Source organism: Halopiger djelfimassiliensis, assembly GCF_000455365.1.
GTDB classification, from domain to species: Archaea; Halobacteriota; Halobacteria; order Halobacteriales; family Natrialbaceae; genus Halopiger_B; species Halopiger_B djelfimassiliensis.
In genome coordinates this window covers 764885-820764 of record NZ_HG315684.1, presented here as the reverse complement: position 1 = coordinate 820764, position 55880 = coordinate 764885, and the positions used below count along the sequence as shown (strand labels likewise).

57 protein-coding genes and 1 tRNA gene are annotated in these 55880 nt (G+C 66.6%); 42 read left to right on the top strand and 16 right to left on the bottom strand.

Annotated features, from left to right (window positions below; genetic code table 11):
* The first annotated feature begins 350 nt into the window (after positions 1–350).
* Entirely contained in the window at positions 351–899 is a 549-nt protein-coding gene (locus TX80_RS04045; RefSeq protein ID WP_049921618.1) for an XTP/dITP diphosphatase, read from the top strand.
* Positions 900–935: 36 nt separating this feature from the next.
* On the opposite strand, the gene TX80_RS04040 is transcribed toward TX80_RS04045, so the two are convergent.
* A complete protein-coding gene (locus TX80_RS04040; protein WP_049921616.1) occupies positions 936–1262 on the bottom strand; it encodes a hypothetical protein in 327 nt (108 codons plus the stop codon).
* A gap of 328 nt (positions 1263–1590) precedes the next feature.
* Between TX80_RS04040 and TX80_RS04035 the strand changes: the two genes are divergently transcribed.
* Positions 1591–1833: a hypothetical protein gene (locus TX80_RS04035; protein WP_049921614.1), complete on the top strand. Its 243-nt coding sequence runs from the start codon at positions 1591–1593 to the stop codon at positions 1831–1833.
* A gap of 53 nt (positions 1834–1886) precedes the next feature.
* Here the strand turns inward: TX80_RS04035 and TX80_RS04030 are convergent, their stop codons facing one another.
* Positions 1887–2360 carry a DUF7384 family protein gene (locus TX80_RS04030; protein WP_049921612.1) on the bottom strand — a complete coding sequence of 158 codons (474 nt, stop codon included), beginning with the start codon at positions 2358–2360 and terminating at the stop codon, positions 1887–1889.
* Positions 2361–2641: 281 nt separating this feature from the next.
* Between TX80_RS04030 and TX80_RS04025 the strand changes: the two genes are divergently transcribed.
* A complete protein-coding gene (locus TX80_RS04025) occupies positions 2642–3109 on the top strand; it encodes a DUF5518 domain-containing protein (protein ID WP_049921611.1) in 468 nt (155 codons plus the stop codon).
* A 29-nt stretch (positions 3110–3138) separates the two neighbouring features.
* Here the strand turns inward: TX80_RS04025 and TX80_RS04020 are convergent, their stop codons facing one another.
* Complete coding sequence (locus tag TX80_RS04020; RefSeq protein WP_049921610.1) at positions 3139–4242, bottom strand: putative sulfate/molybdate transporter; 1104 nt, start codon at positions 4240–4242, stop codon at positions 3139–3141.
* A 213-nt stretch (positions 4243–4455) separates the two neighbouring features.
* Here TX80_RS04020 and TX80_RS04015 point away from each other — a divergent pair, with 213 nt between their 5' ends.
* From TX80_RS04015 to mutS, 5 genes are all read left to right on the top strand, one after another.
* Positions 4456–5460, top strand: a complete 1005-nt coding sequence (locus tag TX80_RS04015; protein ID WP_049921609.1) for an AIR synthase family protein — start codon at positions 4456–4458, stop codon at positions 5458–5460.
* A 163-nt stretch (positions 5461–5623) separates the two neighbouring features.
* Complete coding sequence (gene thiD / locus TX80_RS04010; protein WP_049921607.1) at positions 5624–6985, top strand: bifunctional hydroxymethylpyrimidine kinase/phosphomethylpyrimidine kinase; 1362 nt, start codon at positions 5624–5626, stop codon at positions 6983–6985.
* Positions 6982–7962: an LLM class flavin-dependent oxidoreductase gene (locus tag TX80_RS04005; RefSeq protein ID WP_049921605.1), complete on the top strand. Its 981-nt coding sequence runs from the start codon at positions 6982–6984 to the stop codon at positions 7960–7962. Before thiD ends, TX80_RS04005 begins: the two co-directional genes overlap by 4 nt.
* A 48-nt stretch (positions 7963–8010) precedes the next feature.
* On the top strand, positions 8011–8340 hold the full coding sequence (locus TX80_RS04000) for a tRNA-binding protein (protein ID WP_049921604.1): 330 nt from the start codon (positions 8011–8013) through the stop codon (positions 8338–8340).
* Between the two features lie 67 nt (positions 8341–8407).
* Positions 8408–11035, top strand: coding sequence for a DNA mismatch repair protein MutS (gene mutS / locus TX80_RS03995; protein ID WP_049921602.1), 2628 nt, complete (start codon positions 8408–8410; stop codon positions 11033–11035).
* Between the two features lie 20 nt (positions 11036–11055).
* Here mutS and TX80_RS03990 read toward each other — a convergent pair whose 3' ends face one another.
* Positions 11056–11262 carry a hypothetical protein gene (locus tag TX80_RS03990; protein ID WP_049921601.1) on the bottom strand — a complete coding sequence of 69 codons (207 nt, stop codon included), beginning with the start codon at positions 11260–11262 and terminating at the stop codon, positions 11056–11058.
* A 201-nt stretch (positions 11263–11463) separates the two neighbouring features.
* On the opposite strand from TX80_RS03990, the gene TX80_RS03985 reads away from it, so the two are divergent.
* Positions 11464–12264: an SDR family NAD(P)-dependent oxidoreductase gene (locus TX80_RS03985; RefSeq protein WP_049921599.1), complete on the top strand. Its 801-nt coding sequence runs from the start codon at positions 11464–11466 to the stop codon at positions 12262–12264.
* A gap of 99 nt (positions 12265–12363) precedes the next feature.
* Here TX80_RS03985 and TX80_RS03980 read toward each other — a convergent pair whose 3' ends face one another.
* Entirely contained in the window at positions 12364–13239 is an 876-nt protein-coding gene (locus TX80_RS03980; RefSeq protein WP_049921596.1) for a M48 family metalloprotease, read from the bottom strand.
* A 228-nt stretch (positions 13240–13467) separates the two neighbouring features.
* Here TX80_RS03980 and mutL point away from each other — a divergent pair, with 228 nt between their 5' ends.
* The 6 genes from mutL to TX80_RS03950 all read left to right on the top strand — a co-directional run bounded on the left by mutL (position 13468) and on the right by TX80_RS03950 (position 21415).
* Positions 13468–15555 carry a DNA mismatch repair endonuclease MutL gene (gene mutL, locus TX80_RS03975; protein ID WP_049921593.1) on the top strand — a complete coding sequence of 696 codons (2088 nt, stop codon included), beginning with the start codon at positions 13468–13470 and terminating at the stop codon, positions 15553–15555.
* 98 nt (positions 15556–15653) lie between these two features.
* Positions 15654–16754, top strand: a complete 1101-nt coding sequence (gene rtcA / locus TX80_RS03970) for an RNA 3'-terminal phosphate cyclase (protein ID WP_049921592.1) — start codon at positions 15654–15656, stop codon at positions 16752–16754.
* Between the two features lie 97 nt (positions 16755–16851).
* Positions 16852–17805: a bifunctional 2-dehydro-3-deoxygluconokinase/2-dehydro-3-deoxygalactonokinase gene (gene kdgK1, locus TX80_RS03965; protein WP_049921591.1), complete on the top strand. Its 954-nt coding sequence runs from the start codon at positions 16852–16854 to the stop codon at positions 17803–17805.
* Positions 17806–17923: 118 nt separating this feature from the next.
* The gene (locus TX80_RS03960) at positions 17924–19234 is read left to right on the top strand and encodes a PGF-CTERM sorting domain-containing protein (RefSeq protein WP_049921590.1); all 1311 of its coding nucleotides are present in this window, start codon (positions 17924–17926) and stop codon (positions 19232–19234) included.
* Positions 19235–19302: 68 nt separating this feature from the next.
* Positions 19303–20760 (top strand): dihydrolipoyl dehydrogenase family protein, encoded by a 1458-nt coding sequence (locus tag TX80_RS03955; RefSeq protein ID WP_049921588.1) that lies wholly within the window; start codon positions 19303–19305, stop codon positions 20758–20760.
* Positions 20761–20872: 112 nt separating this feature from the next.
* Complete coding sequence (locus tag TX80_RS03950) at positions 20873–21415, top strand: GNAT family N-acetyltransferase (RefSeq protein WP_049921586.1); 543 nt, start codon at positions 20873–20875, stop codon at positions 21413–21415.
* A 24-nt stretch (positions 21416–21439) separates the two neighbouring features.
* On the opposite strand, the gene TX80_RS03945 is transcribed toward TX80_RS03950, so the two are convergent.
* Positions 21440–22744: an RNB domain-containing ribonuclease gene (locus tag TX80_RS03945; protein WP_049921584.1), complete on the bottom strand. Its 1305-nt coding sequence runs from the start codon at positions 22742–22744 to the stop codon at positions 21440–21442.
* Between the two features lie 117 nt (positions 22745–22861).
* On the opposite strand from TX80_RS03945, the gene TX80_RS03940 reads away from it, so the two are divergent.
* Both TX80_RS03940 and TX80_RS03935 read left to right on the top strand, forming a co-directional pair.
* Entirely contained in the window at positions 22862–23770 is a 909-nt protein-coding gene (locus tag TX80_RS03940) for an ABC transporter ATP-binding protein (RefSeq protein ID WP_049921583.1), read from the top strand.
* Positions 23767–24558: an ABC transporter permease subunit gene (locus TX80_RS03935; RefSeq protein WP_049921581.1), complete on the top strand. Its 792-nt coding sequence runs from the start codon at positions 23767–23769 to the stop codon at positions 24556–24558. The genes TX80_RS03940 and TX80_RS03935 overlap by 4 nt, the downstream gene beginning before the upstream one ends.
* Before the next feature lies 1 nt (position 24559).
* Here TX80_RS03935 and TX80_RS03930 read toward each other — a convergent pair whose 3' ends face one another.
* Positions 24560–24850 (bottom strand): DUF7562 family protein, encoded by a 291-nt coding sequence (locus TX80_RS03930; RefSeq protein WP_049921579.1) that lies wholly within the window; start codon positions 24848–24850, stop codon positions 24560–24562.
* Positions 24851–24972: 122 nt separating this feature from the next.
* Between TX80_RS03930 and TX80_RS03925 the strand changes: the two genes are divergently transcribed.
* Positions 24973–25452, top strand: a complete 480-nt coding sequence (locus TX80_RS03925; protein ID WP_049921578.1) for an RNA-binding protein — start codon at positions 24973–24975, stop codon at positions 25450–25452.
* A 70-nt stretch (positions 25453–25522) separates the two neighbouring features.
* On the opposite strand, the gene TX80_RS03920 is transcribed toward TX80_RS03925, so the two are convergent.
* On the bottom strand, positions 25523–26293 hold the full coding sequence (locus TX80_RS03920) for a DUF1028 domain-containing protein (RefSeq protein WP_049922192.1): 771 nt from the start codon (positions 26291–26293) through the stop codon (positions 25523–25525).
* Between the two features lie 172 nt (positions 26294–26465).
* Between TX80_RS03920 and TX80_RS03915 the strand changes: the two genes are divergently transcribed.
* The 15 genes from TX80_RS03915 (at position 26466) to TX80_RS03845 (ending at position 38693) form a co-directional block, all read left to right on the top strand.
* Positions 26466–26831, top strand: a complete 366-nt coding sequence (locus TX80_RS03915) for a cell division protein SepF (RefSeq protein ID WP_049921575.1) — start codon at positions 26466–26468, stop codon at positions 26829–26831.
* Between the two features lie 183 nt (positions 26832–27014).
* On the top strand, positions 27015–27668 hold the full coding sequence (locus tag TX80_RS03910) for a helix-turn-helix domain-containing protein (protein WP_049921574.1): 654 nt from the start codon (positions 27015–27017) through the stop codon (positions 27666–27668).
* A gap of 249 nt (positions 27669–27917) precedes the next feature.
* Entirely contained in the window at positions 27918–29069 is a 1152-nt protein-coding gene (gene citZ, locus TX80_RS03905; RefSeq protein WP_049921571.1) for a citrate synthase, read from the top strand.
* 114 nt (positions 29070–29183) lie between these two features.
* On the top strand, positions 29184–29585 hold the full coding sequence (locus tag TX80_RS03900; RefSeq protein ID WP_049921569.1) for a gamma-glutamylcyclotransferase family protein: 402 nt from the start codon (positions 29184–29186) through the stop codon (positions 29583–29585).
* A 250-nt stretch (positions 29586–29835) separates the two neighbouring features.
* Entirely contained in the window at positions 29836–31047 is a 1212-nt protein-coding gene (gene ilvA, locus TX80_RS03895; RefSeq protein ID WP_049921568.1) for a threonine ammonia-lyase, read from the top strand.
* A gap of 148 nt (positions 31048–31195) precedes the next feature.
* Positions 31196–32653, top strand: coding sequence for a cytochrome ubiquinol oxidase subunit I (locus TX80_RS03890; RefSeq protein ID WP_049921567.1), 1458 nt, complete (start codon positions 31196–31198; stop codon positions 32651–32653).
* Positions 32646–33635: a cytochrome d ubiquinol oxidase subunit II gene (locus TX80_RS03885; protein WP_049921566.1), complete on the top strand. Its 990-nt coding sequence runs from the start codon at positions 32646–32648 to the stop codon at positions 33633–33635. Before TX80_RS03890 ends, TX80_RS03885 begins: the two co-directional genes overlap by 8 nt.
* A gap of 68 nt (positions 33636–33703) precedes the next feature.
* Positions 33704–34084, top strand: coding sequence for a Rid family detoxifying hydrolase (locus TX80_RS03880; protein ID WP_049921565.1), 381 nt, complete (start codon positions 33704–33706; stop codon positions 34082–34084).
* Between the two features lies 1 nt (position 34085).
* Positions 34086–34346 carry a hypothetical protein gene (locus TX80_RS03875; RefSeq protein WP_195893032.1) on the top strand — a complete coding sequence of 87 codons (261 nt, stop codon included), beginning with the start codon at positions 34086–34088 and terminating at the stop codon, positions 34344–34346.
* Positions 34347–34386: 40 nt separating this feature from the next.
* Positions 34387–34467, top strand: a tRNA-Ser gene (locus TX80_RS03870).
* A 112-nt stretch (positions 34468–34579) separates the two neighbouring features.
* Positions 34580–35329: an SOS response-associated peptidase gene (locus TX80_RS03865; RefSeq protein WP_049921563.1), complete on the top strand. Its 750-nt coding sequence runs from the start codon at positions 34580–34582 to the stop codon at positions 35327–35329.
* A 46-nt stretch (positions 35330–35375) separates the two neighbouring features.
* A complete protein-coding gene (locus TX80_RS03860; RefSeq protein WP_049921561.1) occupies positions 35376–35897 on the top strand; it encodes a gluconate 2-dehydrogenase subunit 3 family protein in 522 nt (173 codons plus the stop codon).
* On the top strand, positions 35894–37537 hold the full coding sequence (locus tag TX80_RS03855) for a GMC family oxidoreductase (protein WP_049921560.1): 1644 nt from the start codon (positions 35894–35896) through the stop codon (positions 37535–37537). The genes TX80_RS03860 and TX80_RS03855 overlap by 4 nt, the downstream gene beginning before the upstream one ends.
* Positions 37538–37606: 69 nt before the next feature.
* The gene (locus tag TX80_RS03850; protein ID WP_049921558.1) at positions 37607–37846 is read left to right on the top strand and encodes a hypothetical protein; all 240 of its coding nucleotides are present in this window, start codon (positions 37607–37609) and stop codon (positions 37844–37846) included.
* A 109-nt stretch (positions 37847–37955) separates the two neighbouring features.
* Positions 37956–38693 carry a dolichyl-phosphate hexose transferase gene (locus tag TX80_RS03845; protein WP_049921557.1) on the top strand — a complete coding sequence of 246 codons (738 nt, stop codon included), beginning with the start codon at positions 37956–37958 and terminating at the stop codon, positions 38691–38693.
* Between the two features lie 93 nt (positions 38694–38786).
* Here TX80_RS03845 and TX80_RS03840 read toward each other — a convergent pair whose 3' ends face one another.
* The 6 genes from TX80_RS03840 to TX80_RS03815 form a co-directional block, all read right to left on the bottom strand.
* Positions 38787–40799, bottom strand: coding sequence for an ArnT family glycosyltransferase (locus tag TX80_RS03840; protein WP_049921556.1), 2013 nt, complete (start codon positions 40797–40799; stop codon positions 38787–38789).
* 63 nt (positions 40800–40862) lie between these two features.
* Entirely contained in the window at positions 40863–42470 is a 1608-nt protein-coding gene (locus TX80_RS03835; RefSeq protein ID WP_049921554.1) for an ABC transporter permease, read from the bottom strand.
* On the bottom strand, positions 42467–43627 hold the full coding sequence (locus tag TX80_RS03830) for an extracellular solute-binding protein (RefSeq protein WP_049921553.1): 1161 nt from the start codon (positions 43625–43627) through the stop codon (positions 42467–42469). Before TX80_RS03830 ends, TX80_RS03835 begins: the two co-directional genes overlap by 4 nt.
* Before the next feature lie 52 nt (positions 43628–43679).
* Positions 43680–44846, bottom strand: a complete 1167-nt coding sequence (locus tag TX80_RS03825; RefSeq protein ID WP_049921551.1) for an alpha-1 4-glucan-protein synthase — start codon at positions 44844–44846, stop codon at positions 43680–43682.
* A gap of 7 nt (positions 44847–44853) precedes the next feature.
* Positions 44854–46029 (bottom strand): lysylphosphatidylglycerol synthase transmembrane domain-containing protein, encoded by a 1176-nt coding sequence (locus TX80_RS03820; RefSeq protein WP_049921550.1) that lies wholly within the window; start codon positions 46027–46029, stop codon positions 44854–44856.
* A gap of 104 nt (positions 46030–46133) precedes the next feature.
* Entirely contained in the window at positions 46134–47063 is a 930-nt protein-coding gene (locus tag TX80_RS03815) for an NAD-dependent epimerase/dehydratase family protein (RefSeq protein ID WP_049921549.1), read from the bottom strand.
* Between the two features lie 287 nt (positions 47064–47350).
* Here TX80_RS03815 and thsB point away from each other — a divergent pair, with 287 nt between their 5' ends.
* The 3 genes from thsB to TX80_RS03805 all read left to right on the top strand — a co-directional run bounded on the left by thsB (position 47351) and on the right by TX80_RS03805 (position 50735).
* Positions 47351–49003: a thermosome subunit beta gene (thsB, locus tag TX80_RS03810; RefSeq protein ID WP_049921548.1), complete on the top strand. Its 1653-nt coding sequence runs from the start codon at positions 47351–47353 to the stop codon at positions 49001–49003.
* Between the two features lie 183 nt (positions 49004–49186).
* A complete protein-coding gene (locus TX80_RS19310; RefSeq protein ID WP_195893031.1) occupies positions 49187–49327 on the top strand; it encodes a hypothetical protein in 141 nt (46 codons plus the stop codon).
* Positions 49328–49388: 61 nt separating this feature from the next.
* On the top strand, positions 49389–50735 hold the full coding sequence (locus tag TX80_RS03805) for an ABC transporter substrate-binding protein (protein ID WP_049921547.1): 1347 nt from the start codon (positions 49389–49391) through the stop codon (positions 50733–50735).
* A 36-nt stretch (positions 50736–50771) separates the two neighbouring features.
* Here the strand turns inward: TX80_RS03805 and TX80_RS03800 are convergent, their stop codons facing one another.
* Entirely contained in the window at positions 50772–51074 is a 303-nt protein-coding gene (locus TX80_RS03800) for an amphi-Trp domain-containing protein (protein WP_049921546.1), read from the bottom strand.
* Positions 51075–51187: 113 nt separating this feature from the next.
* On the opposite strand from TX80_RS03800, the gene TX80_RS03795 reads away from it, so the two are divergent.
* From TX80_RS03795 to TX80_RS03775, 5 genes are all read left to right on the top strand, one after another.
* The gene (locus tag TX80_RS03795) at positions 51188–51478 is read left to right on the top strand and encodes an ArsR/SmtB family transcription factor (RefSeq protein ID WP_049921544.1); all 291 of its coding nucleotides are present in this window, start codon (positions 51188–51190) and stop codon (positions 51476–51478) included.
* Positions 51479–51588: 110 nt separating this feature from the next.
* The gene (locus TX80_RS03790; protein WP_049921542.1) at positions 51589–52692 is read left to right on the top strand and encodes a sodium:calcium antiporter; all 1104 of its coding nucleotides are present in this window, start codon (positions 51589–51591) and stop codon (positions 52690–52692) included.
* Between the two features lie 211 nt (positions 52693–52903).
* Positions 52904–53350 carry a hypothetical protein gene (locus tag TX80_RS03785; protein WP_049921541.1) on the top strand — a complete coding sequence of 149 codons (447 nt, stop codon included), beginning with the start codon at positions 52904–52906 and terminating at the stop codon, positions 53348–53350.
* Between the two features lie 5 nt (positions 53351–53355).
* Positions 53356–53625, top strand: coding sequence for a hypothetical protein (locus tag TX80_RS03780; protein WP_049921539.1), 270 nt, complete (start codon positions 53356–53358; stop codon positions 53623–53625).
* 91 nt (positions 53626–53716) lie between these two features.
* Positions 53717–54835: a sodium:calcium antiporter gene (locus TX80_RS03775; protein ID WP_049921538.1), complete on the top strand. Its 1119-nt coding sequence runs from the start codon at positions 53717–53719 to the stop codon at positions 54833–54835.
* Between the two features lie 40 nt (positions 54836–54875).
* Here the strand turns inward: TX80_RS03775 and lrp are convergent, their stop codons facing one another.
* Positions 54876–55340: an HTH-type transcriptional regulator Lrp gene (gene lrp / locus TX80_RS03770; RefSeq protein ID WP_049921537.1), complete on the bottom strand. Its 465-nt coding sequence runs from the start codon at positions 55338–55340 to the stop codon at positions 54876–54878.
* Between the two features lie 126 nt (positions 55341–55466).
* Between lrp and TX80_RS03765 the strand changes: the two genes are divergently transcribed.
* Positions 55467–55880, top strand: a 414-nt coding sequence (locus tag TX80_RS03765; protein WP_195893030.1) for a glutamine synthetase beta-grasp domain-containing protein, incomplete at its 3' end; no start/stop codon positions are given.

Below are 55880 nucleotides of genomic sequence, written 5' to 3'. Positions count from 1 at the left end.
GAAACTATCGCTTTACCTTCCCGAAAGATCCACGCCGAACTGACCGGCGACGAGACGATCGTCGACGAAACCCTGACGCTCGAACCGGGCGAACGGCGGGAACTCGAGGCGACCGAACGGTTCGGATCGGACGAGTTGGTCGGTCGGACACGGACCGGTCACGAAGATCAGTCCGGGTTTATCGTCGACGACGCACATTCCGACGGCACCGTTTCAGTGTCCGACGACGGGGTTCTGGCGACACAGAGCGTTGCCGATCTGTTGCCGTGGCCGTGGAACGTGCGCTACGACTGACCGGGTTCTGCCGGACAACCGACGGCTATATTCGCCCGGAGCACCCCGCCTCGCACATGCTGCTTCGGTTCGTCACCGGTAACGAAGGCAAGGCCCGCGAGGCCGAGGCGTACCTCGAGGGGATCACGGCCGTCAATCAGGTCGAGTACGACTACACCGAGATTCAAAGCGATTCGCTCGCGGACGTCGCCGCCCACGGCGCGCGCGAGGCGTTCGAGGCGCTCGGCGATACGGAACCGGTCCTCGTCGACGACGCGGGGTTGTTCGTCGACGCGCTCGGCGGGTTCCCCGGCCCCTATTCGGCGTACGTCGAGGATACCGTCGGCGTGGAGCGGCTCTGGCGGCTCGTCGAGCAGGAGGACGACAGGCGCGCCCGGTTCCGGACGGTGCTCGCGTACGCGGACGAGGACGGGGTCGAGACCTTCGAGGGATCGGTCGCCGGCACGATCGTCGCGCCCCGCGGCGAGGGCGGGTTCGGCTACGATCCGATCTTCGAGTACAACGGGCAGACGATGGCCGAGATGAGCACCGAGGAGAAGAACGCCATCTCACACCGCGGCCGGGCGCTGGCGAAGTTCGCGGAGTGGTACGCGGACCAGCACTGAGGGGTTCGAGCCGGACGACCGGTTGCGGGTCCCGTCTCAGCGGGTCCCCTCGCGCTCGAGGGCGGCCAGTTGCTCGAGCGAGACGCCCAGATAGTCGCAGAAAACCCCGTAGGGAACGTGGCCGAACGCCCGTTCGTAGGGATCGGTGCCGTCGACGACCGCCGTCACCTCGCCTTCGACGACGGCTTGCAGCGCCCGGAGCGACCGGCGAAACCGGGCGAGGTCTTCGCTCGTAAGCTCCTCGCCGCTCTCCAGCTTTCGGGCGAGTCGATCCGTCGCGGCGTTGACGGCCTCGAGTTCGGCGAACACGCACCGGCTGGCGGTTCGACGGGCCAGTTGTTCCCACGCTTCGTCAGTCGCCATCGTCAGTCCCTCCTACCGAGAGAACTCCTCGACTGAGGCGGTAATACTCGATGTATCTGGAGTTGGTAGTTCGCACATCGATACTCGAAGTCGTGCCGGAATGCTGAAGTCCGGCGGGTTTCGTTATTCGCATGCTTCGGTTGCGTGCCGAAGCGCGGGGTCGGAGCCATCACCTCCGGTCCTTCTCTAGGATACCCGCGCTCCTAACACCAAGTTGAGTGGAATCCTATATAATTTCTTTGCTAAGCAAAGTGCCCAGCAGATAGGGCAGCGAAACGCGGAGCAGTTGGCTAGGGATTATGCTGTACGAACGGTCACACGTACACGAATGGTCAACGAGAACTACACTCCGACCGAACGTGAGGAAATCGTTCTCGAGTTGTTCAAAGAAGGTCGTGGAGCGGACGAGCCATGGGGCCGGGTAAATCCGCTGTACGTTCGAGAGCGGTCGGAACTCGACAAAGGACAGGTCGAATATGCGCTCCGAAACCTGAAAAACGCCGGCTGGGTGAAACAGTTGAACCGTGGCGGGCTCTACGAGTTGGTCGAAGACCCGCGAGAAGACTACTGAGTATACTTCTGCTTCCGACGGCGAACGACCGGACGAACCGGCCGGCCCGCCGGTCAGGCGCGCGGATCGCAGTCTGGACCCGGATACTCACCGCCTTCGACGGCCTCGTAGAGGCTTTCGGGATCGAACAGCCGGGCGAACGCGTCCGGCGGCCTGACGCTGACCGAAACCCGCGGCTGTAACGTAAGGCCCGCCTTCGCCGACGTGAGCGACTCGTCGTCCGAAATCAGGTGTGCAGCCTCGCCGCGGTAGGCCGACGCGAGCGCCGGATGATCCCCCTCGGGGTGGTCGACCGGAACCCGTTCGGCCTCGAGCCGCGCCCGGTGATCGGCCGCGAGTTCGGCGTCGGCGAGCGTCGTAACGAGCCGTTCCGTCCGCTCGAGTAGCGGATCGCTCGCGACGAGGTCGACCCACGAATGCCGGCGGACGTGATCCAGCGCCGCGCGGGCGTCCCCGCCGACGAGCAGGTCGGCCGCGAGCACCGCGGGATCGGCGACGACGCGGGTCGGGTTCGGTCGGTCAGGCATCGTCGGTCGCCTCCGTCTCCGTCGACAGTTCGTCGGCCGCCGCCCGGACGGCCTCGAGATCCACGTCGTAGCTTCCGCCGCGATCGAACAGGTCGGCCCAGCTCGCTGGCATCGGCGGTCCTTCGCAGGCGGCGGAGAAAAGGCCCGCGCCTCTCGAGTCGTCCCGCCGGGCTCGCTCGCGTTCCCCGTTTCGGAGCGGTGGACGAGCGTAACGAACGGACGAATACCGGCCGCAGGCCGTGACAAAAGAATTAACCCACGAGGTGTAAAATAACCTACGTATGAGCCCGCTGCAGAACGTCCGACACGACTTGCGGGACGGACAGTTCCGGACTGCGATCTACCTCGGGCTCGCTTTGCTCCCGCTTGCGATCGGGGGCGGCTGGATTCTGAATTCCGATCCCGTTTGGTCGATCCCCCTGTTCGTCGCCTGCGTCTTTTCGGGGTATCTCTACAGGGACCGCTCGGAAAAAAGCGCTCGTGCGGGCGCGGTAACCGCGGTCGTCGGTGGGGCTCCGATCCTCGTCTGGCGCACCGGGACGACGGTGCTCGAGCTGTGGAACTATCCGGAGCTCGTCGACGCCGTCGGTGACCGGCGGCTGATGGCGCTGCTCTCGGCGGGAGCGGCCGTCACCACCTTCGTTATTCTGGCGCTCACCCTGCTGGTGATCGGACAGCTCGGCGGGTTCGTCGGCGGGTGGATGAGCGCCCGCCTCGAGGGGGCGGAAAAATCCGATCCGGAGGCCTAGCCGCGGGGATGCGGACACGGCCGTTCGCGCTATTCCGCTCGAGCGAGCACCCGAAACAGGACGGCCCCGAGGACGAACGCGACGCCGACGTTGACGGCCAGCCCCACGACGCCGACGCCGAGCACGAACGCGAGCGACCGGCGGCCGGAGACGGGGTCGAACGCCGCTCGCGCCAACTCGAGGGCGATGACCACGAGCAAGACCCCGAGCAGGGCCACCGGGAACGCGGCGAGCACCGATCCGGCGGCGACAAGCGCAAGCGCGAGGTAGCCGAGTCCGAGCAGGACGTTCGCGCCGGCGGTTCGCGCGCCGAAGGCGTACTTCCCGGCGAGGCCGCCGCTGCCGTGACACATCGGCACGCCGCCGATCGGAACCGCCGCGAGGCAGGTGACGCCCATGCTCTTCGAGAGCGCGTCCGCGGAGACGTCCCGATCGTAGAGGTCGCCACACAGCAGCGCCGTCGCGATCGCGGCGTTGCCGACCGTCATGCCGAGCTGGGCGACGGTCCCCTCGAGCGCCGCCGCGGAAAGGGTCGGCGATCCGGCGGGGAACACCGCGAGTTCGGGCGCTCGAGGCGTCGGAACGCCAGCCGCCGCGACGGCCGCGATCGCGCCGAGTGCGAGGACGACCAGCGCGCTCGAGTGGCGAACGCCGACGAGCGCGAGGACGGCGACGACGGCGAGTCCGGCCGCCGCGACGGGCGGGTTCCCGGCCGAAAGGTCGACGGCCGCCTCGAACAACAGCAGGGCGACCGCGAGTTGGACGCCGCGAACGACCGGCTCGCCGACGACGCGCTGGAGCCGGCCGACGACCCCGAGTCGCCCGGCGACGAGCAAAACGACGCCCGCGAGCAACCCGGCGGCGGCGAGTTCCGGATAGGAAAGCGAGCCGACGATCGCCAGCCCCACCAGCGCCTTCATCGGCTCGACCGACAGCGGAAGGCCGTAGTACAGCCCCCAGACGATCTGGAAGACGCCGAACCCGACGAGGACGTGGGGCAGCGAGACGCTCGTCGTCGCCCCGAGCGCGACGAGCAACGGGAGGACGGTAACCGAATCCCCTAACGCACCCGCGAACTCGCGGACCGAAAACTCGAGGTCGGAATCGACCGCCGATCGGGGCTGGTGCGCCATTCACGCCCGTTTCGCCCGGAATCGGTTTCACTGTTTCCAGAAATCATTCGTGGTTACATTTCTGCTGAGATGTGCTCCTTTCCAGTTACACTATCGGCGATCGCCGTGCGAACGGTTCCGACCCACCGCTCTCGAGTCGGCGGTGTGGTCGCCTTGCGACCGGTGGACTCGCGGATCAGCACGCCTAAAGGCGGTCAGTTGGATAGGTCGCCAATGAGCGATCTCGGAAAGATCGACCGGCAGTTCTTCGACAGACGGATCGCGCCGAACCTCGGTGCCGACCGCGATGACGTCGTCGTCGGCCCCCAGCACGGCGTCGACTTCGGCGTCCTCGAGATCGGCGGGCAGGCGCTTGTGACCGCGACCGACCCGCTGTCGATCCTCCCGTCGCTGGGGCTCGAGCGCGCGGCGCGGTTCGCCCTCGATCTCGTGCTCGCCGACGTGGCCGTCAGCGGGGTCCCGCCGTCGCACCTCTCGATCTGTTTCACGCTCCCCGAGTCGATGACCGACGAGGAGTTCGCGACCGTCTGGGAGACGATGCACGCGGCGTGTCGCGACCTCGGCGTTGCGGTGGTCACGGGGCATACGGCCCGCTACTCCGATCCGTCCCATCCGTGGGTCGGTGCGGCGACCGCGATGGGCGTTGGCGACCCGGACGCGATCGTCCGACCCGACGGGGCGCGCGTCGGCGATCGGCTCCTCCTGACGACCGGTCCCGCCGTGGAGGCGGTCGGCCTCCTGAGCACGCTGTTTCCCGACCGGATCGACCTCCCCGACGACGTCCTCGCCGACGCACAGGACCGACTCGAGGAGGTCCACTGCGTGCGCGACGCCCTCACGGCCGCCGCATCGGGACCGGTCACGGCGATGCACGACGTGACGGAGGGCGGTCTGGCGGGCGCGCTCAACGAGATGGCCGACGGGGCCGGCGTCCGGTTTTCGATCGACCGGGACGCCGTCCCGATGCGACCCGGCGTCCGGGAAGTGTGTGAAGTCCTCGAGATGGATCCGTGGGCCGCGACCAGTTGCGGATCGCTCGCGATCGCGGTCGATCCCGCGGGCGTCGACGACGTGACCGCGGCGCTCGAGGACCGCGGCACCGTCGCCGACATCGGTCGCGTCGAGGCGGGAACGGGCGTCGTCGTCGACGGCGAGCGACTCGAGCACCCGAGCGTCGATCAGTCGTGGGGCGCGTACGCCGCCCTCTCCGGCGAGTAGGACCGCGGAACGAGCGGCGCGGCCGCGCTGCCGAGTTCGCAAGCGACGAGCGCCGTTCGATCGGCAGTACTCGGCGTTTATGTGGGTGCGGAGTGTCGGACGCATCGTCTTCGGAGCGCGCCCGACCATCATCGATTTGTACAACCAAGGAATACCCACGACCATGCGAACGCCAGCACCCGATGCTCGTCCCGTCGCGCTGACGATCGCGGGAAGCGACTCCGGCGGCGGTGCCGGAATCCAGGCTGACCTCGCGACGATGACCGCCCACGGCGTCTTCGGGACGTCGGCGATCACCGCCGTCACCGCCCAGCACACCCGCGGCGTCGAGAGTTCGTTCGTGCTTCCCATCGAGGAGATCGCGGCCCAGCTCGAGGCCGTCACCGGCGACTTCGAGGTCGGGGCCGCGAAGACGGGCATGCTCGCGACGACCGAGGTCATCGAGACCGTCAGGGACCATGCCGTCGAGTTCGAGTTCCCGCTGGTCGTCGACCCCGTGATGGTCGCGACCTCGGGCGATCGACTGCTCGAGCCCGAAGCCGAGCGGGCCTACGAGGAACTGCTCGCCGAGGCGACGCTGGCGACGCCGAACGCCGACGAGGCCGAGGTGCTGACCGATATCGTGGTCACCGACGCCGAGAGCGCTCGAGACGCCGGCGAGGCGATCCTCGAGACCGGCGTCGACGCGGCGTTGATCAAGGGCGGCCACGTCCCGGGCGAGACGGTCCGGGACGTGCTCGTCACCGACGACGGCGTCCGGGCGTTCGAACACCCCAGAGTCGGGACCGACGCGACCCACGGCTCCGGCTGTGCGCTCGCGTCTGCGATCGCGGCCCGGCTCGCGAAGGGGGAAGCGCTCGAGACCGCCGTCGAAGGGGCGACGGACTTCCTCGCGCGCGCGGTCCGATACTACTACGACGTCGGGCAGGGACACGGCGCGGTCAACCACGCCGTCGAACTGCGAAACGAGGCGACCCGCGAGTTGACCGCCGAGGAAGTACAGGCGGTCGTCGATCGGTTCGTCGAGGCCGACGTCTCGGCGCTGGTGCCCGAAGTCGGCATGAACGTCGTCGGCGCGACCCCCTACGCCGAGTCCGTCGCCGAGACCGCGGCCGTCGAGGGGCGGATCACGCGGACGTTCTCCGGGGTCCACCCCAACCGCGGCGTCCGGTTCGGAGCCTCGAGCCACGTCGCCCGCTTTCTCCTCGAAGCGCGGGAGTACCACCCCGACCTCCGGTTTGCGGTCAACTGCCGGTTCGACGAGGCCGTCGAGGACGCGCTCGAGGGCTTCGGATGGCCGGTCGCCGAGTACGATCGGGCTGACGAACCGGCGGCCGTCAAAGCGACGGAAGGGAGCACGATGGGGTGGGGTGCCCGGCAGGCCTTCGAAGGCCGCGAGGAGCCACCGGTCGCCGTCGTCGACCGCGGCGAGGTCGGGAAGGAAGCGATGACGAAACTCGTCGCGACCGATCCCGAGGCGCTGGCCGAGCGGACGCTGGCGCTCGCCGACGAGGTGAGCGAATGACCGCGCCTGCTGCCGGGCTGGGCGTCGGCGTCGTCCTCCCGCAGTACGGGACCGACGTCGCGACGGTCCGCGAGACGGCGCTTGGGGCCGAGTCGCTGGGGTACGACGCGGTGTGGCTCGAGGACCACTTCCAGTCGTGGATCGGCGACCCGCGCCGGGCGACCCACGAGGCGTGGACGACGCTCAGCGCCGTCGCCGAGGCGACCGAGCGAGTTCGCGTCGGGACGCTCGTCACGAGCCAGTCGTACCGCCATCCCGCGTTGCTGGCGAAGATGGCGACGACGGTCGATCACGTAAGCGATGGCCGGCTCGAACTCGGGCTCGGCGCGGGGTGGTACGCCGACGAGTACGACCGGTTCGGCTACGAGTTCCGGGAGCCGCCGGCCGAGCGGCTCCGCCGGCTCGCGGAGACCGTCGAGATCCTCCGGGGGCTGTGGACGAACGAGACCTACAGCCACGACGGCGAACACCTCGAGATCGAACTCGAGGACGCCTTCTGCCAGCCCCAGCCCGTGCAGGACCCCTACCCGCCGATCTGGATCGGCGGCGGTGGCGAGGAGTTCACCCTGCGGTACGCCGCCGAACTCGCCGACGGCTGGAACTACGGCACCCTCGAACCCGAGGGAGTCGCCGAGAAACTCGAGGTCCTGCGGGGACACTGCGGGAGCCGGGAGCGATACGACGAGATCCGCAAGTCCGCCGAACTGTTCGTCTTCGTCGGCGAGACGACCGACGCGGCCGAAGCGAAGCGCGAGCGGTTCGTCGACGCGTTCCTGCCGAACGAGCCCGCGGAGCCGCGGGAGTTTTTCCTCGCGGGGTACCTCGAGACGGCACCCACGGGGACCCCGGCGGAAGTACGCGAACGACTCGCGGAGTACGCCGAAGTCGGCCTCGAAGAGGTCATGCTGGTGGTTCCCGACGCGGCCGACGACGAGGACGAGAGCCTCTCGCTGCTGGCCGACGAGTTGCTCGCGTAGGTCCCGGAACCCGACGGCTTATCCGTCCGTTCAACGATAGCGGCCACCATGGTCGAGAGTCCGTTCGACGCCGAGATCCGCGTCGGAGAAGTACTGGCGGCCGAACCGTTTCCCGAGGCGAACAAGCCGAAGCTGACGAAGCTGTGGATCGATCTGGGCGAGGACCACGGCGAGGTCCAGTCGGCCGCACAGCTTGCACACCACTACGACCCCGACGAACTCGAGGGACGACAGGTGCTGTGTGCGACGAACCTCGGTACCGTCCGGATCGCGGGTTTCGAGTCAGAAGCGCTGACCGTCGGCGTCCCGGACGAGGACGGGTATCCGGTGCTCGTCGAACCGGACGAGTCGGTCCCCCTCGGCGGGGTGCTGTTTTGAGCCGCGCGGCGACCACTTCCACCGCGGAACCCGCAGCATTTTAGCGGTGGAGGGACAGTCACCGCACATGACCGAGGCGACGGGGATCGTCGGCGAGTTCTTCTCGCTCAAGGAGGACACCGACGCCGAACTGCTGACGATGCAGTGTGGTGATTTCTACGAGTTCTTCGGCGAGGACGCCGAAATCGTCAGCGAGGAACTCGACCTGAAAGTCTCCCAGAAGTCTTCGCACGGGTCGTCGTACCCCATGGCCGGCGTGCCGGTCGACGACCTCACGCCCTATCTGAAAGCGCTGGTCGAACGTGGCTACCGGGTCGCGGTCGCCGACCAGTACGAGACCGACGGCGGACACGAGCGCGAGATCGTTCGCGTCGTGACGCCGGGGACCCTGCTCGAGACGAGCGACGCCGACGCGCAGTATCTCGCGGCGGTCGTCGACGGCGGGGCCTCGGGCTACGGGCTCGCGTTCGCCGACGTGACGACCGGTCGGTTCCTCGTCGCGGACGCCGCGGACGGCGACGAGGCGCTGACCGAACTCTATCGCTTCGACCCGGTGGAAGTGTTGCCGGGACCCGAGGTTCGAACCGACGACGACCTGCTGGGTCGGGTTCGCGAGCGCGTCGACGCGACGCTTACCCTGCACGAGACGGAGGCGTTCGCGCCCAAACGCGCCGCTCATACGGTCCGCGAGCAGTTCGGCGGCGAGACCGTCGACCGGCTCTCGGTCGCCGACCCGGCCATCGCGGCCGCCGGCGCGGTGCTCTCCTACGTCGAGGAGACCGGTGCCGGCGTGCTCGCGTCGATGACGCGGGTTCAGGCCCACCACGGCGACGAACACGTCACGCTGGACGCGACCACCCAGCGCAACCTCGAGCTCACCGAAACGATGCAGGGCGACCGCAAAGGGTCGCTGTTCGAGACGATCGATCACACCGAGACGAGCGCCGGCGGCCGCCTGCTGAAGGAGTGGCTCCAGCGCCCGCAGCGATCGATCGGAGCGCTCGAGACGCGTCAGCAGAGCATCGCGGCGCTGTCGTCCGCGGCGCTTGCCCGCGACGAAATCCGGGACGCCCTCGACGACGCGTACGATCTCGCGCGGCTGGCCTCGAAGGCGACCCACGGAAGCGCGGACGCGCGTGACCTTCTCGCCGTCCGGGAGACCCTCGCCGTGTTGCCGACGCTGGTCGAAATCGTCGACTCGAACCCGGACCTCGCGGCGTCGCCGCTTGCGGAGATCGTCGAGCGGCCGAACCGCGAGGCCGCGCGAACCCTCCGCGAAACCCTCGCCGACGCCATCGTCGAGGAACCCCCGTCGACGGTGACTCAGGGTGAGCTCTTCCAGCGGGGGTACGACGCCGAACTCGACGAGGTGATCGACCGCCACGAGGAACTCAGGGAGTGGCTCGACACCCTCGCCGAGCGCGAAAAGCGCCAGCACGGCCTCTCGCATGTCACCGTCGACCGGAACAAGACCGACGGCTACTACATTCAGGTCGGCAAGTCCGCCGCCGACGGCGTCCCCGACCACTACGAGGAGATCAAGACGCTCAAGAACTCGAAACGGTTCACGACCGACGAACTCGAGGAAAAAGAGCGGGAGGTACTGCGCCTCGAGGAACGACGCGGCGAACTCGAGTACGAACTGTTCGAGGGACTCCGCGAGACGGTCGCCGAGCGGGCCGAGCTGCTGCAGGATGTCGGCCGGACGCTCGCGACCGTCGACGTCCTCGCGAGTCTCGCCACCCACGCGGCGGAAAATCGGTGGATCAAGCCCGACCTGCACCGCGGCGATCGCCTCGAGATCGAGCAGGGGCGGCACCCGGTCGTCGAGCAGACGACGGAGTTCGTCCCCAACGACGTCCGACTGGACGAACAGCGGGGCTTTCTCGTCGTGACCGGCCCCAACATGTCCGGGAAATCGACGTACATGCGCCAGGTGGCCTGTATCGTCCTGCTGGCGCAGATCGGGAGCTTCGTCCCCGCGAAGGAGGCCGAGATCGGCCTCGTCGACGGCATTTTCACGCGCGTCGGTGCGCTCGACGAACTCGCACAGGGGCGGTCGACGTTCATGGTCGAGATGAGCGAACTCTCGAACATCCTCCATACCGCGACCGAGGACTCGCTGGTGATCCTCGACGAGGTCGGCCGCGGGACGGCGACCTACGACGGGATCTCTATCGCGTGGGCCGCGACGGAGTATCTTCACAACGAAGTGCGGGCGAAGACCCTCTTTGCCACACACTACCACGAGCTGACCGGTCTCGCCGAGAACCTGCCCCGCGTCGCCAACGTCCACGTGGCGGCCGACGAACGCGACGGCGAGGTCACGTTCCTCCGGACGGTTCGGGACGGGCCGACCGACCGCTCCTACGGTATCCACGTTGCGGATCTGGCCGGCGTTCCCGATCCAGTCGTCGACCGCGCACGGGACGTCCTCGAGCGCCTGCGCGAGGAGAAGGCCATCGAAGCGAAGGGCGGCTCGAGCGACCCGGTCCAGACCGTCTTCGATCTCTCGAGCGGCCAGTTCCGCGGCCGGGCCAACGCCGACGGCGGCGAGACGGACGGAGCCGACGAGCGGATCGATCCCGAGGCGAAGGCCGTCCTCGACGACCTCGCGGCGCTGGACGTAAACACGACTCCGCCGATCGAACTCGTCACGAAGGTTCAACAGCTACAACAGCGACTCGAGGATTGAACCGATTCCGGGACGCGTTCTCAACACCGCTCGCCCCAGTCCCGCCAGTCGTCGTCGTGGAGGCCGATCTCGACCTCGAACCCGCAGCCGTCACAGTAGAACGCGACGCTGCGGTAGCCCGGCTGAAACTCCTGGTGTTCGCCGTGTTCGTCGCACACGACGCGAATACCGCGTTCTCGCTCCCGCTCGCTTCGCCCGTCGGGGACCTCGATCGTATACGTGCTCATGGGTAGTGTCTTGGAACCGCTTCGCGCGTCGGGAGATAACGTCGTTGCTTCGGAAGACCGTTTGGGTGGTCCCGCCGGTTTCGAGACACCGCCGTATTCGTTGTTGGCTGTTTTCCGAATCGCGTGTACACTGTACGGTTTCTCGAGCAGTTCGGTTTGTATCGGTAACACTATGCGCTGACGGAACCCACACGGAGGACGATGCGCCAACCAGACTACGGCGTGGCTGGAAAGACCGCCATCGTCACGGGCGCAAGCCAGGGTATCGGCCGCACGATCGCGGAAACGCTCGCAGCCAGCGGGGCGAACGTGGCCATCTGTTCCCGATCGATGGATCGGATCGGCCCGGTCGCCGAGGCGATCAACGAGGCGGCCGACGCCGACGGTGAAGCCCTCGCGGTCGAGTGCAACGTCCGCGAACGCGAGCAGGTCCGCTCGTTCGTCGACGAAACCGTCGACGCGTTCGGCGGCGTCGACGTCCTCGTGAACAACGCCGGCGGCGAGTTCGTCGCGAACTTCGAGGACATCTCGGCCAACGGTTGGGAGACGATCATCGATCTCAACCTCACCAGCACCGTCCACTGCACCCAACTGGCCGGCGAGGTCATGCGCGACGGCGACGGGGGGTCGATCATCAACCTCTCGAGCGTCAACGGCCAGCACGCTGCGCCGGGGGAGAGCCACTACAGCGCGGCGAAAGCGGCGATCATTCGCCTGACGGAGACGCTCGCCGTCGAGTGGGCCGACGACGGGGTGCGGGTCAACTGCGTCGCTCCCGGATTGATCCAGACGCCCGGCGTCGCCAAGACTCTCGGTATCCGAAGCGAGGATATGCCGTCACGAGAGAAGACGGATCGACGCGTCGGCCACACCGAAGAGATCGCCGACGTCGTGCAGTTTCTCGCCAGCCCCGCCGCCTCGTTTATGACCGGCGAAACGCTCACCGTCAAGGGCGTTCCGCGGGCCGGCAACTCGATGTCGCAGGACCTGGGTCTCGAGTGACCGAGCGGACGGCCGTCCGAACCCGACGCGATTCTCGCCGGTCGCTCGAGGCGGGAGGCGACGAGCAAACCGTTCGTTGCGGTCGAGAGGCGAGTCCAGTTAGCGCAGTTCCCGATCGACGAACTCGGTTCGGAGCCGTTCGATCCGCTTGTGTGTCGGCGGATGCGTCGCGACCGGGAACATCGAGTCGGTCGGGACGGTACAGAAGGCGTTGAACGCGGCGACGGACCGGAGATCGGTGTCGGACGGGGACGATTCCGAATGAAGCGTTGCCAGTGCGCTCGCGAGGGCGAACGGATCGCCCGTGATCGCGACGGCCCCCCGATCGGCGGCGTACTCGCGGTACCGCGACAGCGCGAGCGTTCCCGGGAGGCTGGCGACGTATATCGGAACGGCGACGAACAGCAGATACAGCCCGATCCAGAACGGGACGCCGATCAGGATCGACGTGGAACGGAACGTTCGGCCGGCCGTCGAGAGGCCGATGGCGGCAACGGTCATCGGGAAGCCGGCGACGGTCATCACGGTGGAGTCGCTGTTCTTGAGGTGGGCGAGTTCGTGTGCGAGCACCGCCTCGAGTTCGTCCTCGTCCAGCGCCTTCAGGAGGCCGGTCGTCACGCAGATGACCGTCCGATCGCCCGTTCCCGCCGAGAGGGCGTTCGCTTCGGCCGACGGGATCACGGCGACCGGCGGTCTCGGCGTATCCGCCTGTCGCGCCAGTCGGTCGGTGATATCGTCCACCAGCGGATACTGGTCGCGATCGATGGCGATCGCTTTCGTCGCCCAGTAGGCGATGCGATCGGCCTGTGTAATGGCGGCAACCAGCACGATCACGAAGACGCCACACGTCACCAGTGCCGCGGTCGGGGGCAACAGCGCGAACACGAACCAGAGAAGCACACCGTAGCCCACGAGCGTGAGCGCGAGGGCGAGGCCCATCCGGCTCTGAAGGCGACGGTCGGCGGGCCGATCCATACGAACGCATCGCCGTCTCACATCAAAAAAGTAACCGATACGCGCGATCGGCTTCCCCCGTCTCGCCCGTCGCTCCCGGCGGTGTCCGACGCGAGTCCGGACCGAATTCGAGTCCGGCGGGATGAAAACACGCAAGTACTATCCCGATGCCGCCGTCCTAGACGAACAGTGACCGTGACTCGAGCGCGACGTGGAACCGCTCGAGTCGCCTTGGGGTGAGACGCCACGATGACGAACGACACCGACATCCACCAGTTAGACGAGGACACCGTCGCCCGAATCGCCGCCGGCGAGGTCGTCGAACGGCCGGCCAGCGCGGTCAAGGAACTCGTCGAGAACAGTCTGGACGCCGACGCCTCGAGCGTCGACGTCACCGTCGAGGAGGGCGGGACCGAACTGCTCCGGGTCGCCGACGACGGCCACGGGATGACCGAGGCCGACGTCCGCGCCGCCGTTCGCCAGCACACGACGAGCAAGATCGACGGACTCGAGGATCTCGAGTCCGGCGTCGCCACGTTAGGCTTTCGGGGCGAGGCCCTGCACACCATCGGTTCGGTCTCGCGGATGACGATCCGTTCCCGGCCGCAGGCGAGCGACGGCGCTGGGACGGAACTCGTCTACGAGGGCGGCGAGGTAACGAGCGTCGAACCGACCGGCTGTCCGGCGGGGACCACCGTCGAGGTCGAGGACCTCTTTTACAACACGCCCGCCCGCAGGAAGTTCCTCAAGACGACGGCGACCGAGTTCGCCCACGTCAACCGCGTCGTCACCCGGTACGCGCTCGCGAACCCGGACGTGGCGGTCTCGCTGAGCCACGACGGCCGGGAGGTGTTCGCCACGACCGGTCAGGGCGACCTGCAGGCCGCCGTCCTCTCGGTGTACGGCCGCGAGGTCGCCGCGTCGATGATCGCCGTCGAGGCCGACGGCGACGACCTCCCACCGGGGCCGCTCGAGTCCGTCTCCGGACTCGTCTCCCACCCCGAGACCAACCGCTCGAGTCGGGAGTACCTCGCGACCTACGTCAACGGGCGCGCTGTCGCGTCGGACGCGGTCCGCGAGGGGATCATGGGGGCCTACGGCACGCAGCTGGGCGGCGATCGGTACCCCTTCGTCGTCCTCTTTCTCGACGTTCCCGGCGACGCCGTCGACGTAAACGTTCACCCGCGAAAGCGGGAAGTGCGGTTCGACGACGACGACGCGGTCCGCCGGCAGGTCGACGCCGCCGTCGAATCAGCGCTGCTCGAGCACGGCCTGCTGCGCTCGCGTGCGCCCCGCGGTCGGTCGGCACCGGGCGAAACGCGGGTCGAGCCGCGGTCCCGAGCCGGCGGGCGACCGACCGACGACGCGTCGGGGCGCGACGGCGGCGCTCCCGTCTCCGCGGGCGAACCGCAGCCCTCGAGTACCGACTCGACGGCCGAACCGGCGCTTGACCCGAGCGACGCAGACCGATCGGCCCCCGGCTCCGCGGATCGAACCGGCTCGCGCGAGCCACGCGACGAATCCGAGACGACGGCCGACCGTTCGCGCGGGAACGACGGGACGCCGGGTGCGGACGCACACGAGTCGGGACCCGAATCCACGGGGACCGACGACTCGAGCCGACGGGGAACGGACGCGCCGAACCGGGATCCGGACCGCAAGTTCGACGTCGCGACCGAACAGCGGACGCTCGACGGAGACAGCGTAACGGGCGACGAGACGGCGTTCGACTCGCTGCCGCCGCTGCGGGTGCTCGGCCAGCTCGACGACACCTATCTCGTGTGCGAAACCGACGACGGCCTCGCGCTGGTCGACCAGCACGCGGCCGACGAGCGGGTCAACTACGAGCGCCTGCAGGCGGCCGTTTCCGACGACGCCGCCGCACAGGCGCTTGCCGATCCCGTCGAACTCGAGTTGACCGCGGCCGAAGCCGAGGCGTTCGAGGAGTACCGCGAGGCCCTGTCCCGGCTCGGGTTTTACGCCGACCGGATCGACGACCGGACGGTCGCAGTGACGACCGTCCCCGCGGTGTTCGACGAGACCCTCGAGCCGGATCGGCTGCGTGACGTTCTCACGTCGTTCATCGAGGGCGATCGGGAGGCCGGTGCCGAGACCGTCGATGCGCTGGCCGACGAGTTCCTCGGGGATCTGGCCTGTTACCCCTCGATCACGGGGAACACGTCGCTGACGGAGGGGTCGGTCGTCGACCTGCTGGCCGCGCTCGACGACTGCGAGAACCCCTACGCCTGTCCGCACGGCCGTCCGGTGATCGTCCGGATCGACGGCAGCGAGATCGAAGCGCGGTTCGAGCGGGATTACCCGGGCCACGGGGGCTAACGGGGCGTCCGAAGCCGCGGCCGATTCGATCACGTGGAACCACTCGATGGAGCGGCGACTCCGGTAACGGTACGGCGGTCGAACCGCTACGGGCCGATATGACGGCCACGCGCGAACTCGACGGCTCCGCCGCCGGCGGCCAGTTCCTGCGGACCGCACTCGCACTCGCCGCCCTCCGGAACGAACCGGTTCGCATCGAGAACGTCCGCGGGAACCGCTCGACGCCGGGTCTTCGCCACCAGCACCTCGCGGTCCTCGAGACGATGGCCCAGCTCTGTGATGCTGCCGTCTCGGGTGCCGAACTCGGGGCGGAGACCGTCGCGTTCGATCCGGGGCGGCGGACGATTGAGGGCGGCGATTACGCCGTCGATATCGGCACCGCGGGGAGCATCACGCTGCTTTTCGACGCCGTGATGCCGCTGGCGACGGTCCTCGAGTCGCCGCTATCGCTTACGGTCACCGGCGGCACGGACGTCAAGTGGTCGCCCCCGATCGACTACGCTCGGCACGTAAAGCTACCCTTGCTGCGGCGGTTCGGACTCGTCGCCGCCTGCGAGGTCGACCGCCGCGGCTTCTATCCGGACGGCGGCGGTCGAGCGACGCTACACCTTGCCCCCTCGCGGATCGAACCGATCGATCTCGCGGAACGCGGGCCGCTCGAGTCCGTCCGGCTCTACTCGACGGCGGCGGCCGCGCTGTCGGATCGGAACGTCGCAACCCGACAGGCCGGCGGTGCGATCGAACGGCTAGCTCTCGAGGACCGATCGCTCGAGACCGTCGAACGCCGGAAGACGACCGTGGCGACCCCGTCGCCCGGCTCCGCGATCGCGATCCGCGTCGATCACGGGACCGGAATCGCCGGGTTCACCGCCCTCGGCGAGCGTGGGACGCCCGCCGAACGCGTCGGCGAAACCGCCGCGGACGCTGCCAATCGATTCCTCGAGCGGGCCGCGCCGATCGATCGACACATGGCCGATCAGTTGCTCGCGTTCCTCGCGCTCGCGGGCGGACGGATACGGATTCCGGAGCCGACCGAGCACGTCGAGACGAGCTGTGAGTTGCTCGCCGCCTTCGACATCGGGATCGAGTGCGATCGGGACGACGGTGCGGCCTTCCTGTCAGCCAACGTGGGGGACGGGCTGCAAAACGCCGGACGTGAACCGCGTTCCGGGAGTACGAACGCGGATCGGGGTAGTTAACGAAAGTGAAGCTACCAGTACAACTTATACCGCGAGCGTTCCATAGCCGAACTATGAGCGAGCTACAGCGCACCGTTCGGGAGCGGGGGGCCGGACCGTGAGCGATCTCGTCACGTTCGGCGAGACGATGCTCCGGCTCTCGCCGCCGGGGGCGCAGCGACTCGAGACGGCCGACGAGTTCGAGGTTCACGCGGGCGGTGCGGAGAGTAACGTCGCGATCGCAGCCCAGCGCCTCGGCACGCCCGCGACGTGGCTCTCGAAGGTTCCGGAGACGCCCCTCGGCCGCCGGGCCGTCGGCGAACTCCGACAGGCCGGGATCGAGACCGACGTCGTCTGGAGTCACCGCGGCCGGCAGGGGACGTACTACCTGGAGCAGGGTGGCTCCCCGCGCGGATCGAACGTCATCTACGATCGGGAAGACACCGCTTTCACGACCGCCAAAGCCCGTGAGTTCGACATCGATCGGATCCAGAACGCACGCGTGTTCTTCACCACTGGAATCACGCCCGCACTCTCGTCGACGCTCCGGGATACGACGGCGAAGATGCTCAAGGCGGCCAGACAGGGGGGGACGACGACGGCCGTCGACTTCAACTACCGGCGCAAGCTCTGGTCACCCGAGGAGGCCGAGAGTACGCTTACACAACTGTTCCCCGGGATCGACGTGCTCGTGATCGCCGCCAGGGACGCCCGAACGGTCCTCGGCTTCGAAGGCGACCCGCGCCAGCTCGCCCACAAGCTCGGCTCCCAGTACGACTTCACGACCGTCGTCGTCACACGCGGCGACGAGGGCGCGCTCGCCTGGCACGACAGCGTCGTTCACGACCACGACGCCTACGACACCGACACCGTCGATCCGATCGGTACCGGTGACGCGTTCACCGGCGCGTTCATCGCCCGCCGACTCGAGGGCGACGACGTCTCGGACGCCCTCGAGTACGCCGCCGCGACGGCGGCGCTCAAGCGGACGATTCCGGGTGATGCCGCGCTCGTGACCGCCGACGAAGTCGAGCGAGTTATCGAAGAACGCGGCGCGGACATTTCCCGCTGAGCGACTGCCGCCGCCGGGGTCCGTCAGCGAGGCGTGATCCGTGGGGGTGGGGCCGACCCGTCATTTGGACGGGTTTGCCAGAACGTGTTTTATGCTGGAATCAGCAGCACCGAACGCAATGAATCGAACAGCCCCAGTACTCGTTGCACTGCTCGTGGCCACGAGCGTCGTCGGAGCGGCCGCGCCAGTCAGTGCAGCGACGTCGACATCGGCTGCAGGAGAATCGAGTACGAGTAGCGAGGCGTACGCCGGCGCACACGTTGACTTCGCGGTCGATGGCAACGCCATCACCGACTATCAGGTCGGCGGCGAGGAACTGTTCTCCTCGGTCGAAGTGCAGTCCCAAAGCGAGGCCGACGCCGCTGCGGGCATCGATGCCGACGCCTCGATCGAACTCGGTGCGCTGACAGCGCTCGAGGGTGCGGGGCTGTCACTCGGCGTCGAGGCCGAGACGAGCGCACAGGTCGAGGCCGAAAGCGGCGCGACGCTGTCGGCTCACGACACCGAACGCGGAACGCTGATCGTCGAAAGCGACGGCGACGGCCAGTACGTCGAAGCCGAAGTCGCCGCCGACGCGGCGGCCGAAACCGACGGCGACGCCGTCCGCGTCGCAACCGACACGCACGAGGGCGTCTTCCTCGTTGCGGGTGACGGCGAGGTGACCGTCAACGACGACGGGAACGTCGTCGCCGAACTCGAGGAGGACGCGACGCTTACGTTCCGCGCCTACGGCGACGGCGAACGCGACAGCGACGCCGAATACGAGGAGGAACTGATCGCCGACGGGACCGCCGCAGCCGACATCCACGTCGAGACCCGCGACGGTGAGGCGGTCGCCGACGCGGCGACCTTCGGCGAGGAGACCAGCGCCGAGGTCGCACACACGGCCGAGAGCACGGTCGAAGTGACCATCGATCGCGCCGTCCACGAGGGAGCGATCGTGATGACCACCGTCTCCGAGGAGGCCGTCGGCAGTCTCGAGGATATCGAGGTCACGGTCGACGGCGAGGCCGCCGTCGAGGCGAGTTCGGAAAGCGAACTCGAGAGTGCGATCGGCGGCGATCGATCGGCCTACAAGGTCGCCAACACGGCCGAAGCGGAGGGTGAAGCGACGGTGTACGTCGCGATCAATCACTTCTCCGAGCGAACGGCGACGATCGACGGCAGTGACGACGGCGCAAGCGATGGAAGCGACGACGGGACGAGTGACGACGGTTCGTACGACGACGGAACGGACGATTCCGACTCGAGTGACGACGGAACGAGTGACGACACGACCGACGGTTCCGACGGCAGTGACGGCTCCAGTACCGAGGACAACGGCGGGGAATCCGACGAGGGCTCGAGCGACACCGTGCCCGGATTCGGCGTCGCAGTCGCCGTGATCGCCGTTTCGCTCGCCGGACTGCTCGCACGGTTCCAGCACTAACGGTTCTCGCCTGCGTCGTCCGGCCACGATCGGACAACGTCTTTTTGCGTTCGGGTCGTCCACCGCGTATGGTCCACGTCGCCATCGTCGGCGCGTACGGCAGCGCAGGTGTTGCCGTCGCCGACGAACTCCTCGAGCGGGCCGACGAGTTCGCGGACGACCTCGAACTGACGCTGATCGACGACGGTGATCCGGGTGGCGGGCTCTGTATTCTCCGGGGCTGTATGCCCTCCAAAGACGTGCTCTCGGCCGGACAGCACCGCTATCAGGCGCGCCACGACGACCGGCTGACGGGTGCTCCCGAGATCGATCCCGAGGCGGTCGTCGCCCGAAAGGACGACCACGTATCCGGGTTCGCCGAACACCGCCGGCGTCACGTGCACGAACTCGCCGAGAACGACGGCGTCGAGTTCGTACACGAAACCGCGCGGTTCGTCGACGACCGGGTGCTCGCGGTCGGCGATCGACGGCTCGAGCCGTCGTACGTCGTCGTCGCAACGGGTTCGGTGCCGTCGGTCCCGACGATACCGGGGATCGACGCAGTCGAGTTCGAGACCAGCGCGGACGTACTGGACGCGACCGAGTTCCCCGAGACCGGGATCGTCATGGGGTTTGGCTACATCGGACTCGAACTCGCGCCGTACCTGAGCGAGGTCGGCGGCGTCGACCTCACAGTCATCGAACACGACGACCGGCCGCTCGAGGAACTGGAACCGGCCTACGGCGATTCGATCCTCGACCTCTACCGCGATCGGTTCGGGATCGAGATCCTGACGAACGCCGACGAAAAGCACCTCGAGCAGACCGACGACGGCGGCGTTCGGCTGGTCGTCGAACAGGCAGGGGAAAAACGGGCGCTCGAGGCCGAGCAACTCTACTGTTTCACCGGCCGACGCCCTGCCCTTGACGGGCTTGGACTCGAGCAGACGCGACTCGAGCCCGGAGACCGCTGGGTCGAGCCGACGATGCAGGCGGCCGACGACGGGCGGGTGTTCGTCGTCGGCGACGCGAACGGCCGCGAGCCAATCCTCCACGTGGCCAAAGAACAGGGGTTCGCGGCCGCCGAGAACATCGTTTCCCACTCCCGCGGCGAGGGGTGTGAACCCTACGTCAACGTCCCACACCACGTGATCTTTTCGGGGCTGGGCGTCACTCCGTTCGTCCGGATCGGCCACACGCCGCGGACGGCCGCGGAGTCGGGGATGGAGACGTTCGTCGTCACCCGCGAGGCAGCGTCCGACGGCGTGTTCCGGACGAAAAACCACCCCGAAGGGCGGGCGACGCTGGTCGTCAACGCCGAGACGGGGGCCGTGCTGGGGTATCAGGGCCTGCACCTCCACGCCGACGTGATGGCAAAGACGATGCAGGTCGTCGTCGAACTGGGACTCGACGTCCGCGATCTCCCCAACCGTGCGTATCACCCGACGACGCCCGAGATCCTCGACGGTCTCATCAGGGAGGCGTGTGCCGAACTCGGGGATCGACAGCACTGCGTCGGAGCCAGCTCTCGGGAGCCGTCGCTGTAGTCCCGTTCGTCGACGGCTTCGGGTTTCGAATCCGTCTCTCGACCCGCGCCGTGTCGGGACCGCTCAGCGGCCAGCAACAGGCTTTTGGTTGGTCCGGTGATACGACGGACGCGTGACTCGAGACGTACGGCAGGCGACGACCGACGACGTCTGGGCCGTTCATGAAACGGCACGGGAAAGCTGGCACGCCGCCTACGACGGCATCCTCGGCGCGGAGCGGGTCGACGACGTCGTCGACGAGTGGTACGCGATCGACGACCTCGAGTCGTCGATCGACGAGGCCGGCGGCCGCGACGACGCCGTCTTCCTCGTCGCCGGCGCGCCGCTCCGGGAGGCCGAGACCGGTATGTCCGGGACCGGCTGCCGCGGCTTCGCCCACGTCGTTCCGTGGCCGGAGGACGCTTCCGTCGGCTATCTGGTGCGACTCTACGTCCATCCGGACCGCTGGGGTGACGGCACGGGAACCGCGCTACTGGAGCGTCTCGAGACCGAAACCGCGGGCACGTTCGATCGTCTTCGCCTCTCCGTCCTCGCGGACAACGAAGTCGGAATCTCGTTTTACGAATCCCGTGGGTTCGAGCGGCAAACAACCCGGCAGACGGATCTCGGCGATGGAATCGAAGAGCACGTCTACGAGAAACCGCTGTCGCGGTGAGCGATCGGTTTCGCGTTCCGCCGGCTACAGCGTCTTCTCGGCCTCGCTCTCGTCGACCACTTCGATCCCGCGGTTGTTGACCGCCATCGGATCGAGGCCGACCTCTTCGAGGAACTGTTTGTACTCGCGTTCGCACTGCTCGGCGGCTTTTTGCTTGTCGCTGGCGCGATCACAGAGTTCCACGAGGTTCTCCGGCACGTCGTTTTTGTAGACGATCCAGTGGTTGATCAGGTCGCTGAGCCGCCGAATGGGGCTCGTGAAGTGCCCGTAAATCTCGAAGTTCAGCGCGTGGTGGCCGCCGAACGGGTCGTTCATGTACCGTGCACGGGGCATCACTTTCATCACCGCCCACTGGATCTTGTCGAGTTGGCGGCCGGGCGCTTCCTCGAGCGTCGCGTTGACCGCTTTCCGCGGGTCGTCCCATGCCTCGCCGGGAATCGAGACGCCATCCAGATCCTGAATCTCCTGGAGGGCTTCGGACCACTCGTCGGGGCTGGGCTGGGGGTGGACCCGGTACATCGCCTCGACGCCCCGGTTCCACATGAGTTCGTGCGTGACGGCCTTGTTGGCCTTCAGCATACACTCCTCGATGATGGTGTGGGCGCGGTCACGGGTCGGGTTCAGGACGAGCGAGCCGTCCTCCTTGCGCTGTTCGTGCATCCGTTCGGCCAGCTCGTATACCAGTTTGTTCTCCTCGTGCAGCGGGGCGTCGGGGTCCTCGAGCCGATTTTCGGCCTGCGTGTAGGTGAGCCGCTCGTCGGATTCGATGACCGACTTGTAGATGTCGATCGTCTCGTAGGAGAGCGTCTCCTTGTCGAGGTGCATCTCGACGGTGTGGGCGAGCCGTTCCTCGTTAGGCACGAGCGAACAGACGGTCTCGGCGAGCACCGGCGGCAGCATGTGGAGGGTGTAGCCGGGCAGGTAAACCGTGTTCCCGCGCTCGACGGCTTCGTCCCACATCGCCGTCTCGGGGTTGACGTAGTGGGTCACGTCGGCGATGTGGACCCAAAGCACGTACTCGTCCTCGCGTTCCTCGACCGAGAGCGCGTCGTCGAAGTCCTGCGCGTCGATCGGGTCGGTCGTCCAGGTCGTCAGGTCCCGGAGATCCTCGCGGTCGTCGATCTCCTCGGTGATTTCGGACTGGACGTCCTCGGTGCGTTCCTCGGCCTCTTCGAGTACTTCCGGGGGGAAGGCGTCCGGAATCTCGAACTTCTCGAACAGTTCCTCGCGCTTGTTCTCGAGGTGGCGCGCGAGGTCCTCGGAGATCTCGACGGGTCCCTGGCCTTCGGCCGTACCGGCGTCGGCCTGTGCGTCGGCATCGTCGCTCATGACGAAGGGTACGGACGTGAGGGTGAAAGTCGTGTCGGGATACGGGAGCGGGAATCGTGTCCCCCGAATCGAACGGTTTGTAAATATATATTATGTTTGGGACGCGAAACTTAGGGCATGACGGCGATCGCCCTCCGGAACGTCACGAAGCGGTTCGGTCGGATACACGCCCTGCGCGGGATCGATCTCACCGTCGACGGCGGCGAAGTGTTCGGCTTTCTCGGTCCCAACGGTGCCGGCAAGTCGACGACGATCGATATCCTGTTACACTATACTCATCCGTCGTCCGGAACGGTCGAGGTTCTCGGCCACGACGTCACCGCCGATCCCGTCGCCGTCAGGGAACGGGTCGGCATTCTCCCCGAGGGATTCGCCCCGTTCGAGACGATGACCGGCCGGCAACACCTCGAGTACGCGATCGAAGCCAACGATGCCGACGACGATCCCGACACGCTCCTCGAACGCGTCGGGCTCGAGGACGTCGCGAATCGGCCGGCCCGCGACTACTCGAAGGGAATGGCCCAGCGACTCGCGCTGGCGATGGCGCTCGTGGGGACTCCCGACCTGTTGATCCTGGACGAACCGTCGGCCGGTCTCGACCCACACGGCGTCAGACGCATGCGCGAGATCGTCCGCGAGGAGTGCGATCGCGGTGCGACCGTCTTTTTCTCGAGTCATATTCTCGAACAGGTCGAGGTGGTCGCCGACCGCGTCGCCATCCTGCGAGCAGGCGAACTCGTCGCCGTCGACACTATCGACGGGCTCCGCGGGGCGGTCGACGCCGACGCGGAGCTGCGGGTCGAACTGGTCGACGATCCCGCCGAGATCGCATCCGCCGTGAGCGAACTCGAGGGCGTCTCGTCAGTCCTCGAGCGCGACGGCAGCCTCGTGGTCGCCTGTACGACCGACGCGAAACTGACGGTACTCGACGAGATCAGGGCCGCAGGGGGTACGGTTCGGGACTTTACGACCGGCGAGGCTTCGCTCGAGGAAGTGTTCGTCTCCTACACGGGGGGTTCACGATGAGTTGGCGATCGATCGCTCGAAAGGAGATCGGTGACGCGCTCCGCAACCGGCAACTGCACACGAACGCCGCGATGTTCGTGCTGGTGTTCGGACTCATCGCGTCCCTTCATGCTAATCAGGCACGGAGCGGGACCGCCCAGCCGGCAGCTCTCGTCGAACGCCTCATGCTCGTCAGTATGTTGCTCGTCCCCGCAGTCGGGTTGATGCTCTCCTACGCGGCGATCGTCAAACCGCGGGCAAACGGCCAGTTGGCCCTCCTGCTGGGCATGCCACACGATCGGACCGACATCGTCATCGGGACCTATCTGGGTCGGTATGCTATCCTCGCGGTCTCGATCGTCGCGGGCGTCGCGGCGGCCGTGCTCGTCACGCTGGTCTTTCGTGTCGAGCTGGCCGCCGCGGAACTGGTGGGGTTTCTCGTCGCGACCGCGGGTCTCGGGCTCGCTTTCGTCGCGATAGCGATCTGTCTGTCCGCGTTCACGCGGGAACAGACGTGGGCGTCCGTCTGTGCGTTCGTCGTGTTCCTGCTTTTCGTGTTCGGATGGTACTTCGTCCCCGGCGGCATCGAATACGTCGTCAACGGCTTCGAAACGGCCGCTCAGGAGCCGTGGTGGGCCGCGTACGTCCGACTCCTTTCGCCGACGCTTGCCTATCAACGAGTGATCGAAGTCCTCGTCGGCGACGGGGCCGATCGACGGCTGGCGGCGTTCGGCAGCGCTGTCCTGCTCGGGTGGTGTCTGTTCGCCCCCGCTCTCGGCGTCCGCCGGTTCGCCACCAGCGACCTCTAGGTTATCGTTCCTCGAGTGTCCCGTACCGTTCTTCCACCGTCGAAAGATAGCCGTACAGGAACGCATCCTGCCCCGTCTCGCCGGCGTCGAGTTCCACGAGCAACTCCTCGAGTTCGTCGCGCGGGTGGTGACACAGGTCGCCGTGACACGACTTACAGAGGTGTTCGAATGCTTTGTCCTCGCGGTCCCAGCGGTCGCCGTACTTGTCGTACTCGCGGGCCATCGACCGGGGAACCTGATCGCCACAGGCGAGACACGTGACCGTCTCAGTCCGGTTCCGGGAAGGCCACATACCCCATCCGACATCGTGCTATTACTTATCGATTGGCACGTGTTTCGACCGAAACCACTGTCTGTCTGTCCGAGCGGTCGGGGAACGGGCCTTTTATCTCTCGACCGGCCGTTGGGCCGGACATGCAGGTCAAGTCTCGCCATCACCTCCGCAGTGATGCCGTCTCGGATCTCGAGGACGATCTCGCCGAGAAACTCGGCGTCTCGCCGGGCGGCAACGCCTACGAGCGGGTCGAGTTCGAAGACATGGACTGGATCGTCGTCCTCATCGACGGCGAGCCACAGGTCGCGTACTTCGACGAGAAACCGTTCCTCACGGTTCGTGGTGCCAACGCCTACGACCCCGATCGACGGCTGGTGACCGTCGACGCCGGGGCCGTCTCGTTCGTCAGCGATGGGGCCGACGTGATGCGCCCGGGGATCACGGAGGCGACCGACGACATCTCGGCGGATGATCTGGTCGTCATCGCCGAGGAGTCCCACGGCAAGGTGCTCGCGGTCGGTCGTGCCCGCGTCGACGGCTCGGAGATGGCCGGCGACGAGGGGAAGGTCGTCGACTCGCTGCATCACGTCGGCGACGACCTCTACGAGTTTACCGGGTGACCGCGGACCGCGAGCGTCTCGCGGCGTGACCGCCCGTCGCCGGGGCCACCGATTCTTCGTCGTCGAGGAATCACGTCGTTTCGCCGGTTTCGTCCAGCGAGTCGGCCTCGTATGCTCCTTCGTACCGGGCGAGCGTGTCCGCGTATCCCTGCAACGCGAGGCCGTAGGTCTCGCGCAGGTCCGCGATCGGGGTCTCGGTCGCGTCGACCCGCAAGTCGTTGTACGGCGGTTCGACGGGGTGGGATTCGGTCGTCTCGACGACTACCGCCGCGCTCTGGACGGGCAGTTCCTCGCGTTTGTCACCGCCCTCGAGATGACCCGCCCCGAGCGCATCGATCAGGCGTTTCGCGAGGGGGTCGGTTTCGACCGCACCGTCGACGCCGCCCGGGCCGGTCGACCGGTCGGTCGTCCCGTGGACGGCCGTCGCTTCGTACCGGTCCGCGGTCGCCTCCAGTACGGCCGGGCCGGTGAGCATGTTTCCGGCGACGGTGTAGTGGTCGCCCTCGCGGTGGCCGAACCAGTCGACACACGCCGCCCCGGAGAACGCGAAGGTATCGTCGGCGTCGACGCCGTGGAGTTGCCGCTGTGGTGCGCCGTCGTCGGCGTTGAGCAGCGCCTCGAGTGCGTCGTCGATCGCCAGTCCGTCCTCGATGTACTCGATCCCGCGCTCGCCGAGGTCGACGTTGACCAGACTCTGGGTCGCGACGGCACCGTGTTCGCTGACGAACGGACAGAGCGTCCCGACACCGGGGAGACGTGTCGTCACCGCGACGCCGAATCGCTCGTGGCGTTCCCCGTCGTCGGTTTCGTACTCCTCGTGGACGCAGAGGCTAACCGTCATCGGTCGGAAGAATCGGTTTCCGAGAGGAAAAACCAGTCGCCACCGGCAGGCCTCGCGGTCCGGACCGGGGACCGACGGCCGATTCGTCGCTTCGGACAGCAAGCGGACACGTTTCGATTACGGAAGGTGTCTGACGTAAGAACTATACTGACGGCGGCGGTGGATAACGCCAATGGGACTTATGAGCAAGATTCTCGGCGGGGGGCAGTCCCGGACTGCCGAGGAGTACGTCGAACTGGATCTCGACGACGTATCGGCGAGTTCAGCCGACGCAGCAGCGATGCAGGTACATATCGCGGAAGTGAATAATCAGGCGGACGCGATCGACATCAAAGACGCCGTCTACGACGGCGACATCGTCATCGCGGATATCACCCGTCTGCGAACCGAGGACAGCACCGTCGAGCACATCGTCGACGAACTCCGCCAGGTCGCCCAGGAGGTCGACGGCGACATCGTCCGGAAGGGCGACGACCAGATGATTATCACGCCGACCGGCGTCCGGATCAGCCGCGAGAAACTCGGCCAGCAGGTCTGACCGGATCACCTTCTCCCTTTTTCGACGGCTCGAGCGTTCCGGGCGTCCAGCTATCGATTCCCTGACCGTGCCGACCCCCGGTCGGTCGCTACTGGTCGGAACGACACCGAATGGCTGTGCGGTGTTTTCACGGTCCGGGAATTCCTGGGTCGAGTTATAGCCCCTGCGTCTGTAGCTACTGGTATGTCAGGCTTTCGCGCGACCGTCGTGGTCGACGATCCGGTCCGGTGTCCAGTCGCCGACGTCTCGGCGACCGTCGACGAACCCATCGATTCGGTGAGCCGAACACGGTCGACCGCCGAAGGCGGAACCGTGGTCGAGGAGTTCGGCATCCCCGGCGACGCCGCATTCGAGGGTGAAACCTCCGCCGACCCCGAACTGACACCCGTACAGACAAATGAACGGGAGTCGGTGTATCGGTTCGAGCGGGAGAGTACCGGCGACTGCGCGTGTGAAATCGTCGAGGAAACGGGAACGCCGATCACGTCCGTGCGGGCACAGGAGGGGTCGTTGCTCCTGTCGTTTCGCACCGTCGAACTCGAGGAGATTGCCGAGATCGTCGACGACCTCCGGGAACGGTTCGACGGCGTGCTCGTCGAAGACCTCACGCAGGACCACGAGGACGACTCGTCCGATCCCGTCATCGTCGATCGGGAAGCGTTGACCGCGCGACAGCGGGAGATCCTCGAGACGGCCCACGAGATGGGATACTTCGAGTATCCCAAGGGCGCAAACGCCACCGACGTCGCCGAAGAGCTGGGCGTTGCGCGCTCGACGTTTACCGAACATCTGGCGGCCGCCCAGACGAAACTCATGGACGCGATCCTCGAGTCGTAGCGTCGCGCCCGCTCGACGACAGCGGACAGGATATCGGTTCGGTCAGTTATCGTCGTGACCGATCGAGGTCTTGTCAGATAATCCGGTCGAATAGCGAGAAATCGATGATGATGAACTAACACCGGGTTTCATCGTGGCAAAACAACTGTTCGGAAAGAGAAACGAAAATCGGCGACGAAATCTCACACATTGACCGGTAACAGCGACCAAACGACAATACTTTTCCATCGCCCACGAAAATCTCACAGTATGGCAGCCGACCTCAAGAAAGGGCTGGAGGGTGTCTTAGTCGCAGAGTCCGAACTCAGCTCGATCGACGGTGACGAGGGGCGATTGATCTATCGGGGCTATCCGATCGAGGATCTCGCCCGCGGCGCGAGCTACGAGGAGGTCGTGTACCTCCTCTGGCACGGACACCTCCCGACCGAGGCGGAACTCGCCGAGTTTACCGACTCGATAGACGAGGAACGCGAGGTCAGCGAGGACGTGCTGGCGACGATGGAACGGCTCGCCGAGGCCGACGAGAAACCGATGGCCGCGCTCCGGACTGCGGTGTCGATGTTTTCGGCCACCGAACCCGAGTCCGACGCCGAACCGGACGATCTCGAGGCGACGCTGCGCAAGGGTCGGCGCATCACCGCCAAGATCCCGACCGCGCTCGCGGCGTTCGAGCGCTATCGACTCGATGAGGAGCCGGTCGATCCCCACCCGGATCTCGGGCTTGCGGCGAACTTTCTGTACATGCTGACCGGCGAGGAACCCGACGACATCGCGGCCGAAACCTTCGATCAGGCGCTGATTCTGCACGCCGATCACGGACTGAACGCTTCGACGTTTACCGCGATGGTGATCGGCTCGACGATGGCCGACATCTACAGCGCCGTCACCGGCGGCGTCAGCGCCCTCTCGGGACCGCTGCACGGGGGCGCAAATCAGGACGTCATGGAGATCCTCATGGAGATCGACGAGAGCGACCTCGACCACCGCGAGTGGGTCGAGCAGGCGACCGAGGAAGGCCGTCGCATTCCCGGCTTCGGCCACCGCGTCTACAACGTCAAGGATCCACGGGCGAAGATCCTTCAGGAGCGAAGCCGGGAACTCGCCGAGAACGGCGAGGACAAGTGGTACGAGTACACCACCACCATCGAACAGTACCTCACCGAGGAGAAAGGTCTCGTCGAGAAGGGGATCGCCCCGAACGTCGATTTCTACTCCGGCTCCGTCTACTACCAGCTCGGCATTCCGATCGACATGTACACCCCGATCTTCGCGATGAGCCGCGTCGGCGGCTGGATTGCTCACGTCCTCGAGTACCAGGAGGACAACCGCCTCATTCGACCGCGAGCACGGTACACCGGCCCCGAGAACCGGGAGTTCGTTCCGCTCGAGGATCGGTCGTAGACCCCGAACGAGTCGCTTTGACGCTGTTTTGCGTCCGGTGACGAACGGGACCGAAAGCGTCGGTGCCGGATCGACGGCACAACCGAAAAGTATCGACGGATCGGACGGACGACCGTGCAGGTCTTCGTGTACGGAACGTTGACCGACCCGGAGCGAGTCGACGCCGTGCTCGGCGCGTCCGGGGCCGCGGTCGCCGGATCGGCGACCCTCGAGGGACTGCACCGCGTCGAGGGCCGATACCCGACGCTCGCACCCGGCGGGTGCGTCGACGGACGGCTGCTTTCGGTCGACCGATCGGGGCTCGAACGACTCGATCGATACGAGGGCGTCGACGACGGACTCTACGTGCGAATCGCAGTCGCTCGAGCCGACGGCGGACGGGTCTGGACGTACGTCGGCGATCCGGACCGACTCGAGGTGGACGCGCCCGTCGACTGGCCCGCCGGATCGTCGCTTCGGGACCGCGTTCGGCGGCACGTGACTCGACCCGACGTCGTGGTACGGTGCCCCGAATGACGGCCGTCCGCCGGGCGTCAGACGCCGATCGAAGTCGACGCAGTCTGTCGATTTCACTTTCGCCGCGGAGGGATGGGTTTTATATACTCAGCGTCCCCCTCTATACTCGCACGTCGCACGCCGTGCATTCCCTGTATTCCCTGTCGTGCTGTCCACACCAGCACATCCCTGTTGGGGAAGACGGAAGGACCGATTCGATCGGTCCGGCCGTTCCCGACAGTCTTACGGTACGAGCCGAATAGTCGATCGTATGATCGATTACTCGGATGTTCTCGAGGCTCGCGAGCGAGTGCAAGAAACGTCCAGGCGGACGCCACTGGAGTACTCGCATACGTACTCGGCGATGACCGACGCCGACGTCCATCTGAAACTGGAGACGTTCCAGCGGACCGGCGCGTTCAAGATCCGCGGGGCGACAAACCGGATCGCGACGCTCTCGGACGCGCAAGCGCAGGCGGGCGTCGTGACCGCCAGCGCGGGAAACCACGCGCAAGGGGTCGCACTCGCGGCCACGCGCGCTGGCGTCGACTCGAAGATCGTCATGCCCGAACACGCCCCCATTTCCAAGGTCAAAGCGACTCGCAGCTACGGCGCTGAGGTCGTCCTCGAGGGCACGGATTACAACGAAGCCGCCCAGCGTGCCCACGAGATCGAGCGCGCGGAAGATCGGACCTACGTTCACGCGTTCGACGACGAGATGGTCATCGCCGGTCAGGGAACGATCGGCCTCGAGATCCTCGAGGACTGCCCCGAGGTCGAAACCGTCGTGGTCCCTATCGGCGGCGGCGGCCTGATCAGCGGGATCGCCACCGCCATCAAAGCACAGCAGCCGGAGACGCGGGTGGTCGGCGTCCAGGCTGAGGGGGCCTCGAGCGCCGCGGAGTCGCTCGAAAAGGGTGAGCGAATCTCCCTCGACGGTGTCGAGACCATCGCCGACGGGATCGCGACTCGAAGCGTCGGCGAGACGACGTTCCCCTACATTCGAGAGCACGTCGACGAGGTCGTCACCGTCTCCGATGCCGAGATCGCCGTCGCGACGGTCTACCTGCTCGAGCGTTCGAAGACGCTCGTCGAGGGGGCCGGTGCCGTCCCGCTGGCGGCGACCCTCTTCGAGAAGTTCGACTACGAGGCCGACGAAACGATCGTCCCCGTCCTCTCGGGCGGCAACATCGACCTCAACACGCTCACGAACGTGATCGTCCGCGGCCTCGTCGAAACCGGCCGCTATCTCAAGATTCGGACCATCCTGACGGATCAACCCGGCGCGCTCGACGAACTGCTCGACATCTTTACCGCCCATCAGGCGAACATCTACGCGATCCACCACGACCGCACCTCCCGCGACGTCGAGATGAGCGACACCGAAGTCGAGATCGAACTCGAGATGCGCGGCCCCGACCACGTCGATGAGTTCCTCTCGGCGCTCCGTGAGGCGGGCTACGAGGTCGACGTCCTCGTCTGATCGTCGCCGTGGATCGGCCGGTATCCCCCGTCCGATAGGGCCGGCCCCGTCGTCAACGCCGCAACCGGTTCCCAGCGCTCGAGAATCGACGTGGTCCCGTCAAACGTCGGGTTCCTATCCGTAAGCGGGCACGCTGCCCGGATACACCATGGTCGATCCAGCCCTCGCCAGTCGACTCCAGTTCGCGCTCACGACCATCGTCCACATCGTCTTTCCCGTGATGACGATGGGACTTGCACCCTTTCTCGTGTACTTCACGTGGAAGTCGATCCGATCGTCGGACCCGCTCTGGGAACGCCAGCGTCGGTTCTGGACGCGGATCTTCGCGGTCAGTTTCGTCGTCGGCACCGTCACGGGACTCGTCCTCGAGTTCGAGTTCGGGACGAACTTCGCGGCGTTTGCGACGTTTGCCGGCGAACTGTTCGGCGGACCGCTGGCCGCCGAGGGGATGATGGCGTTTTTCCTCGAGGCGACGTTCCTCGGGATCTTCGTCTTCGGCCGCGAGAAGGTCGGCGACGCGCTCTATCTGGTTTCGGCGATCGCGGTCGGCCTCGGGACGTGGCTGTCGGCGGTCTGGATCCTCGTCGCCAACTCGTGGATGCAAACCCCGCGTGGCTACGAACTCGCGCGGGCGAACGGCCAGCCTGTCGTGACCCTCGTCGATCCGGTCGCCGCGTACCTGAACCCGCGATTCCCCTGGATGTTCGTCCACATGCAGTCCGCGGCCGTCCTCTCGGTTGCCCTGTTTATGGCCGGCGTCGCGGCGTACTTCGTCGCCCGATCCGGCGACGACTCCTCGAGTACGGACGCAGCGCCGGCTGCCGACGCCGGCGGGGACGCCCGCTTCTGGCGAACCACGCTCAAGATCGCGCTGGTCGTCCTCCTCGTGACTGCGCCGTTTCAGGTCGTCCACGGCGACTCGTATGCACGCCACGTCGCCGACACCCAGCCACAGAAGTTCGCCGCCATGGAAGCCCAGTACGAGACCGAAGCGCCGGCCGCGTTACACCTGCTTGCGGTTCCGACCGATCCGAGCGCGCTTACCGACCCCAGTGCGGAGAACCTCTGGACCCTCGACGTGCCGGCGCTCGCGTCGATCCTCGCCAGCGGCGGCGATCCGTCACACGCGGTGGCGGGACTCGACGAGTTCGAAGGGACGCCGCCGGTCGCGGTCGTCTTCTGGGCGTTTCGTGCCATGGTGTTGCTCGGCGTCTGGTTCGTCGTTCTGGCGGGCTGGAGCGCGTACAGCTGGCGACGCGGCGACCTGTTCTCGAACCGTCGGCTCCACCGTGCGCTCGTCGGCTCCGCCCCGCTTGGCTTTCTGGCCGTCGAAACCGGCTGGGTCGTCACCGAAGTCGGCCGACAGCCGTGGGTCGTCCAGGGGCTGCTCAGAACCGACGACGGCGTCTCGCCCGGGCTTACCGGCACCGAGGCGACGCTGACGCTGGTCGGCTTCGCGGTCCTCTATACCGGTCTGCTCGTCGGCTACGGCTACGTCCTCCGGCGACTCGTCGCCGCAGGCCCCCCGTCGATCGACGCGACGGACTCGAGACCCGACCTCGAGCGGGTCTCGAGTCCGGAACCGGAGGTGCCCGACGATGATTGAGATCGTTCCCGTCGCGTTCGCGTTGCCGATCGATCTGCCGACGCTGTGGGTCGGCATCGTGTTCGGGTTCCTCGCGACGTTTCTCTTCCTCGACGGCTTCGACTTCGGGGCCGGCGCGGTGTTTGCGACCCGGACCGACGAGAAAGAGCGCGAGCGCATCCTCGCGGCGATCGGTCCCTTCTGGGACGGCAACGAGGTGTGGCTGGTCGTCTTCGGCGGCGGCCTGTTCGCGGCGTTTCCGGCCGTCTACGCGGCCCTGTTCAGCCGTCACTACCTGTTGCTCTTTGCCGTCCTCGTGGCGCTCATCTGTCGGGGTCTCGCGCCCGAATTCTACGAACAGCGCGACGACGGGACCTGGAAGCGCTGGTGGGGTCGGGCCTTCGTCCTCGGCAGCGTGGCGACCCCGCTGTTGCTCGGGACGTTCGTCGGCAACTGGCTGCTCGGGACGACCGTCACCGACGCGCCGGCGACCGTGATCGTCGGCCTCGCCGTCGTCGCGCTCACCGTCGTCACCGGCGGCGCGTTCCTCGCCATGAAAACCGACGGCTCGCTCGCGGCCGACGCCCGAACGTGGGGGCTGTACGCCCTCGGTGCCTTCCTCCTGACGCTCGCGTTGGCCCTCCTCGCGCTTGCCGCCCGGCCCGCGATTCGGACGGCCCTGCTCGAGCCGCTCCCGGGTTCGCTCGTCGCCGTCCTCGGTGCGTTCGCCGGGGTGTACGTCGTGGCCGTCCGCCGGGAGCGCGACCGCGCCGCGTTCCTCGCGGCCGGCGGGACGACCTACGCGCTGATCGCGCTCGTGGCGGCCCTGCTGTACCCGACGCTCGATCCCGCGACCGGACTCACCGCGGCCGATGCCGCCATCTCCACGCCCGCACTCCGGCTGTTGACCGCGGCCGCGGCTTTCCTCGTGCCGCTGGTCTGTGTCTACTTCGCGGTACTGTACTCGACGTTTTCGGGACCCGTCGAGGCCGAGGGGTACTGACGGCCCCGGCCACGCGGCTCGAGGGCGGATCTTGTAGCTTTAAGCGGGGCCGGATACATGCACCGGGTATGAAACGTGTCACCGAAACCGACGCGGCACCCGCCGCGGTCGGCGCGTACAGTCAGGCGACCACTAACGGCGACCTCCTGTTTACCGCCGGCCAGATCCCGATGACGCCCGACGGCGAGTTGCTCGACGACGAGTCCATCGCACGCCAGACCGAGCAGGCGCTCGACAACCTCGTAGCGATCCTCGAGGAGGAGGGTGCAAGCGCCGGCGACGTGCTCAAGGTGACTGTCTTCCTCGACGATATCGAGGACTTCGAGGAGATGAACGACACCTACGGCGGTTACTTCGACGACGAGCCGCCGGCCCGCAGCGCCGTCGAGGTCGCCGCCCTCCCCAAAGGCGTCGGCGTCGAGATCGAAGCCGTCGCGACGCTCGAGTGAGATGGGTGCCGGCGGCGTTCTGACGCCGCGGGTCAAATCCGCCCTGCTGTGGGGACTCGGGGGCGCGATGACGTTTCTCGTCCTCGCGCAGGGGTATACCCTGCTGGCCGAGCCGCCGGTGACGATCGCACAGGGCGGGGCCGTCGCGGGACTCGTCGGCGTCGCCACTGCGATCGGTGCCTACGCCCTCGAGCATCGAATCGCCGACTGGAGCGCTCGGCGCGCGTCGGGTGAAAGCGAGTCACACGGCGGTCGCCGGTAAAAGTAAGAGTTAAACGACGGACGTGGTAAGGATGACTCGAGCCAGGATGGCCGAACGGTAAGGCGCACGCCTGGAAAGCGTGTTCCCTTTGGGATTCTGGGTTCAAATCCCAGTCCTGGCGTCTTCTGCCGCGAGCAATACCGCGAGCGGCGACTACTCGGTGAACGGGAGTTGAGCAGCGATTCCGGTAGCGAGCGGACAACGATTTGGATCTGCCGACCGATGGGCCGCGTATGTGCGGTCGCTACACGCTGGTCGTCGAACGGGACGAACTCGAGGAGCGGTTCGGCGTCCGGGTGCCGCCGGACGCGGAGCTGACGTGTCCGCGGTACAACATGGCCCCGGGCCAACGGCTCCCGGTGATCACCGACGCGGCCCCTGATACGGTCCGGCACCTCGAGTGGGGGCTGGTGCCGTCGTGGGCCGACGACGACAGCGGGGGACTCATCAACGCCCGGGCCGACACCCTCGCCGAGAAGCCGAGTTTTCGGGCGGCCTACGAACGGCCGCGGTGGTCGCCCGACTCGAGCGAACGAGCGCGCGATACGCCGTCGGCGGGGCGGTGTCTCGTCCTCGCTGACGGGTTCTACGAGTGGGTCGAGACGGACGCGGGGAACCAACCCTATCGCGTCACCTTCGAGGACGACCGGGTGTTCGCGATGGCCGGCCTGTGGGAACGGTGGGAACCGGAGACGACCCAGACCGGGCTGGACGCGTTCGGCGGCGGCGTCGACGACGGACCGGAGTCCGGCGCGCTCGAGACGTTCACCGTCGTCACGACCGAGCCAAACGATCTCGTCGCGGAGCTTCACCACCGGATGGCCGTCGTTCTCGATCCCGAGTCCGAACGGGAGTGGCTGACGGCCGACGATCCGGACGGCCTCCTCGAGCCGTATTCGGCCGACGAAATGCATGCGTATCCGGTGTCGACGGCGGTGAACGACCCGTCGACGGACGACCCGTCGCTGATCGAACCGGTCTGAGGGCCGTTCCAACGAATATATGTTTAGGTTCGCCTAATCCGGGGCCATGGAACTGACCAGACGGGACGCGGTCGCCGCGCTGGCCGCGCTCGGGGTCGGTGGGGGGACGCTGTCGGGCTGTGTGGCCCCGCCCGGGTCCGAACCGATCGACATCGAACGGCTCCGCGAAACGCTGGTCGCGGCCGCCGAGGTCGTCTACCCGAGCGAGGTTTCCGGCACGGCGACGTTCGTCGAGGCGTTCCTCGAGGGTCGACTCACCGACCGGGACCACGCCGTGGGCGTCGCCGCGGCGGTCGCGGCCCTCGACGACAACGCGGCGGTGTGGTACGACGACCGGTTCGCGGCCCTGCCGGCCGCGGACCGTGAGCAGGTCCTCCGGAACGTGGGCGCGGATGACGCCGACGAGGACCCCGAGGGGACGACCGCCGAGCGGGTGCGGTACTACGTCGTCAACGAACTCCTGTTGGCGCTGTATGCCTCGCCGACGGGCGGCGAACTGGTCGGTCTCGAGAACCCGCAGGGGTACGCAGGCGGGATCACCACCTATCAGCGGGGGCCGGACGCGTGAGCGGGAGTCGTCCGCCGGCCGAAACCGCCGGAACGGCGACCGACGCAGCCGTCGATCGCACTCCCGTCGACGACGCCGACGTCTGCGTGATCGGCGCGGGACCAGCGGGCGGCATCGTCGCCGACAGGCTGGCCGAGGCCGGGTACGAGGTCGTGATCCTCGAGGCCGGACCGCGGTTCGACCCCGACGATCGGCGCTCGCGGCAGGAACGCGCGATCAGGCCAGCCTACAGCCGCCCGGACGTCTGGGACGGCGACGGCGAACGCGACGCCTACACGAACTCGAACGACGACCGGTTCTACCCGCTGAACCACGCCCGCGCCAAGGGCGTCGGCGGCTCGACGCTCCACTGGCAGGGGATGGTGATGCGTCTCCACGAGGACGACTTCAACTCGGCCAGCGCCCGCGGCGTCGGGGTCGACTGGCCGATCGACTACGCGGAGCTCCGACCGTACTACGCCGCCGCGGAACGCGAACTCGGCGTCGCCGGGGCCGACGACAACCCGTTCGCGCCACCCCGCGAGGAACCGCATCCGCTGCCCGCGTTCCCGCCGTCCTACAGCGACTCGCTGTTCGCCGAGGCCTGCGAGGAACTCGAGATCGCGATGCACTCGGTTCCGAACGCTCGAAACTCCGAGACCTACGACGGGCGGAGCGCGTGCGTCGGCTACGGCACCTGCCAGCCGGTCTGTCCGTCCGGCGCGAAGTACGACGCGACGGTCCACGTCGAACGGGCCGAACGGAAGGGGGCGACGGTGATCGACCGCGCCCCGGTCCAGCACCTCGAGCACGACGCCGACGCGATCGAAGCGGCCGTCTACGCCACCCCCGACGATCGGAACCGCCGACAGTCGGCCGACGCCTTCGTCGTCGCCTGCGGCGGCGTCGAGACGCCCCGGCTGTTGTTGCTCTCGGACTCGAGCGACTATCCCGACGGGCTGGCCAACTCGAGCGGTCTCGTCGGTCGGTTCTTCATGGATCACCTCTTTGCGGGGACCGGCGGCGTCATCGACGAACCGACCCGACAGAATCACGTCGGGTTTCTCACCAGCGAGTCCCACCAGTTCTACGACGAAGCGGACGAGGAGTACGCCCCGTTCAAACTCGAGTTCTTCAACTACGACGGTCCCTCGCCGGTCGAGATGGCGCTGACCGGCGACGACTGGGGCGACGAGTTACTCGAGCGCCTCCGGTCTGAGTACGGCAACCACATCGGCATGGGGGCGCTGGTCGAACAACTCCCCCGCGAGGACAGTTACGTCGCGCTCGATCCCGACCGAACGGACGATCGGGGCAACCCCGTTCCGGACGTTCACTGGACGGTCGACGACCGAGCGCTGCGAACGATCGAACGCGTCACCGAGATCCAGCGGGAGATCCTCGGGGAACTGGGCGCGGAGATCACGTGGCAGGTCGGTCCCGACGACACCGGGCCGGCCTACCATCACATGGGAACGACTCGGATGGGGGCGGATCCGACCCAGAGCGTCGTCGGTCCCGATCTGTGCACCCACGACCTCGAGAACTGCTGGATCGCCTCGAGCAGCGTCTTCCCGACCGGCGGCGCGATGAACCCGACGCTGACGATCGCGGCGCTCGCGCTGAAAGCCGCGGATCACGTCCGCGAGACGCTCTCGTAACCCGCCCTTCCCGTACTTGAGGGGGAGTGACGCGGCAAGGCTTATGGCCGATTGACACGACGTTCCGGTATGACTCGCAATCCGATCGAGGCGAACCCGGTGACGCGGTTCGCGCTGGGGCTGGCGGTTATCGTGACGATGTCGGTCGCCGCGTATCTAGTGGGTAACTTCTTCGTGGCACTCGGCGTTCCGTACCCGGGCTGGATCGGCACGGCTGTCGGAACCGTCGTCGTGTTTGCGGCGTTCGTGGTCCTCTACAGGCGGTACGACGCGACGGCTCCCCGGCACCCGGACGAACGGTCGAACTGACGTCGAGATACCGATCCGCGAAACGCCCTGTCACTGCGGTTTCACGACCGGAGACGTGAGGTTTAGGCAAACCTAAACACATAAGTCCGGACGGCCGAAAGGGCCGTCGATGAGCGACGGAGGCACTAGTGCGGACGCGACTGGGAGTGGCGAGAAACCGACCGACACCGAGTACACCTTCGACGACGTCAGCGTCGTCATGGGGACCTACAACGAGGAGGAAGCGATCGGCACCGTCCTCGAGGACATCGAGGCCGTCACCGACGGCCGGGCCGAAGTCGTCTGCGTCGACGGCTCCTCGGATCGGACCCCGGAAATCGCCCGCGAGCACGGCGCGACGGTGATCCAACAGCGCCCTCAGGGGTACGGCGTCGCCGTCCGCGCGGCGATCCTCGAGCCGGATCGACCGATCGTCGTCACCACCGACTGCGACGACACCTATCCCATGGAGCAGTTGCCCGAGTTCCTCGAGTTGATCAACGACGGGTACGACGTCGTCAGCGGCGACCGCCTCTACCACGGGGCCGACGCGATGCCGGCGTTCAACCGCTTTGGCAACCATGCCTTCGCGGCTATCGCCAGCGTCCTGATGGGGACTCGCGTCCACGACACAACCACGGGCATGCGCGCGTACCGCCGCGAGGTCGTCGAGTCCATCGAGTGGACCGAGAACACCGGCCTCTCGGCCGAACTGCTGATCCGACCGCTGATGCGGGGCTACGACGTGCGCGAGCACCCGATCGAGTACCGCGAGCGCGCCGGGGAGACGAAACTCGATCCGATCCGCGGCGGGACCGCCATCGCGAAATCGATCGTCAAAGTCAGTCTCGAGGAACGGTTCCGCTGAACGGCACGGGTGTGGCCTCGACACCTGCGACGCTGCCGGCGGCTCCGATCGCCGTGCGCCGTCCCCTGCGGTTCGTGGTCGGACCGTCACAGCCTAGCCGTCGGCGTTCGACGCATCGAGCTCGGTTCGAACGAACGTGTTCCGTGGCGCGCTGTCGGGAACGTACGCCGCTTCGCCGCCGCAGTTACGAATCGCGCTACACCGTTCGATCCGCGGCGTCAGCGCCCGAACCGATCCGCCCGTCGTTCGAACCGGCAACTCGAACCGGTAGCTGAAACTGCGCCCGGGACCCCGGTCGACGAACACGGTCAGTCGAACGTCCTCTCGGTCCGCGAGGGAGAGCGGTTCGTCGGCGTTCCAGTTCGTCCCGGTTACCCGCAACCGATCGTCGGTGGCCGTCAGCCGAACGGTCGACCGGTCGGTGACGTTCTCGGCGACGTAGGTGGCACTCGTCCCGTTGGCCGTGACGGTCGCGGTCAGGCTTTCCGTCCCCGGAGGGACGCCGATGGTCGCGTTGAACGCGAGCTCGGCCCCGGAAACGTGTTCGACCCGCTGGAGGCGTGACGCCTGTGGAGATCCGGCGGTGGGCGTCCAGGTCCCGCGGTACGCGAGTCGGTACAGGGATCGATCCGGGTACTCGTCCACGACGGCGAACGGGCGCTCGTCGAGGGCGTACACCCGCTTCCCGTCGAAGTCCGGATCGTTGCGCAGCGGCTGGAACGGATGATTGAGCCACTCGCCGTACGGCGTCGGAAGGAAGACGACGGACGGATCGTCCGTCCCGTCCTCGAGCGGTTCGTAGACCCGCTCGTAGGTGTCGGTCGCCGCCGCGTTTCGATCGATCGTTTCGTCGAGGCTCGTCGCCGTCACGCCGCCCAGCGCGAGCGAACTCACGAGCAACGCCGCGACGAGGACGACGCGTGCGCGCTCCGGCGACAGGTTCCGGTCGGCGGTTCGGCGGGCGACGGCGGCGATCGCCAGCACGCCCACGGCGGCAAACGCCGCGACCGGCAACAGGAGATCGAAGTGATAGTACGGGCCGTGGGTAGCGATCAGGCCGTCGCCGGCGCGCTCGAGGTCGCCGAGGATGTTGAAGTTGCCCCAGAAGAAGACGTTCCCAACGACGATCGACGGGACCTGTCCGGCGAGGACGCTCTGGCGGGGCGAGAGCCCGCGGCGGACGGCGACGACGAACCCGACGGCGGCCGCTATCCCGCCGAAAAGTCCGCCCGCGATCCAGTCGATGACGAACCGTTCCAACACGAGGGCGTTCGACCGCAGGGCCAACCCGACGGTGTACTCGGCCTCGTGGCTGAGGATCTGGCGATGACCGAACCCGGGACCGTCCCGCGGTGCGAAGGCCTCGTAGGGAAACAGCAGCGGCGACCCGGTCACGGCGGCGTTGTAGGCCAGTGCAAGCGCGACGCCGGCCATCCCGAAGGCGGCGGTCGCGGCCTGTCTCGGAAGCGCCGTTCGGGGGTTCCGCTTGAGCGTCCAGCACGCGTGGGCGATAAACGGTGCGGCGAACAACACCGCGGTGTAGGGTCGTGCGAAGAAGGCGATCCCGATGGCCACGCCGGCCAGCCCCGCAACGCGGCGGTCGTTCGTTCGGTCGGCCCGCAAATAGCAGTACGCGAACGCCAGATTGAACATCGCCGTCGGCGCGTACGGCAGGAAGACGGCCGATTCGATCACAAACAGCGGCGAACACAGCACGATCGCGGCGGCCGTGAGCCCGGTCCGGCGGTCGAAGGTCTCGCGGACGACCGCGGCCACGAGCGCGAGGACGGCGGCGGCGGTTCCCGCGAGCGCGAGTCGGGCCGCCCCGAGCAGTTCGCCCAGCGCGAAGATCGCCGCGGGGACGGGCGCGTACTTCGGGTAGAGCCGCCCGCCGTCCTCGACGAAAAACCACGGCCGGAAGACTTCCTCGAGCGGCGGCTCGAGAACCAGCTGTCCCTCGAGCAACAGTGCCGCCTGCTGGAGGTAGACGGCCTCGTCGTGGTTGAGCGAGTGATAGGGAAACACCCGCGTCGCGAGCAGCCAGACGGCGACGGCTCCGACGAGAGCGAGGGCGGCGACCGCCGATTGCCACGCGCGTCGGTTCATCGGTCGTGGGCTCGGGAACGGGATCGACCGCCGGTACGAGCGGACGGGTCGGTCGTCATCGGCTCATCGTCCCTCCTGTGCGAGCATCACGGCCATCGACAGGCCGGAGACGACGACGAGGACGAGCGCCGGGACCGCCGCCTGCCCGTAGAGGCCGGCCTCCTCGACCCGCCAGATGTAGGTCACGAGCGTTTCGAACCCCAGCGGACGCAACAGCAGGGTCGCGGGCAGTTCCTTCATCGTCGTGAGAAACACCAGCGCAGCGCCGGCCGCCACTCCCGGCAGGATCAGCGGCAGCGTCACCGCCCGAAAAGTGCGCAGGCGCGACCGGCCGAGCGTGCGTGACGCTTCGACGAGCCGGCGATCGACCTGTAGCGTCGACGTTCGGATCGAGCCGATCGCCTGTGGCATGAACCGAACGACGTAGGCGAAAACGAGCAACGGCACCGTCTTGTAGATCGCCGGCAACACGTCGAGGCTGAAACTGAGCAACGCGATCGCCAGCACGATCCCCGGCGTCGCGTAGCCGATGTACGGCGCGCGGTCGGCCAGCGCCGCCAGCCGCGAGTCGGACGTCGCCGAGACGATCGCGATCGGCAAGGCGACGAGGATCGAAGCGGCCGCGGCAAGCAATGCGACGTACGCCGAATTGATCCCGTACTCCCAGTCGAAGGCCAGTCGGCTGCCCTGATAGCCGGGACCGCCCGAGACGAGCCACATTCCGAAGATGGCGATCGGTAGCACGATCGCCACTAGGGCGACGGCCGTCGGGAGCAACAGCGCAAGGTATCGCCAGCGCCCGAGACCGAGGTCGGCAGTCCCGCGATGGCCGCCGCTTTCGTAGGCACCCGAATCGTCGGCGCCGATCCGGGACTCGATCGCGAGGATGATCACCGTCACGGTCAACAACTGCAACGACAGCAACGCGGCGTACCCGCGGTCGAATGCGTGGTACCGGGCGTAGATGTACTGGGTGAACACCTCGACCCGCATGATGTTCGGCGTCCCGAAGTCAGCGAGCGCGTACAGCGCGACCAGCAACGCGCCGGCGGTGATCCCCGGGAGGATCTGCGGGAGCGTAACGCGTCGAAACGCCTCCCACCGGCCGGAGTTGAGCGTCCGCGCGGCCTCCACGAGCGACCCGTCGAGCGAGAGCAACGACGCCCGGGTCGTCAGGAACACGTACGGGTAGGTATACAGCGTCAACACGAACGCCGCACCGGCGAACCCGTACACTGACGGGAGCGATTCGACGCCGAGCGGTTCCAGAAGATCGGCGAGTTCGCCCTGTGGACCGAACGCCGAGACGAACGCGAACGCGCCGAGATAGCTCGGGACCGCGAGCGGTAACGCGGCCAACACCGTCCAAAACCGGGGAAACGGGACGTCCCCCTGAACCGTCAAAAGCGCGAGCGGAACGCCGAGAACCACGCTCGCGCCGGTGACGACCGCGACGAGAGCGACGCTACGGACCAACACGTCGAGGGTGCGCGGAGCGACGGCTAACTCGAGCGCCCGGCCTCCGAGCGCGACGGCGTCGACGACCAACCAGGCGAGGGGGAGTACCAATGCGGCTGCGATGGCTGCGGCGAGCAGGCTGAGACCGACGTCGACGACACTGTCGCCGCCGTCACCGTCGGTCGCATCCGCGATCCGCCGTCGGATCGTCATCCCGACACGCCGGCCTCGTCCATCAGCTTCAGGGTCGGTTCGAGGTTCGCTAGCTCCGCGAGGTCGATGTCCGGCGGACTCAGCTCGTCGATCGACGGCAGGCCGCCGACCGGGTTGACGCCCTCGATCATCGGGTAGGCGAAGCTCCGCGTCGCGAAGTACTCCTGTGCTTCCGCGGACAGCAGGTGGCGAACGAAATCGTCGACCAGTTCGCCCCGCTGGGTGCCCTTGATTTTCAGCGCACCGGCGGTGTTGATCAACGCCCCGGCGTCGCCTTCGGTGAACGCCAGGTCGATCGGCGCGTCGGGGTGTTGGTTCTTGACGCGCATCGCGTAGTAGTGATTGGCGAATCCGGCACCCAGAGAGCCGTTGGCAACCGACTGGGAAACGACGTATTCGTTGGCGTGTTGTTCGGTACCGGCCTCCCGCATGTCGACCAGCCACTGCCGGGTCTCGTCTTCGCCCCGGAGCAGGCGCATGGCCGTTACGAACGACTTGAACGCGCCGTAGGTCGGTGCCCATCCCATCGTCCCCTGGAGATCGCCCGTTTCCGGGAACTCCTGGACGGTGGTGGGAATATCCGACGCACTCAGCTGTTCAGTGTTGTACGGGACGGCGCGTGCACGACCAGCGACGCCCGCCCAGGCGTTGTCGTCGCCGACGAACTGATCGTTTGCAACCGTGTCGACGGTCTCGTCCGACAGCGGTTCGTAGGCGTCGTTTTCGGCCACATATCCGAGCGAACTGGCGTCGATCGACCAGAACACGTCGGCCTGTGCCGCCCCGGCGTCGACCTCCTCGACGATCGTCTGGGCAAGCGACGCCGAGTCGGTATCGTGGGGGTGGACCTCGAAGTCGGGGTAGAACTCCTGCAGCATCTCGACGAAATCGTAATAGATGCCGCCTTCGCCACCGCCGATATAGAGCGCGAGGTCGCCAGAGAGGTCGGGAAGGTCTTCGATCGAGGGTCCCTCCGGTGCGGGGCGGCCGTCCGCCAGCGCCCCGGAGCCCCGAAACTCCGAGAGCGCCGGAATCTCGGCGTCTTGATCGTCACCGAACAGCCCCAGACAGCCCGAGAGCGACGCAACGCCGAACGCGGACCCGAGCCGCAGCGCGTTCCGCCGTGAAAACGTATGGACACCACTGTCGTCGTTCATATCTTGTTTAGGCAAACCTAAAAACTTATAATTGACGATTTGAGCGGCGAGATTACGATGGTTTTGTTACTTTTCTATTGTCTTGAGATTGTATTTTAGACAAACACTCGAGCCAATCTAGCATATGGTCGCCGACGTAGTTGAAGAACGCACCGTTGTTGTACGCCTCCCAGTCACCGCGGGCGAGTTCCCGCCCCATCGCCTCGAAGACCTCGGCGTAGGTGTCGGCGTCGGAGCCGACGTCGTCGATGACACGCCAGAGGTGTTCGTTGAGCTCGAGACCCGGAACCTCGTTGTTGAGGTCGTCGAAGGTGCTCCGCGGGGCCTTGTTGTGCTCACACAACGGGTCGCCGTTATAGATGCGCTTGCCCAGGACGTCACAGGCTCGCTTGAGAAAGACGCCCGACCAGATGTCGTCGAAGCGGCCGACCTCCCACTCGTTGTCGTCCATCGGCAACTGGTAGAAGGCGGGAATTACCTCCCGGCGGAAGGCGAGATTCATCGAGCAGACGGTGAGGTAGTTGCCCCGCGCGGCGACGAAATCGTCGCCGAAGTCGTCCCGCGACGTTCGGGTCTGGGCCTGTCCCTCGAGATCGCCGTCCATGAGGATGCGCACGGCGTCCAGATCGGGAACGTTGGTCCACAGCCCTTGCGAGGCGACGACCTCGCCGGCGGCGATCTCTGTCGTTCCGGTCTCGACCGTCTCGTCCATCGCGGAGTAGGGATACCCGCGCGGGTAGAGGCCGTGTTCGTCGGCGTTCTGATAGAGGACGTTGACCCAGTTCTCGTCGGAAGAGACCGATTCTATCTCGCCCGCGAACCCGAGGTTCTCCATGTGCGTGCCGAAGAAGTCCACATCCGAATGCGGCAGCGTGTCGTCGTCGATGAAAAAGCCGTAGTCGAACTCGTCGTTGGCCCACATATACAGCAGGCCGAAACTCGTCTCGGCGTGACTGGCTGCCGGAACGACGTGGCCGTACTCCGCGATCCCGTGGTCGGCGTACCACTCCTCGCGCCGACTCCCGTCGAAGACTTCGCCGGAGACGCCTTCCTCCTCGAGCATCCGTTCCATCGCGTCGGTCTCACAGAAGTCCTCGGTCACGAGGACGACGTGGAGTCGCGAGAGATCGAACCCGTGCTCGCGGGCGTTCTCGAAGTACGAGCGCATGCACTCGTACTCCCTGATCGTCGGAACGATAACGCAGATATCCTGACTCATTGCTCCGCTATCTTTTAGGCGAACCTAAAAAGTTGCCGGTATCCCGTGCGGTTCGTGATTCCTCGGCTGCGTCGGACAGCGAGATGCCAAGCGCCGTGACCGCGCCGGCACCGCCGACCAGCGTTACTCCGTTTTTCAGCGCGTGATCGACGATCGCGGCCGCGAGCGCGGTGCTCGGGCCGACCGGGGTGAGACCGACGACGAGCGCCGTAAAGGCAGCCTCGTAGAGGCCGACGCCTCCCTGTGAGAGCGGCAACACCTTCGCGAGATTGCCGACGCTGACTGCGAGGGTCCCGACCGCGAGGGAGGAGCCGAACGTGAGTCCGCTTTCCAGCGCCGCGAGTACGAGCACCGCGGTGAGCACGTCGAGCGTCCAGACGAGCAGGCTCGTTCCGCCGATCGACGCCAGCGCCCGCGGCTGACGAGCGACCAGTTGTACGTCCCCGACGAACCCGAGGACGGATTCGAGGAGGGCCTCGAGTCGGGGCGAACCGTCGGCGAACGCCCGGAGTCGCGTCCCGAGTCCGTGATCGATACGCGCGGACGTTACCACGACGACCCCGACGCCGACGGTCGCGGTACTGACGACCGCGGCCGCGATGAAGGCGGTTCGTGCACCCCCCGTTTCGGCGGCGATCCGGAGCGGAGTCGCGTCGCCCCCCACGACGAGCCACGCCGTCGCCGCCCCGGCCAGCACCGCGATCGTCGCCAGATCGAACACTCGCTCGACGGCCAGCGACGCAAACCCCGCGGTGTAGGGTACCGCTCGAGTATTGACGACGTACGCGCGGACGGCGTCGCCGATCCGCGCCGGGATCGCGAGGTTCGCCGTCTGGCTTACGAAAACCGCAAGCGTGAGAAACGCCGTTCCGTTGCGATGGCCCATCGTGGTCAGCACGTCCCGGTATCGACGGCCCCGGAGCGGCCACGAGATGGCGTAGACGGCGACGGCGGCCGCCACGAAAAGCGGATCGGCGCTCGAGACCTCGGCGGCGACGGCCCGACCGTCGACCTCCCGGACGGCGACGATCAGGCCGAGTATCACGAGTATCGTCCCCCCGATGGTCAGTCGCCGTCGGGTCAGGACCCCGGCGAATCCGCCCGTTGGTTCCGCGTCGGCGTTCGCCGGAGCCGATCGGTCACCGGCTTCCCCCGACCCCGATCGTCCACCCCCATCGCTCATGTGCGAGGCCTCTCGCCCCAGATATTTAAGCCCACCTAAAACACGGCGTGGCGGCAACGACGAACGTTCTCCCGGCCGGTTTCGTTAGTCATCTGACGTTCCGATCAGCGCAGTTCGTCGCGGATCTCGCGGGTCGCTCGTCGCACGGCCTCGTCGCTGGACAGCGACGGCTCCCACCCTACCGCCGAGAGCTTCTCGATCGAAAGGCGCATCTTCGGTACGTCGCCGGTCCAGCCGCGTTCGCCGCCGGTGTACTCGCGGTCGGGATCGGCGTCCAGTTCGTCGGCGACGATGGTGGCGATCCGATCGACCGACGTCGTCGTGCGCGTCCCGAGGTTGTAGGTGTTCATCGCGTCGTCGGCGTGGGCAACGACGTGAAGCATGGCGTCGAGACAGTCCTCGACGTGCAGGTAGGACTTTTCCTGTCGGCCATCCCCGAGGATGGTGAGGCTGTCGGAGGTGGCCTGCAGCTTCTCGATGAAGTCCGGAATCACCGCGCCGCGAAGGCGCGGGCCGACGACGTTCGCAAACCGGAAGTTCCAGACCGTCAGCCCGTGGCTGTGAGCGCGCGCCGAAAGCAGCGCCTCGTCGGCGAGTTTGCTCGCGCCGTAGGCGCTGATCGGTTCGAGCGGGGCGTAATCCTCCGGCGTCGGCCGCGGCGCTTCCCCGTAGACCGTCGAGGATGACGTGTAGGCCAGTTCGGAGACGTCCGCGTCGGCCATCGCCTCGAGCAGGTTACGGGTCATCCGCGTGTTGTCGTCGAACTGACCGTGGGGCCGATCCGTATCGACGTGTTTCGACGCCGCCAAATGGAAGACGAGATCGACGTCGGTGAGGTGGCCCTCGAGGGCACCGGCGGTCGTGAGATCGGCCTCGACGAAGGCAGCCCCGTCGGGGACGCGATCGCGGTCCCCGTTCGATAGATCGTCGACGACGGTCACGTCGGCCCCGTCCACACACAGGCGTTCGGCGAGATGCGAGCCGACGAACCCCGCGCCGCCGGTCACCAGTACGCGTCGATTCGAGAGCGTCATACCCGACGGTTCACGGAGACGGGATTAATCCTGTCGGCTTTGCACGAAGCTGCGCTCGAGCTGGTTCCCGACGCGGAAACCGTGATCGTACTTAAAAATGACGGGTATTCCCGTGCTCCGAACCGTCCGTACGGGTGGTACTCGTTCCCACCGTCTGATCCGAATACCCGCGCATTACCGTAGTTTTCCGCCCATCCGATCGTTCTGGGGGGTTCGGGCAGTGGGACACGTAGCGGTACTTTTATGTAGAAGGACAATCAATGGTTCGGCTGACTATGAGCCAGCGAATGCAGCAGGGACAGCCGATGATCGTAATGAGCGAGGAGTCCCAGCGCGTCAAGGACAAGGACGCGCAGGATTACAACATCAGCGCGGCCCGTGCAGTCGCCGAGGCCGTCCGCTCCACCCTCGGTCCGAAGGGGATGGACAAGATGCTCGTCGACTCGATGGGATCGGTCACCATCACGAACGACGGCGTCACCATCCTGCAGGAGATGGACATCGACAACCCGACGGCCGAGATGATCATCGAGGTCGCCGAGACACAGGAAGACGAGGCCGGCGACGGCACCACGACGGCCGTCGCGATCGCCGGTGAACTCCTCAAGAACGCCGAGGAGCTCCTCGAACAGGACATTCACCCGACGGCGATCATCAAGGGCTTCCACATGGCCAGCGAGCAGGCCCGCGAGGAGATCGACGACATCGCGCAGGACGTCGACACCGAGGACGAACAGCTCCTGCGCTCGGTCGCCGAGACCTCGATGACCGGCAAGGGCACCGAGGTCAACAAGGAGCACCTCTCCCAGCTTATCGTCGAGGCCGTCCGACAGGTCACCGTCGAGGACGAGAACGGCGAGAACGTCGTCGACCTCGAGTTCCTCAACATCGAGACCCAGACCGGCCGCGGCGTCGGCGAGTCCGACCTGCTCGAGGGCGGCATCGTGGACAAAGACCCCGTCCACGACAACATGCCCCGCTCGGCCGAGGACGCCGACATCCTGCTGCTGAACGAGGCCATCGAGGTCGAGGAGACCGACATCGACACCGAGGTTTCGGTCACCGACCCGGACCAGCTCCAGCAGTTCCTCGACCGCGAGGAGAAACAGCTCCGCGAGAAGGTCGACCACATCGCCGACCTCGGTGCGGACGTCGTCTTCTGCCAGAAGGGCATCGACGACCTCGCACAGCACTACCTCGCCAAGGAAGGCATCCTCGCCGTCCGCCGCGCCAAGAAGTCCGACCTCGAGTTCCTCTCGGAGGTCGTCGGCGCGTCGGTCGTCTCCGACCTCGAGGGCGCAAGCGAGGACGACCTCGGCTTCGGTGACGTCACCCGCGACGAGGAAGACGAACTGTTCTACGTCGAAGGCGAGGACGCCCACGGCGTCACCCTCCTGCTGCGCGGCTCGACCGACCACGTCGTCGACGAACTCGAGCGCGGCGTCAACGACGCGCTCGACGTCGTCGCCCAGACCGTCTCCGACGGCCGCGTGCTGGCCGGCGGCGGTGCGATCGAGGTCGAACTCGCCTCGCGGCTGCGCGACTACGCCGACAGCGTTTCGGGTCGCGAACAGCTGGCCGTCGAGGCCTTCGCCGACTCGCTCGAGCTCGTCCCGCGCGTGCTCGCCGAGAACGCCGGCCTCGACTCCATCGACACGCTCGTGGACCTGCGTGCGGCTCACGACGAGGACGACGTCACGGCTGGCCTGAACGTCTTCACGAACGACGTCGAGGACACCTTCGAGGCCGGCGTCGTCGAACCGGCCCACGCCAAAGAGCAGGCCGTCACCTCCGCATCCGAAGCCGCCAACCTCGTGCTCAAAATCGACGACATCATCTCCGCCGGCGACCTCTCGACCGACAAGGGCGAAGAGGAAGAAGGCGGAGCGCCCGGCGGCGGCATGGGCGGCATGGGCGGCGGCATGGGCGGCATGATGTAACGCCGGCTGCCAGCCCCACCACACTGGCCGCTTCCGACTCGAATCGCCCGTTCGACGATCCGAATTTTTGCTGCAGTCGACCTCGAGTGGCGACGCTTGGCTGCCCCGCTACGGTCAGCGCTCGTGACTCACCCGATAGACGACACACAAATGACCTATTTGCGCGGCCGCCGTACCACGAGCATGACCTATCGAACGACGTTCGGCTGGTCGCTGTTTACGACGGGGATCGTCACGCTCGTCCTGAAGGTATTGCCGGGCGATTCGCTGTGGTGGGGCCTCGGGTTTCTCGTTCTCGGAGCGACGGTCCTGTACGTCCGGTGACCGTCGACGAGTTTCGGAGGCGGCTTCGACTTTATGCGACTGGGTGTGGGACGATGAACCGATGGACATCCGGGAGTTCCCCGTCCTCACCGACGAGGACCAGCGGCTGGTCGACCGGCTCTCGACGGGACTCGGCGAGGACGCCGCGCGGGTTCTCGCCTACTTGCTGGGACGGCTCGAGGCCGACGCGTTCGATCGAACGGCGACCCTGACCGCGATCCACATCGGGACCGGACTCAGCAGAACCGCCACGCGGGAGTGTCTGCGTCGACTCGAGCGAACGGCGGTGATCGATCGAACGACCGTCGAGACGGCGACGCCGGGCCGGCCGCCGACCGCCTGGCACGCGGTCGCTCCGCGGGAGGAAACGATACGGCGCGTTGACAACTGGCACGCAACGCGGCTCCTCCAGCAGGGACTCCGCTTCGACGAACCGGGCGACGAAGGGCCTGTACCGACCGACGGGCAGGCCGACGGCGACCGCGAGACGCGAGGCGACGAGCGCCGATCGAACCCCACCAGCAAAGCGGATCCGGCTGGCGATCGGATCACCGTCGGCCTCAACTGGCGACCGAACGGGTTCCACCTGCCGCTGTTTGCCGCCGAAACGGACGGCTCCGCGGCGGAGACTCCCATCGACTTCCGGACCTACGCCGGCTCGAGTGCCGCCGCACGGGCCGTCGCGGAAAGCGACGTCGACGTCGGCGTCGCGGGAGCGGCGACGGTGCTTTACGAACGCGCTCGCGGGCTGGCGATCGTCCCGGTCGCCGTCCTCCTGCAGCGGTCGACGGTCGTCCTCTACACGACCCGGGAGGCGTTCGGCGAACCTTTCGAGGGCATCGAACAACTCCGGGGACGGCGGCTCGGAACGCCACACGCGACGGAGACGGCGTTGCTCGGTCGGCTCCTGCTCGAGCAGGCCGACGTCGGCGACGCCGTCGAGGTCGTCGAACTGGACGGCGAAGAACGGGACGCGCTCCGGGCGGGCACCGTCGACGTCGTGACCGGGATGGTCCCGGACGCTCGACGGTTGGCTCGGGACGGGCACTCGGTTGATGTCGTTTCCCTCGCCGATCAGTACCCGGCCTACGGACAGACGCTGATCACGACGCGGGAAGCAGTACAGCGCGACCGCGATCGGTCGCGACTCGAGCGGTTCCTCGCCGCGACGACGGCTGGGTGGGCGACGGCGACGCGTGCGCCGGCCGCGGCGGATGCGGCGGTCTCGGCGATCGCGGCTCGATCGAACGAGTCCCCCGAGCGGGTCGTCCGGACGTTCCGACTGGCAAGCGAGCGGTTCGGGAGCAGCGACGCCGTTCGGAAACGGGGGTGGGGGTGGCACACTCCCGACGACTGGCATGCCCTCCGCGCCGCGCTCGCACAGGGTGGTGTGCTCGCCGTCGAGTAACGTGGCTGCGGCCGACGGCGACGCGAGACGATCGCTCTATCGCACCGACAGGTCCGACTGGCCGTCCGGCTCCTCGAACTCGAGTTCGATCTCGAGTTCCCGGTCGCGCCGTTTCGTGAACTCGATCTCGACCTCGATCGGCTCGCGGTACTCGAACGGGATCTCCCACTCCGAACCGGCGATCGTGATCGTCGTATCGGCCTCGATCCGGTCGGCGAGCGTTCGGAGAAACGCCGCGGTTTCCTCCCGGGAGAGATACACCTCCCGCTCGAAAACCCCGTCCGTGATCGTTCGGCGCTCCCGAGTCCTGTCTTCCGGGACGTTGACTCTGTCCGTCATAAGCCAACGTTTGACACAGGTGGTGTTAAAAGTACATCAGCAGTCACTAACGCCGGACGCGCAATGGCGACCCCGTCGAAATCCTTCTTGGGAGCGACGGCGAAGACGCCCCCATGTCGCTCATCGCGGCGCTGGGAAACGGGACGCGACTCGAGATCCTTCACGAACTCTCCCGCGAGCCGAAGTACGTCTCGCAACTCGCGGAGGCGACCGGGACGGACGGCAAAACCGCTGCCCACCATCTCTCGACGCTCGAGGACGCCGGGCTAGTCGAGTGGTACATGCGGGGTAACCGGAAGTACTACGAACTGACCGCAGCCATCGAGTTACGGATCGCTCCGCCGCCGGAACGGACGTTCGTGTTACAGGCGGACCCGGTCGACGACGAGCCGAGTCGCTCGTGATCGAACGCGGCCGACCGAAGCGAGTCGCGGGAACCGCCGTGTATACTCCTCCCACGGAATCGTATGCACGGCTTGATGGTTATATGGTACCTGTTCACGTTCGAGGTGGCATGGTGGAAGCCCTCATCGAGGCGTTCGTCGAGGACCGGGGGATGTGGCTGGCGTACGTACTCCTGCTCGTCGGCGCTGTCGTTTTGACCTACAGCGTCGAGAAACTCATCAGCTACCTCACGCGGGCGGCCCTCGGTCTCGGGGTGTCGATATTCGGGCTGGCGATCGTCTTTACCGGCTTCGAGTTCGACGACACAGCCGTCGCGCTCGTGTTCGGTGCCGGCGGCCTCGAGCAGGTGGCGCTGGGGACCGCACTGGGAACCGCGCTCGCGATTACTGGGATCACACTGGCTGCGGCGGCCGTCTACAAACCGTTCCCGGTCGAGATCCCGCGTGACTATCTGCTTCTCCTCGTGGTGTCACCGCTGGGGCTGCTCCCGTTCGTCTTCGTCGGCACGCTCACGTTCGGCCACGGGCTTGCACTGACCGCGGTCTTCGTCGGCCTCTTCGGCTATATCATCTCCCGGGAGTTTCGGCGGGACGTCCCCGTTTTCAGGGACTCGGAGATCGCGGCACGGATCGAGGCCGACGGCGGCGTCCCGATCGACGAACTCAGTATCGGCGACGTCGATAACCGGGCGGTCCTCGAGGACATCCCGGAAGACGCGTTCGTCGCAGGTCGCGCGTACGAAGGGGCCCTCTGGATCGGACTGTCGCTGGTCGCACTGCTCGGCCTCGTCGCGGGGTCGATCCTCCTCGAGACGAGTTCGGCGGTGATCGCCGAGACCTGGGGGATCGAACACACCGTCTTCGGCGCGACGATCCTGACGATCGTGTTGACGTTCGAAAACCTGCTGTTGACGCTCGAACCGGTACGCAGGGGCGTCCCGGAGATCGGCATCGGACACGTCATCGGTAGCGTGATCTTCTCGGTTACCGCGAACGTCGGGGTTATCGCGTTCGTCGCCGACGTCGTCGTCCCCCGGGACGTGCTCGTCTTTCACCTTCCCGCGGTGATCCTCCTGACTGCCGTCGCCGCATACGCGATTTCGACCGGACGGCTCCGGCGGCGACACGGCTACGCCCTCGCCGGACTCTACGTCGGCTACTGGCTCGTCGCCATCCTCGTCTTCGGCGGCGTCCCGATCCCTGACCCGCTCTGAGCTAGTCCGTCGGGAAACGGTACGCTTTCGGGTGGAAGTGACAGTCCCGGTACCGAAGACGTCATGGATATCGGCTCCTGTTCGCGTTTCTCGTACTGACAGTGGTTATCGCGTACGGAACCGCCCGGTTCGAGTCACCCACGGTCGAGCAACTCGCCCGGCGGACGGGCGTCACCGGGACCGCAGACTGGGTCGGTCTCTTCTCGTCCCCGTGTGGATCTCCCTCCCCGTTCTCGCCGGCGCGGGTATCGGCGACGGTGACCTGTGGGCCGTCGGAGGTGCCCTCTGTCTGATCGCCATCGCCTCGCTCGAGACGCACCGACTGGTCACTCGAGCGGCGTATCGACCGCCGGAACGCGTCTCGCCGACCGCCGACGGCGATCTCGTCGCCACCTCCGGGACCCCGACCCGGCCGGGCGATGTCGACGTTCGAACGCTGGTCACGGGTCGATCCGCCGTATACGTCGACTGGCTCGTCCAGCAGCGCCGGACGCTGGAGGGTCGACACGTCTGGGACAGCCTCGCAAGCGAGGTGCGCAGTACCGCTTTCACGTCCGGGGACGGCACGGTACGGCTCGACGACGACCGGCTTTGCGTGTTCTCGAGCGCGTCGGATCGCGTCTCGGCCGCCCCGGAGATGCGCTTCCCGACTCCGTAACCGAGTTGCTCCGGACCCGAACTGCGCTTCCCGATCCGGACGCCAGAGGGAAGCGACTCTCGATCAGCGAGGCGTTCGTTCCCGCGGACGAGCCGGTAACCGTCATCGGGACGCCACGCCGCGGTCGCGCTTCCGGATCCGGGACCATCGATCGAGCGGAAACGGCACTGCAAAAACGCGTTTCCGGCTGCGGCATCTTCGGGGGAATGTTGCTGCTCGGCGGACAGTCGATCGCGTTCGCACTGTCGTCGGCCTCCCTTTCGGCGTTGCTGTAGCGCCGAGACGATCCGTTCCTCAACGCGACGACCGATGGGTGTCGGACGCCACGGTCGGCGAACTAAGTGCCTGACCGTCGTGGCGGTACCTATGAGTGGGGCAGGACTCCCGATCGCGTTCTTTCTCGTCCTGTTTCTCCTTGGAGTCCTCCTCGTGATCTGGTGCGTGGAGGTGTTCATCGAAGCGGTCGCCCGGAGTGCGGTCTCGCTCGGTATCTCCGGGTTCTTTCTGGCAGTCTTGTTGGCCGGCGTCGATCTCGAGAACGCCGTGCTGGGGCTTACCGCCGCTTTCGTCGCGCTCCCCGACCTCGCGCTCGGGACGGTCTTCGGCGAATCGCTGTTCGTCCTCGCGGTCGGGGTCGGGGTCGCGGGCCTCGTGGCTCCCTTCGAGTCGGCCGTACCGCGGATCTACCTGCTCATGCTGTTGTTCGTCCCGATTCCGGCGTTTGCGATGTCACTCGGCGGAACGATCGACCTCCAGCAGGGGGTGCTCCTCGTCGCCGCGTTCGTGCCGCTGCTCGCAGCCATTTTCTGGTACGAACGTCGGTCGAGGACGGCGTACATGCGCTCCGAGGAGGTACAAGCGGCACTCGAGACGGATCGCAGGGACGACGGGACGGAACCGGTGGCCGATAGCACGACGGCATCCAGCACCGACGCAACCGAGGGGGAGACAGTGGGGACGGATCGTGACGACTCCGTGATCCCGACGCTTGCACTCGATTTCGATCTGGATGCAGACGAGTTCGTCCCCGATCTCGAGGAGCGAAGCGGGACGTTCGCTCTCGGCGTGGCGATTCTCTCGATCGTGGGACTAACTGCTGGCTCGTTGCTCACCGTGGCCAGCGCTGAGCGGCTTTTCGTCGCGTTCGGGATTTCGGGGCTTGCGTTCGGGGCGACGGTGTTGAGTTTCATCGCCTCGATCGAAGAACTGGCTCTCACCGTCGAACCGGTGCGAAAGGGACGGCCGCACCTCGCCGTCGGAAACGTCGTCGGAAGTACGGTCTTTTATATGACGGCGAACGTCGGCCTGATCGCGCTCCTCCATCCGGTCGATACCGGCGGAGCGGTACTCTCGGTCCACTGGCCGTTCTTCGCCGGTTGTCTGCTCGTCGTGACGGTAATGCTCGCGCGGAATCGCGTAACGCGCGGCGGCGGCGTCGTCCTCGTCGGGCTCTATGTTGCCTACTGGGTCGCCAACTACGCCTGAAAACGCGGCGAGCAAAACGGACGACCGGAACGGACCTCGATCAGGTATCCTCGCCGACCTCGAGTTCGAACTGTTCGTTCTCGGAGACGGCGTTGAGGACGACGCTCGTGTTGGAGGCCTTGATGTCGGGGTCCGTAAGGAGGGTTTTGATCTGTTCGTTCATCCCGTCGGTATCCCTGAACTTGCCGATGGCGATGACGTCGTAATCGCCGGTAACCTCGTAGACGCTGATCATCTGGCGGTGCTCGCGGAGCGTGTCCGTAATATCGGGCAGCGCGTTCCCTTCGACCTGAAGCTGGATGACGGCGGTGACGTCGTAGCCGACCGCGTCGTAATCGATACGGGGCGTGTAGCCCTCGATGACGCCTTGCTCTTCGAGATCGGAGAGATGATTCGAGACCGTCGTGACGGAGACGTCCAACTCTTCAGCAAGACTGCGGAGGCTCGCACGGCCGTCGCCGAGAAGCGCATTTACTAGTTTCGCATCGAGATTTTCGTACGTCATCGATTGCAACCACTCATCCCGGCCTTTAGAAATTTACGAATATACAATTTCAGAGCAGGGAGAGAAGAATTGCTCGGAGCAGCAGGGTTTTAGTAGCGTGGTTACTTGGATAGCACGACGAGAAAGATGACAAGCGGAAACATCTCTGATTCCGAACGGGCCGTTTTGGACGAGATCGAAGCGAAAGATATCGATTTCCTTCGACTACAGTTTACTGATATTTTGGGAACGGTAAAGAACGTCTCGGTTCCGGCCCGGCAGGCCGAGAAGGCCTTTTCGGAGGGGATTTACTTCGACGGGTCGTCGATCGAGGGGTTCGTACGGATTCAGGAGTCGGACATGCGGCTCGTCCCCGACCCGGACACCTTCGCGATCCTCCCGTGGCGGGAGCGCGAGGAAGGTGCCTCCGCCCGGATGATCTGTGACGTGTACGACACGTCGACGGGTGAGCCGTTCGAGGGCGACCCGCGGCGGGTGCTGAAAAACGCCCTCGAGCGGGCGCGGGAGATGGGGTATACGGTAAACGCCGCGCCGGAGCCA

Excerpts from the sequence above, each read along its gene's own strand:
- TX80_RS03990 (WP_049921601.1), bottom strand. The coding sequence starts at position 11,262 with ATGAGCACGTATACGATCGAGGTCCCCGACGGGCGAAGCGAGCGGGAG.
- TX80_RS03820 (WP_049921550.1), bottom strand. The coding sequence starts at position 46,029 with ATGAGCGATGGGGGTGGACGATCGGGGTCGGGGGAAGCCGGTGACCGA.
- TX80_RS03940 (WP_049921583.1), top strand. The coding sequence starts at position 22,862 with ATGACGGCGATCGCCCTCCGGAACGTCACGAAGCGGTTCGGTCGGATA.
- TX80_RS03915 (WP_049921575.1), top strand. The coding sequence starts at position 26,466 with ATGGGACTTATGAGCAAGATTCTCGGCGGGGGGCAGTCCCGGACTGCC.
- TX80_RS03925 (WP_049921578.1), top strand. The coding sequence starts at position 24,973 with ATGCAGGTCAAGTCTCGCCATCACCTCCGCAGTGATGCCGTCTCGGAT.
- TX80_RS03875 (WP_195893032.1), top strand. The coding sequence starts at position 34,086 with ATGGGTGCCGGCGGCGTTCTGACGCCGCGGGTCAAATCCGCCCTGCTG.
- TX80_RS03985 (WP_049921599.1), top strand. The coding sequence starts at position 11,464 with ATGCGCCAACCAGACTACGGCGTGGCTGGAAAGACCGCCATCGTCACG.
- TX80_RS03910 (WP_049921574.1), top strand. The coding sequence starts at position 27,015 with ATGTCAGGCTTTCGCGCGACCGTCGTGGTCGACGATCCGGTCCGGTGT.
- TX80_RS03850 (WP_049921558.1), top strand. The coding sequence starts at position 37,607 with ATGACTCGCAATCCGATCGAGGCGAACCCGGTGACGCGGTTCGCGCTG.
- mutS (WP_049921602.1), top strand. The coding sequence starts at position 8,408 with ATGACCGAGGCGACGGGGATCGTCGGCGAGTTCTTCTCGCTCAAGGAG.
- TX80_RS03795 (WP_049921544.1), top strand. The coding sequence starts at position 51,188 with ATGTCGCTCATCGCGGCGCTGGGAAACGGGACGCGACTCGAGATCCTT.
- TX80_RS04015 (WP_049921609.1), top strand. The coding sequence starts at position 4,456 with ATGAGCGATCTCGGAAAGATCGACCGGCAGTTCTTCGACAGACGGATC.
- TX80_RS04045 (WP_049921618.1), top strand. The coding sequence starts at position 351 with ATGCTGCTTCGGTTCGTCACCGGTAACGAAGGCAAGGCCCGCGAGGCC.
- TX80_RS03825 (WP_049921551.1), bottom strand. The coding sequence starts at position 44,846 with ATGAGTCAGGATATCTGCGTTATCGTTCCGACGATCAGGGAGTACGAG.
- TX80_RS03880 (WP_049921565.1), top strand. The coding sequence starts at position 33,704 with ATGAAACGTGTCACCGAAACCGACGCGGCACCCGCCGCGGTCGGCGCG.
- TX80_RS03865 (WP_049921563.1), top strand. The coding sequence starts at position 34,580 with ATGTGCGGTCGCTACACGCTGGTCGTCGAACGGGACGAACTCGAGGAG.
- TX80_RS04025 (WP_049921611.1), top strand. The coding sequence starts at position 2,642 with ATGAGCCCGCTGCAGAACGTCCGACACGACTTGCGGGACGGACAGTTC.
- TX80_RS04040 (WP_049921616.1), bottom strand. The coding sequence starts at position 1,262 with ATGGCGACTGACGAAGCGTGGGAACAACTGGCCCGTCGAACCGCCAGC.
- TX80_RS04030 (WP_049921612.1), bottom strand. The coding sequence starts at position 2,360 with ATGCCTGACCGACCGAACCCGACCCGCGTCGTCGCCGATCCCGCGGTG.
- TX80_RS03800 (WP_049921546.1), bottom strand. The coding sequence starts at position 51,074 with ATGACGGACAGAGTCAACGTCCCGGAAGACAGGACTCGGGAGCGCCGA.
- TX80_RS03920 (WP_049922192.1), bottom strand. The coding sequence starts at position 26,293 with ATGACGGTTAGCCTCTGCGTCCACGAGGAGTACGAAACCGACGACGGG.
- TX80_RS03815 (WP_049921549.1), bottom strand. The coding sequence starts at position 47,063 with ATGACGCTCTCGAATCGACGCGTACTGGTGACCGGCGGCGCGGGGTTC.
- TX80_RS03860 (WP_049921561.1), top strand. The coding sequence starts at position 35,376 with ATGGAACTGACCAGACGGGACGCGGTCGCCGCGCTGGCCGCGCTCGGG.
- TX80_RS03935 (WP_049921581.1), top strand. The coding sequence starts at position 23,767 with ATGAGTTGGCGATCGATCGCTCGAAAGGAGATCGGTGACGCGCTCCGC.
- thsB (WP_049921548.1), top strand. The coding sequence starts at position 47,351 with ATGCAGCAGGGACAGCCGATGATCGTAATGAGCGAGGAGTCCCAGCGC.
- citZ (WP_049921571.1), top strand. The coding sequence starts at position 27,918 with ATGGCAGCCGACCTCAAGAAAGGGCTGGAGGGTGTCTTAGTCGCAGAG.
- TX80_RS03955 (WP_049921588.1), top strand. The coding sequence starts at position 19,303 with ATGGTCCACGTCGCCATCGTCGGCGCGTACGGCAGCGCAGGTGTTGCC.
- mutL (WP_049921593.1), top strand. The coding sequence starts at position 13,468 with ATGACGAACGACACCGACATCCACCAGTTAGACGAGGACACCGTCGCC.
- TX80_RS03845 (WP_049921557.1), top strand. The coding sequence starts at position 37,956 with ATGAGCGACGGAGGCACTAGTGCGGACGCGACTGGGAGTGGCGAGAAA.
- TX80_RS04000 (WP_049921604.1), top strand. The coding sequence starts at position 8,011 with ATGGTCGAGAGTCCGTTCGACGCCGAGATCCGCGTCGGAGAAGTACTG.
- TX80_RS03830 (WP_049921553.1), bottom strand. The coding sequence starts at position 43,627 with ATGAACGACGACAGTGGTGTCCATACGTTTTCACGGCGGAACGCGCTG.
- TX80_RS19310 (WP_195893031.1), top strand. The coding sequence starts at position 49,187 with ATGACCTATCGAACGACGTTCGGCTGGTCGCTGTTTACGACGGGGATC.
- TX80_RS04020 (WP_049921610.1), bottom strand. The coding sequence starts at position 4,242 with ATGGCGCACCAGCCCCGATCGGCGGTCGATTCCGACCTCGAGTTTTCG.
- TX80_RS03930 (WP_049921579.1), bottom strand. The coding sequence starts at position 24,850 with ATGTGGCCTTCCCGGAACCGGACTGAGACGGTCACGTGTCTCGCCTGT.
- lrp (WP_049921537.1), bottom strand. The coding sequence starts at position 55,340 with ATGACGTACGAAAATCTCGATGCGAAACTAGTAAATGCGCTTCTCGGC.
- TX80_RS03890 (WP_049921567.1), top strand. The coding sequence starts at position 31,196 with ATGGTCGATCCAGCCCTCGCCAGTCGACTCCAGTTCGCGCTCACGACC.
- rtcA (WP_049921592.1), top strand. The coding sequence starts at position 15,654 with ATGACGGCCACGCGCGAACTCGACGGCTCCGCCGCCGGCGGCCAGTTC.
- thiD (WP_049921607.1), top strand. The coding sequence starts at position 5,624 with ATGCGAACGCCAGCACCCGATGCTCGTCCCGTCGCGCTGACGATCGCG.
- TX80_RS03775 (WP_049921538.1), top strand. The coding sequence starts at position 53,717 with ATGAGTGGGGCAGGACTCCCGATCGCGTTCTTTCTCGTCCTGTTTCTC.
- TX80_RS03805 (WP_049921547.1), top strand. The coding sequence starts at position 49,389 with ATGGACATCCGGGAGTTCCCCGTCCTCACCGACGAGGACCAGCGGCTG.
- TX80_RS03885 (WP_049921566.1), top strand. The coding sequence starts at position 32,646 with ATGATTGAGATCGTTCCCGTCGCGTTCGCGTTGCCGATCGATCTGCCG.
- TX80_RS04005 (WP_049921605.1), top strand. The coding sequence starts at position 6,982 with ATGACCGCGCCTGCTGCCGGGCTGGGCGTCGGCGTCGTCCTCCCGCAG.
- TX80_RS03980 (WP_049921596.1), bottom strand. The coding sequence starts at position 13,239 with ATGGATCGGCCCGCCGACCGTCGCCTTCAGAGCCGGATGGGCCTCGCC.
- TX80_RS03835 (WP_049921554.1), bottom strand. The coding sequence starts at position 42,470 with ATGACGATCCGACGGCGGATCGCGGATGCGACCGACGGTGACGGCGGC.
- ilvA (WP_049921568.1), top strand. The coding sequence starts at position 29,836 with ATGATCGATTACTCGGATGTTCTCGAGGCTCGCGAGCGAGTGCAAGAA.
- TX80_RS04035 (WP_049921614.1), top strand. The coding sequence starts at position 1,591 with ATGGTCAACGAGAACTACACTCCGACCGAACGTGAGGAAATCGTTCTC.
- TX80_RS03790 (WP_049921542.1), top strand. The coding sequence starts at position 51,589 with ATGGTGGAAGCCCTCATCGAGGCGTTCGTCGAGGACCGGGGGATGTGG.
- TX80_RS03840 (WP_049921556.1), bottom strand. The coding sequence starts at position 40,799 with ATGAACCGACGCGCGTGGCAATCGGCGGTCGCCGCCCTCGCTCTCGTC.
- TX80_RS03945 (WP_049921584.1), bottom strand. The coding sequence starts at position 22,744 with ATGAGCGACGATGCCGACGCACAGGCCGACGCCGGTACGGCCGAAGGC.
- TX80_RS03960 (WP_049921590.1), top strand. The coding sequence starts at position 17,924 with ATGAATCGAACAGCCCCAGTACTCGTTGCACTGCTCGTGGCCACGAGC.